Consider the following 57,671-nt stretch of genomic DNA (forward strand, 5'->3'; position numbering starts at 1 on the left):
TGTAATTTGAATATCAAATTGTAAATTTTTTAAAAAGCAAGACAGATCCTCCTCATCTTTAGGTTTATAAAAAACTTGACTAATTCCACCAACCTTAAACCAAGTCAGTTGAGATAGTTTGAAATTTTTTCTATATTCACCGTTAATTTTTGGTAGTGATATCACTGTAGACATGCTGCTTTAATAATTTCTGTAATTGCTGTGGCAATATTGCTGCAAATTTAGTAATATCTCCAGCTCCCATTAGTAGAATAATATCACATGGTTTGACTTGCCTATAAATAATTTGTGGCAAATCATCTAAATTATTTATAGGCATAACATATACGCTATGATAATAACTCTTAATAGCATTAACTAAAGAAATATGAGATAAGTTATATGTTTCTTGTTCTCCAGCATCGTATATTTGCGAAATATATAATTGATCTACACGTTGAAAGCAATGAGTAAACTCTGAAAATAACTGTTTTAATCTAGAGTAACGATGCGGTTGAAATACAGCTATAACCCTTCCCTGCTGCTTATCTGCAATACATCTTGCTGTATCAATTGTTGCTATAATTTCTGCAGGATGGTGAGCATAGTCATCAATAACGGTAATGTTATTATACTCTCCGATCTTTGTAAAGCGCCTCGCAATACCTTTAAAATTTTTAAATCCATCCTTAATAATATTTAAGTCTAAGTTTAGCTCTACAGCAATAGCTATTGCAGCTAGTGAATTGAGAATGTTATGCTTACCTAAAGCTGGTAAAGTAACTTGCGTAATTATGACTTCATTATGAAAATTATATGCTTTAATTCTAACATCATAGGTTGAATAACCATTATCAGTATTAATATTAAATGCCTGAATATGTGCATTCTTAGAATCAATACCATAAGTAATAATCTTTCTAGATGTAATTTTAGCTATTAAATTTTGTACTGTAATATCATCAATACAAGCTACTGCAAAACCGTCATATGGTAAATTAATAATAAATTTACGAAAAGCACTAATCAAATTATCAAAATTTTTATAAAAATCTAAATGCTCAACATCAATATTAGTAATAACAGCAATCGTTGCAGGAATTTTAATAAAAGTTGCATCTGATTCATCAGCTTCAGCAATGAAATAATCACCATCACCTAAATAAGCATTTGTGGCCCTATTATTCATAATTCCACCAGTAATAACTGTAGGATGTAACCCACATGCTTCAAATATGCAAGCAATCAATGCTGTTGTAGTAGTTTTGCCGTGAGATCCTGAAATTGCTATAGCAACCTTTGATCTCATTAGCTCAGCTAACATCTCTGCTCTAGATATTATTGGTATTTTTGCTAAGATTGCAGCCTGATATTCAGGGTTATTGTGTTTTATAGCAGAAGATATAACTACAATTCCTGCTCCATTAATATTATTAGCATTATGGCCATGTAATACTTCAATGCCTAATAATCTCAATCTTTCAGTATTAACATTACTAGTAAGATCTGACCCTCTAATCTTATAACCTAGATTGTACATTATTTCTGCAATACCACTCATACCTATGCCACCGATACCAATAATATGCACAATACCAAAATTACTTTTAAGTCTTCGATTTGCTAACAATGTCATGCAAATAATACTTATATAAGCATGCCTTTTTGACATGCTATTTTTTTTAAAATATACAGCCGTCTTCCATTTATCAGCTTATCAGCATTGCTTAAGCATAAGCTGCAACTCAATATTAACTAAATAAGCAGCTAAAATTAGAAAAAGAAATTAATCAAAATTTTTACATAATTTTTCATAATTTCTTTTTTTTCTATAATGTTATAAGAACTTAAAAGCTAAATCTAACACTACATGATAAAGTATGGCCATTAAGATCATACGTCTTAAAGTTATCATATGGCTTATCTTTCACATCTTCGCCTGTAATGCTTCCTATCCACATATACCTATATTCAACATCTAAGTGCACTTCATCAATTACTTCAGCCGATATACCAGCCATAGCTTCTTTATAAAAACCAACTTTATAACCTATCTTATGCTGTTCTATTGTACCACCAGTATATGAAGCACCAACCCCTCCACCAGCAAAAATTGACACTGGCCCTAATTTAATTAAATTAAGATAACACCTTAATGCCAGAACTCCAGAGTTAAGAGATAACAAACTGCTATCTAGCTTATGATTAGGATTATTATTATTATCTAAGTCATTACCGCTAGCTTGTTGCTCTTCCTGTGAATTACTTACACTTTGCTCTGGTTTAGTTGTAATATCAAAGAGCCACATAGCCCCAACTTCTGTCCTAAAATATCGATTTACATAAGCCCCTAAACTTCCACCTATTCCAAATGAAAATTTGTTAAACTCAAGCTCTTTATTTTTAAAATGAGATTCCCAATTGGTTGGCATTAATCCAACCGCACTAACCTTAGCATAATAATTATATTCTAAATAGTCTAAATATTCTGATGAATTATTAGCATGTACCAAAGATGAACTTGATAATGCAGAAAGCGCAGTAATAGCATTTATTATTACTTTTTTTATTTTACTCATGAACTTTTACTTATTTTTTATGACTGTTGTTATTGATTTAAATGCTTCCTAATTACAAAAACTTCTCCATTTTAGGAGTATATTTCTATATATAATCCAACAAGCTTTAAGTTAATTAAATAGCAAAGAATAAAGTTAATTTTTATTATTATAAAAACTCTGAAAAAGTAGCTAAAAAACCTGCAAAGGACTTTTAGCTGCTTTTTTTTTATAATTTTAAAGAAAAACTAGAAGTTATAGCGCACACATGCACTTGCAATAAACGCGTTTACTTGGTACTTATCTTCTACTTTACTGAATGAGTGCATATAACCAGCCTCTAAGTCCACACATACACCCTCAGCAGCATTAATTGCTACACCAAGTGCTCCTGATGCAACCATGCCTGTATACCCTTTAACATCCTTATTATCTATTTTTCCATAAGTATAAGCTAACCCTGCACCAACACCACCGTATATTGAGAATGATTCAGTTGTAACTAGGTCAGCATAGAGTTTAACTTGGCCAACAACCATACTCAGATCAAACTCTGTTTCTTTGACTTTTCCTTCTTTAGATTTTTCAGATGCTCCTTGTTGCTGCTTGCAGTCACCTTTACCTTGATTCTTTGCATCTTCTTCTTGTTGGGCAGCTAATTTTTCCATGGCTTTCCTAATTCCTGCATGACGCTGCAATTTAACAAGATCTTTATATAACTGCGCAATCTGATCACTGCCATTTAAAAGCCTAACAGCTGCTGCTGCTACTGCTTCTTGCGCTGTAGCTTGAGCTTGCTGTTGCTGCCCTTGCCCCTGCTGTTGCTGTGCTTGCGGCGGCATGACAAAATTCAAGTGTATCTGATTAACAAAAGCATTATTAATATACCCATCAAAAGAATCTCTGAGTTCTTCCAATGTATCACCTAATTCTTGGATTTTACTCTGTATCTGTTCGATAGATGCACTATTAGGCAAACCAGTATCAGGAACATTAATACCAGCTATATCAGCAAATGGCTTTATATCACTATATATCTGAATAATTTTGTCACTCAAAACTTTGACAGGAGAAGCGCTAGGTTTATTAGCATTTGATAATGCAGCAAGACCAACTACCAAACTCCTCCATTGCTCATGGTTATGTATCGCAAAATTTGCAGGCTGATTTGCTCGCTGCGGTGGCTGTCCAACAGGATTAGGGTTGCCCTGTGGAATATTTAACAACACCGGATTTACCATCATATGCCCAGGATTATTAGGATCCTTCACCATATAGTCAATACCAGCACAATTCTTTAACCAAGCGATCCTAGCTGCAGCACGCTTCTGATCATTAAGCGGAGGCTGTGCAGCTTGCGCTTGCGCCTGAGGTATGTTAGGAATATCAATCCCAAAGTCACGATCAGCTATACTTATAGGCATCATAGTAGGCTGAGGTGGTGTAAGTTTAAACGGCTTACGTATAGGAGCATCTGTCCCACCTCCAGAATCTGCCTTTATCTCACCTTTAGAATCTACCTCGCCTTTACCTACTTCAACCTCAGCGCTTATATTTCTAAGGTACATAACACCTAGCTCTGCTCTAAATCCTGGTGCAATTGTCATACCCGCAGCTAATGTACCACCAAATGGCAGTCCAGTTGTTAATGACAAATGTTTTTTTCCCTCAGAATCAGTTGAATCCAAGCGAGTAGATTCTGCACCAGTAATCATTCCTCCAACAACTCCAACTTTAGCATAAGGACCACACTCTAATCCTACTTCATCCTCCAATTCTATCGCACTAGCTGAAAACGGCAACGACAACGCAGACATTGCACTAGCAATTAACATAATTTTTTTCATTCTAATCTCCTTAAAAGAATTAAATTTATTTTTTAGTGGTAACCATTCTAAACTAATTATTTAGCCACACTAACTTAGTTTTATATCAAAAAACTATTATTTAGTATACTAATATTTAATAGTACTTGTAAAATAATTTAAACAATCTATAAAACACTGTGTTAAAAATATCGCTTCAAAGCGTTTTATCCATTGTAAAATTTATTTTTATTTTTTATATATAACTTAAAGACAACATTCAATAGAACACTGCTCTTATATATATGTTTAAAGACACGTTCGAAAATACATTAATTATCTATTAGCACCTTGTTACAGTTAACCTTAGATAGCATAACACTACTTTTTACGCAACAACTACCTTCAATTATTAATAATTTTTCTTGCCTAAAAGTTTATTTTTAGCTAAAATAGCAACAGTTTTTCAAGCTAAATAATCAAGCCCTGTCTTAATTATTATTTTATATAAAATCTTAAATCAAGATACATTAATTTAACCACATAATTATACTAACATTGTATTATCTAAAATTAGCCCACATAAAAAATGAACAAACTTTCTTTTCAACAAATAATAATGCACCTGCAGCAATTCTGGTGCAATCAAGGCTGTGCTATATTGCAACCATATGACGTTGAAATTGGCGCAGGAACTTTTCATCCTGCAACAGCAATAAAATTGCTAGGGCAAGCCAAATGGCGTGCAGCATATGTTCAGCCATCCAGGCGACCAACTGATAGTAGATATGGCAGCCACCCTAATCGTTTACAGCAATACTACCAGTTTCAAGTCATAATTAAGCCATCTCCAGATAATATTCAAGCTCTTTACTTACATAGCTTAGAATATCTCAACATAAAAACTCAAACTAATGATATTAGATTTGTAGAAGATGACTGGCAATCCCCTACCCTAGGAGCCTCAGGCTTAGGCTGGGAAGTATGGTGTAATGGAATGGAAATTTCTCAGATTACTTACTTACAACAAATAGCTAGCATAGAATGCAATCCAGTACCTATAGAAATCACTTATGGACTTGAACGATTAGCAATGTACATACAGGAAGTCGATGATATTAAACTACTAAATTGGAATAATCAATCAGGAGAACTAGCTTTAACATATCAAATGGTTAACATAGAGAATGAACGGCAATTTTCTGCTTATAACCTTGAATACGCCAACACAAATATATTGTTTAAACAATTTGAAGACGCTGAACAACAATGCCAAGATTTAGTCAAGCAAAATCTTCCTCTACCAGCATATGATTTCTGTTTAAAAGCTAGCCACTTATTTAATCTACTTGATAGCAGAGGAGTAATCGGAGTTACTCAACGCACTAATTATATCGCTAGAATACGAACACTAGCTCAAACAGTATGTAATCAATATATAAAAAATCTTAATATATCAAATGCATAGTTACAGTTTAATATTAGAACTCTACTCTGAGGAAATTCCAGCTAAAATGCAAAAAAAAGCTGAATTAGCATTTCAAGAAATTTTTACTAAAAATTTCAAATTAGCTAATATTAGTTTTAATCACTTAAAAGTATATATAGGCCCATGCAGAGTGGTTCTACATACAGTCTTTAGCAGCAAAGAACTAGCCGCTAAAGCAATTGAACATAAAGGCCCTAAAGTCGGAGCAAAAAAATCAGCTGTTGAAGGATTTTGCAAAGCTAAGTCTATTTTAAGCAAGGACTTAACCATAAAAACATTTAATAATCAGCAGTTCTACGTTTATACTCATGTTACTCCAACTCAACCTATTAAAGATCTATTACCAGAAATCATATTAAATTCCATTAAAGAATACACTTGGCCAAAATCAATGAAATGGGGGAATTATCAGATTAATTGGGTTAGACCACTTAGAAACATTTTATGCATGTTCAATGGCGAAGAATTAAAAATCAGCTGGCATCATCTAACATCAAATAATAAAAGCTTTGGGCATAAATTCATGAGTCCAAATAGCTTTACCGTAAGCACATGGAAAGATTATACTAATAATTTAAGAGATAATTTTGTCATATTAGACAGATCAGAACGACAAGCTATTATACTTAATTCCTTAGAAAAAACATGCCAAACTCTAGGCATCACCTTAAATTACAATAATAAATTACTTGATGAAGTTACTGGTTTAGTTGAATACCCTATCGTATTATATGGCACAATACCTAATGAGTTTCTTAGCTTACCAGAAGAAATCATCATCACTTCTGTACAAACTCATCAAAAATATTTCACTACAAAAGATCATAGCAATAAACTAGCTCCATATTTTTTATTTGTTACCAATATCAATACTGAAGATTACAGCAATATTATCAAAGGAAATGAAAAAGTCTTATCATCTCGTCTAACTGATGCTATATACTTTTTTAATCAAGACTGTCAACTTACATTGCTTAGTAAATTAGAAAAATTAAAAAAAGTAGTCTTTCACACTAAAATTGGTAGTATATTTGATAAAGTTCAGAGAATAAAAAAAATATGCCATAAGCTTGCACCTGATGATCAAGAACTAGCTATTGCAGCTGAACTGTGTAAATCAGATTTAGTCTCAGAAGTGGTACAAGAATTCCCTAATCTACAAGGAATAATGGGAAAATACTATGCTTTAAATGACAAACTCAGCCCTGCAGTCGCTAATATAATCGGCAACCACTACTATCCTACCAGAATTGAAGATGAAGTACCTAATGGTAAGGCAGCAATTCTTGCTTTAGCTGACAAGCTTGATAATTTAACTAGCCTATATTTAGCAGGAGAGCGCGCTACTAGTTCAAAAGATCCATTTGCATTACGTAGATGCGCTTTTTCTATCGCTAGAATAATTTTAACTAATAAAATACAAGTAAAATTATTAGATTTATTAACTTTCATTTATCAACTTCATGATATTTATACTAATGAGCTAGCAACCGAAGTACTACTATTCATAAAAGATAAAACAAAAAATTTACTTAATGCAAAATTTAATCATTTGTTAGTCGAAGCTATATTTCAGCAAAACAACTATGATGATCTTACTGAGTTAGAATTAAGAATGAATATTCTTGATCATTTTTTAACCTCAACTAAAGGTCAAAACTTTATACAATCATATAAAAGAGCGTATAATATCATTAAAGATGAAGAAATTCGTCAAGCAAAAATAGATGGTTACAAATTATTAACTAAACAAGAAACCATCCTATATCAGCAAGCTATGAATTCAAAAGTTAGCCAATTATCTACTCAATTCTCAGCTGAAAGTTTTACTTTAGCTCTTGATCAATTATCAAATCTTAGCATACAAATTGCAGAATTTTTAGACAATGTCACTGTTAACACTACTGATCAGTATCTTACTGATACTCGCAAGCTTATATTACAATATGTAGTACAGTTTTGCAATAATATAGCACCATTTGACAAAGTAATAAAACATTATGTTAGCAAATATGAACAGTAATAATAATGATATAAATGTTGCTGCACAATTTATTGAACAAGGGAAATTAGTTATATTCCCTACTGAAACAGTGTATGGCATAGGAGCTGATGCAACTAATGACAATGCTTGTCAAAGCATTTATAAAATCAAAAACAGACCAATGAATAATCCATTAATTATTCATGTCAGCAATATACAAGCTGCTCAAACTATAGGCATATTTAACAATCTTGCTATTAAACTAGCAACCTTATGGCCAGGCCCAATTAGCTTAGTTGTACCACTTAATCAATCAGCAGGAATTAGCAGAACAGCAACAGCAAATCTTGATACTGTAGCAATTAGAATTCCATCTCATAAGGTAGCTCTCATGTTGCTACAGTTAACACAAAAACCTATAGCTGCTCCAAGCGCAAACCCATCAGGCTATCTCAGCCCTACTACCTATCAACATGCCAATATCCATTTCCAAAATTCTCCAGACATATTCATTCTTAAGGGCGCTCAATCAACTTATGGATTAGAATCTACTATAATTGATACTACTGCTGATAGACCAACAATATTACGCCATGGATTCATTACAACAGAAATAATAAAGACTATTACTGGGCAAAACCCTATTATAGCAGAAAAACATAACAAGCTTTTAAAAGCTCCAGGAATGATGTTAAAGCATTATTCTCCTATTACTAAAATTAGGTTAAATGCAACAAAGCTTCTTCCAAAAGAAGTAGGATTAAATTATGGGCCTAATACTCTAACTGGAAAATACTGCCTAAATCTTAGCCCAAACAGTAATTTAATGAATGCAGCAGCAAACTTATATCATATGCTTCATCAACTTGACAACTATGCACAAAATCCTATCAATGAGGTTGAGACTATCGCTATAGCTCAAATACCAAATATAGGCATAGGAATTGCTATCAATGACAAGCTTAATCGCGCAAGCTCATATTAACCCCAGAATAAGACAAGAGAAAGTATAAAAGGTATAGAATAAAAGATATACAAAGATAAAATGTTGAGTTACAAAGAAAATTTAAATAAAAATAAAATAACTCAACATGAAAAAATGTATTATAACAGTATACTATTTAATAGATAATTCTTGCAAGATATATCAAGAGTGAGAAAGAAAGAGATTAATACCAAGTAATAATCAAAAAAAAACAAAGATGGAAAGTTATTTTTAACTGAGTTATTAACAATACTGATATATTAGACCTCTTTCGAAACTGGTTGACGTTGTTCAAAATTATGAATGCCAGAGATCAAATTAAATCTAAGACCTAATCTTTTACGTCTATTTTGATATTTATCAGCAATAATTTTGAACTACGTCAACCAGTTTCGAAAGAGATCTATTTTTATTTATCTCAATGTAAGGATTTTAAAAATTATTATCTATATTACTTGTGTCATTAAGTATAAAAAAGAAAGCTAGTATACAGTGCATGACCTTAGGATAATAGCCTGAATTTTAGATAAGTACCTAGCTTTTTTGAAAACTAAAAAAAACCTGACGGTATTCTTAACGCAAGATTAGGATAAGGGAAAGTATGAAAAGCATGTATTTACAATGTTAATTTTAAGTATATTCAGTTAACTTTAACATAAAATTGGTGATTATAAATAGTATAATTTTAGTGATTGATATTTCTAAAGAGACAAGTTCTGCTAAATAAGTTGTAGCTTTTGTAGGTCTTAATCCTAAGCGTCGTCAATCTGGTAGCTCTGTACGTTGTGCTAGTAGAATCTCTAGAACTGGTAATTCAGATCTACGTAGGTCTTTTTATATGCCTGCTATGTCTGCCTTAAGACATAATTGTATTATCAAGCAATTTTCTCAACGTTTGTCTGATACTGGCAAACCCAAAATGCTTATCCTTATTGCCGCTATGCGTAAGTTATTACATATATTTACGGTGTTTTAAAGCATAATTCTCCTTTTAATCCCAATATTTCAATCCAGCAAAAATAATAATTTTATAAAAACTTACATCTTTTTTATAAAATTATTATTTCTTTTCTTGATTCTTATCATGGTATCTAATATTAAGAGATATAGTCTGTGCGTCAAGAAAAGGTGAATTAATCTTACTGGTGAAAGTCCAGTTATGGAAGGAGAAGCTAGATCCACCATATAGCGAGTCTTGTGCTGCTGAAGGTAACGACAGTAGTAAAGCGTAGACAGTGAAACATTCGAGCCGAAACCAAATGGTGAACGTGATAGCCCTGAAAGTGAGATGTAGTGGAAGCCGATATGTTCTAGCACATAGTAGGCAAAAGAAGATTGGAGGTCAAACTAGTAAAAATCCAAAAATTTTCAACCACCGGGGTCGCAGGCGTCAGCGAGTTTGTAAAGATTAATGACACAACTTGAGAAGTCCTTATAACTCTTACGTAATTAAGTAAGTATTCAAAGTACAAGTGATGAAACATAAGGCTTTGGAGATGGTGTAAGGATGGCTGAGTTAGCCATAGTAGTGATGAAACCTAGTAATGTGGGTGGAGCAAAGGGTTAGCAGAAAAGTAAGAATGCAAGAGGGAAACAATGGCTGTACACAGCATAGACAGAAATACATGGTTAACGAAACTTGAGCGTATAAAGTTGCTATCATCGAAAAATCAAGACATAAAGTTTAATAATCTAAATCAAGACATAAAGTTTAATAATCTTGGACATATCATTGATTTAAAGATATTAGAAGAACAATATAAGGAACTCGATAGCAAGAAAGCGATAGGAATAGATGGTATAACCAAAGAGGATTATGGTAAGAAGTTGAAAGCAAATCTGCTCTCGCTTCTTACTAGAATTTGCAATGGGAAATATCAGGCTAAACCTGCACGAATAACAGAAATTCCAAAAGAAGATGGAGGCAAAAGACATTTGGTAATATCATGTTTTGAAGATAAGATAATCGAGTCTACAGTAAGCAAGATACTAAACTCTGTGTTTGAGCAAATATTCTTAAAGTATTCATATGGATTTCGACCTAAATTAAATGCACACGACGCTTTAAGGGAGTTAAATAGACTTACGTATAACTTCAATAAAGGGGCTATAGTAGAGATTGATATAACAAAGTGTTTCAATACAATCAAGCATTGTGAGTTGATGGAATTTCTAAGACTAGTTATGAAACTGATTGAAACACCAATCATAGAAAATGGTACTATAGTTACTAACAAAGAAGGTTGTCGTCAAGGATCAATAGTTTCACCAATTCTGGCAAATGTCTTTCTGCATTATGTTATAGATAGCTGGTTTGCAAAAATCAGCAAAGAAAACTTAATGGGACAAACAGGAATGGTGAGGTACTGCGACGATATGGTATTTGTCTTTGAAAAGGAAACAGATGCGAAAAGGTTTTATGATGTTTTGCCTAAAAGGTTAAATAAGTATGGGCTAAATATCAATGAAGCTAAATCACAAATGATTAAATCTGGTAGAGACCATGCTGCAAATTTAGCCAAACAAGACAAGAAGATCTCAAGTTATAATTTTCTTGGATTTACTTGCTATTGGAGAAAATCAAGATTTGGCATAACATGGAGACTAAAATATACCTCAAGGAGAGATCGTTTTACTGAGAAACTGAAAGGACTGAGAAAATATTTGCGTAGTCAGCTAAACAAGCAAGATAAAACACAAACATTATCACAAGTCATTAGAGTTATTAGGTGAATGGATCAACTATCATGGTATATCGGATAACAAAAGACGAGTAAGTTCATTTATCAACCAAAGTACACGTGCAATATATAACTGGTTTAATAGAATGGGAGGAAAACGTAAGATGAATTGGAAAAGACTAACCGAGATACTTAAAAAAGTAAATTTTCCTAAAATTGGAAAGATTGTCTCAATGTTCTAGAAAACAAATAAGGCATAATGCTTATCTTATTTTTGAGAGCCGGATGCGGTAATTCTGCAAGTCCGGTTCTGAGGAGGGGCCTAATTGAGCAATTGGTTAGGTCTACTCACATAAATCTTAGAGTTCAAAAAATAACGCTACTTTTTTTTGAACCAGCTATCTTTACATCCAAATGTTCAGAATCATTGGACTACAATCGGTAAAAATATTTTTGATAAGGAACAGCAAAATAAAGCTGCTGTGATTTTAAAATTTTCCTCTGAACTAGATGAAAACACTAAGCGCCACATTCGCCTTCATGGCTTAAAATGGAATAGCTTTCGTCAAGAATGGTGCGGCCATGTTAAAGATATTGAGGCCTTAAAGAATACCCTTCTCAATGTTCAGTATAGTATAGAACTTGTAGTGTGATATAAGGCATCTATATGATTTAATAGAAATAGCATACAACACATTAAAGGTAAAATTTTGTATGTTGTATATTTCTTATTATTTTACGCTATTTTTTAAATTTAATACTTCTTGTATTGATAAATCCGTATATTCAGCAATTGTCTCAACTGATAATTCAGATTTCAATAATTTTATTGCAAAATCTTTTTTTGCTTCAGCTTTACCTTCAGCTTTACCTTCAGCTTTACCTTTAGCCTCACCGAGCTTTATGCCTTTAGCCTCACCGAGCTTTATACCTTCAGCTTTAGCGCGTTCGAGTTTATAATCTTCTACTGCTTTATTATCCCATATACGCTTTAACTCTTGTTCATAGGTTATTAGTTCGTCTTCGCTCCAATTAAACTGATCTAATGCCTCATACGCTCTTTTGATTATTAAATCTTCACCTATTATTTTATGATATCCATCTAATGTTGTTTCTTTTGCATGTTTAAAAAAATAGCACCACTTCTCTGTTATATCACTTAACTCTTCCACTCTATTTTTTTTAAATTTTGGTAATTCTATAAAGGTAAATGAAAAGTCCTTTAGATCATGCTCATATGTCTTTTTATCCAATATTACATGCCTTGATATATAGTCTTCTTTGTTTGGAAACAATTTATAATCTGCTATAGCTATAAATATAACTTCCTTTAGGTCTGAGTATTTTCCTTCCTTTCCTCTATTTGGTTGCCTACCATATGCTTTTGCTGCATAATACTGCGCTCTTTTTTCAAATCCTTGTGTAGGATCTACTTGCATTTCTATTATATATTGCGCTCCGTTTTTATCTTTACACAAAACATCTACTATTGATTCTTTTTTGGACGCTATATCAGCGTCTAATATCGTACCTAAAAACTCTACTTCTGTTATTTCTCTATTCCCTTCAAACAATAATATATCGTTCAGAAAATGTATTAGTATGTCCTTGTTTTTTTCTGATCCAAATATCTTTTTAAATGCTACATCATTCTTTGGATCTAAAAATCTTGATAAATGCATATATTTTTCATATTTTCTATTCTTTTTAAATTATACAACAAAATAACTTACATGAACATTCTCTTATTGAATTTTAATTTCTGCAATTCACTACATTAACCCCCTATTAAACTTTAGTTTATTAGGTAGCATAAAGCTCACAGTATTTATTTAGCTCTATAGCAATCTCTGGTAATTTAAGGTATTCAGCAAGAGGTATAAATTCTTGCTGCGTTTCTAGTATGATTTCTTGTCTTCTTTTGGCTGGCTTTATGAATATAGTTTTAATATTATCCAATCTGTCCAATAGTTTGATTAGTAATAGCTCTACTTTATCTTGATTCACTAATGTTTTAATCATTTTCATGGAACTGGTTTTCTTACCACATATGTTTCTTATAAGAGCTAGAACTTGCTCGGCAATGTTATTATTAAATTCCATTGCTATCTTTTCTTTGGTTAGTTTTGTATCCTCAATTACATCGTGTAATATTGCAGTAATAATTATATCAGTTTTAAAGGTGTGGTCTGATACCATGTGGGCTACTTCTAATGGATGTGTGTAGTATAGTTCTCCTGTATCTCGCTTTTGATTGCTATGATATTTTTTTGCATAAAACATTACCTATATTTCAAGATTTGTCTTCTAAGGCAGATAATATCATTATGAAGATTTATATAGGTTTGGCATAAAAATTTTTTTCAACCTACTTTCAACCTTTTTCATAAAAATTTGAGGGTAATTTGTAAAAAAATTATTTTCTAAAACACCTACTATAGATGTATTTTTTGAGGTAAAAAATGCGTCTGTAGCATTCGATTTTTTTAACTAATAGTTGTAATATTATTAAAAAAATATAGTAATAATAATGCTACAATATTTTATAACTTTATTGGAAATATCATTCCGCCAGAATGGAGAAAGCTAACTGGAGATAATGGAAAAGCATTAAGCAAGACATCTAAACAGCTTTTATCATTCATAGTATTTAGATACAAATCTATTACAACAAAGATATAGAAGAAATTCAGGAGAGTTATCAGCTTTATGAGGATAAGCTGAATGTTGGTCCACGAAGAGTTAGGCAATGCTTAGTAGAATTAAGAGATGCAGGTTTTATTGAAGTTGAAAATAGGACAATAGTTAAAGACAATTTTAAGTTACGTAATGTCCCTTGCATAAAACTTCTAAAAAATTTTCAGCATTATAACGAAAAATGAAAAGAAGAAAATATAGCCTTACCAGAAAAAGAATTTCGCTCCAACATGAAAGAAATTTCATGTCCACCTGAGACTTTTTTTCAGGTACATATATTGAAACAAGGACAAATCTTAGTAAGGAAAGCCAGTTGAAGCATAAAATTGCTGGTTCTTTTGAAGCAGCTATGGCTTATCAAATTTTGACTTCTTGTAGTTTTGGGCCAGCAGTTCGAACTAAGTTTTTTGTTAAGTTGCTTAAAAATATTACACTAACAGAATGTGATAGATCAAAGATATTACAAGCTGTACAAGATGTATATGGATACGACAAGAATTACAAGTTACACCATTTGAGCAACTCAAAACTGTTTCACAGAAACAAATCAATGAAGAAGAGTATCTCTTGAATCTGAGTAAACAATTGGACTCCAACTCAACTTGGTACAAAGTACGAAAATACATACTTCAACATTACAAATATGAGCAAGTTATTGATAAAATATGGTTTAGTAAATTAAAAGTTGTAAATGAAGATAATGTTAATAAAAAAATATTCATTAAAGCAAAAACAGAATTTGAAGATAGTTACATCAGAGGGAATTATCTGAAAGATTTTGAGTACGCTTTTAAAGCTCAAGGGTTTTCTTTTGAGTTAGTTAAGTTCGAATAATTTTAATAAAATTTAAAGAGTGATATGGAAAAAGATCTTGCAAAGATTGCTCCAAATAATATTTAAGCAGAGCAAATGATACTTGGGGCAATTCTGATTAACAATCGTGCGCTATATAACATTAACGAATTTTTACTGCCGGAACATTTTTATGAACCATTACATGGTAAAATATATAAGTCAATTAATCTCATTATTAGTAAAGGAATTAGTGCTACTGTAATTTCGCTCAAAAATATGCTAGGCAATGAACTCGCATTTGAGGAAATAGGTGGAGTAGATTATCTAGCTAAACTTACAACTTTAGCATTAAGTATAGTTAATGTTAATGAATACGGCAAAATAGTATATGATCTCGCACTGCGGCGTTATTTAATTGAAATTGCAGAAAAAATAGCAACGAATGCATATTCTTCTACTTTAGCAGATACAGCTATCAGTAAGATCGAAACTGCTGAATCTCAATTATATGATCTAGCTTCAAGAGGAACTTTAAGTCAAGGATTTATAAAATTATAAACTTCAATTGAAGAATCATGGACATCAATTTCATCTGCTATTAAAAATAAAAACTCTATTAACGGTATTAGTAGTGGACTACCTGACCTTGATTCAAAGCTTGGAGGATTTAAAAATTCTGACCTAATAATATTAGCTGGCAGGCCCTCAATGGGTAAAACTGCTTTAGGAGTTAACTTAGCAATAAATGCTTGTAAATATTTTCTTACTCAAAAAAAATACTAAAGATAATGTACCATCAGTTGGCTTCTTTTCTTTAGAAATGTCATCTCAGCAAATCTCTACTCGAATTCTTTCTATAGAATCTGAAATTAATAGCTCTGCATTATTTAACGGTAAAATAGGTGAACAAGATGTTGATAAGTTAAAGACTGTACAAAATGAAATACAAAAGTGGAATTTTTTTATAGATGATGCTCCTGCAATCTCGATATCTGCAATTAGATCTCGAGCTCGTAGACTTAAACGTACTCATAATTTAGCAATATTATTTATTGATTATTTACAGCTAATAAAAATTGATTCTAGAGGAAGTCAGTATAATAGAGTGCAGGAGATTTCTGAAATTACTCAGAGCTTAAAAGCTCTTGCTAAAGAGCTCAATATTTCAATAATTGCGTTATCTCAATTGTCTAGAGCTGTAGAACAAAGGTCAGATAAAAAGCCTATTCTCTCAGATCTACGAGAATCAGGCTCCATTGAACAAGATGCCGATATTGTAATGCTTATATATCGTGACGAATATTACTTATCTAGATCAGAGCCAGCTCCTGGAACGCCAGAATATACGGAATGGATTGCTAAACAAGATAGATGTCATAATACTGCTGAAATAATTGTTGCTAAACACCGTAATGGGCCAGTTGGTACAGTGAAGTTACACTATACTAATCAGTATTCTAAATTTGGCAATATTGTTAAAAACTCTCAGCAAGGTTAATAAACACTAGATTATGCATAAATGAAAAAATGCTGGTCCAAAAAAAAAAATTACAGCAAAATTTTACTCATTAACACCAGAGATATACAACTTAAGGTTAGTTCGTGATAACTGAATCAAAAATTTTATAATTTAATTTGCTTCTTTTCCAGTTTTTATCTGGGATTGGAGTATACAAAAAGTTTGAATTATGGTATAATTTATTAATAACCATTTAGAGATGGAAAATGATAGATTTTTATAGTGAGAGCTTAATAAATAAGCTGCTCAGAACCAACGTAAGATTTAACACCAAAATTGATCTTGATAAAGTTGAAAGAGCAATACTTTACGCTAAAAAATATCATGGCCAGCAAAAGAGAGATACTGGAGAACTATACTATACACATCCATTGAAAGTAGCTCACATGGTATCAGACCACAGCTTTGAAACAGATACAATTATTACTGCAATACTACATGATACACTTGAAGACACAAAACTAACTAAAGAAAGAATAAGTTACGAATTTGGTAGTAATATTGCAGAACAGGTTTCAGACCTTACCAGAGTTAGGGATAATAAGAAAATCAGTGCTATGGAAATGATACAAATATTACGCAGCCAAAATAAAACAGAACTATTACTGATCAAACTTTTTGATAGATTCCATAATATTACAACTATATTCATCAAACCTCCTCAAAAAAGGCAAGAAATAATATTTGAAACTCAGCAAGAATTTATAGCTCTTGCTGAATACCTTAAACTACCAGAGATTGGAGAACGCTTAAGTGAATATTGTAAACTTCATGCTAGTTAAAATGTAGTAAATAATTGAGAATGAATGGATTAAATATATATGATATTCAAATCTAAGGCTAAATATACCTTACATAGCGCTATTCAAGATGGTGATATTGAAAAAGTGAAGCAGCTTATTAATAAGGATAGTACACTTGTCAATTCAAAATATAAAGATGGTACTACAGCTTTATCTGTTGCTTTAAAATATAAGAATCTACCTATTGCTGAGATTTTGCTGAACAATGGAGCTAACGTAAACGCACAAGATAATGATGGGCACACTGCTTTACATCTTGTCGTTGACAGAATTCAAGTATATTATGAATTTTTCGAAAAATATCCTACATATTGCAATGATCATATAGCATTACTGCTAAAATATAACGCTGATGTAAATATCGAGAATAATCAAGGTAATACACCTCTATCTGATGCTGTTGAATGCAGATGTGTAGAACCTTTAGAAATTATGCTAAAACATAATTCTACTAGTATTAATAAAAAATATGATAATGGAGAAACACTACTACATATTGCTGTTCGCGCTGAAAGCATAGATGTTATACAGCTTTTGATTGATTATGGAGCAGATATTGATGCAAAAGATGATAACGGCATGAATCCTATAGATTATGCTGCTAAAAGCGGTAATGCAGATGTATTAAATCTTTTAACTGAACAATCGGTACCATGGTATTAGGTTTTAACAGACAACTATAGATTAATTCTAGGAAATAGAATTGACAAAAAGTATAATTAATATTAAGCTTCATAAAAATATTGTAATTAGATAGATACTGCTATGAGTATTTTAAAATCACTTTTACAACCGTGTTATGCTGTTATGTTAGCATTCGTTGTATTATTTTCACCATCAATATGTACAGCGAATAATAATGTAAACTTCAATGCTTCTAAAGATACTGTTGATACTTCACAATTTTATCTAAAACTTTCATCTGGTATTAATACTGACTATTATGGTACATTAGAAGCAGGGATTGGTTATAGACAAGCTCGGCATAGAATGGATATAAGATTAGGATTGATATGTTCTAATCACTTTATAGGTGATTTTGTTCAAGGAAATTATTATTACAATATAATTGAAGGTAATAAAGCATCAATTTTTATTACAGGTGGACTACTACTATCTTGCAAGTTTTATTTTGACATTAATGTAGACTTAGGAGTTGGTACAACAATAAACTTATTAAGAGATATATATTTAGATATTGAATGTAGCACAATGAAGTATAGACCACTTCCTATTCATACACGTTTTGGGTTGCGATTTCATTTCTAATTACTCACAGGTTTTATAGTTAGTAATTATTAGCTCATTAACAGGATTGCGTTGTTCATTGATTGAGTATACGACTGTAACGGTATTGATATTAAAATCTTTGTATAAGTCTCTAATAAAGGCAGTATTATTATTTGAGATCATAATCTTAACACCTTTATTTGTTAATTCTTGGACAAAATCCCGTAATCTAATTTGATCTTTTTCATCAAATGGAAGTCTAGTGTAGAACCGTTCTCCAGATTTATGATAAGGAGGATCAAAATAAACAAAGTCACCTTTTTTAGGTTCTATAAATGAAAAATATGTAGCATAAATTGATACACCATGTAGAAGGCTGCTGCATTGGTTTATTCTAGATGCAATGTGGAGTTTAATGTAGCATTCACCAGAAAATGTTTGAGCAGATTGTCCATTTTTGTAGACTCTATAAATTCCCCTAAAAGAATATTTATTAAGATATATAAATTTTGCAGTAATTTCATTCGGATTATTACTATTGCATTGTTTATATGGATTATGACTATGAAAAAATTCGTATGATCGGATATGGAGATGAAATACAGCAAATACTAACTCAGCTGCTTGATAATGCAAATCGATTTGGAGAAAAAGTTAAAGTAATACTCATTAAAGTTAAACTACTAAATCCCGAAATACGAGACAAAACACTAGAACTTACAATTCGAAATAATGGAAACAACATAAAAAAATTACAAAAAATAAATACTGCTTTTAAAACTCCAAATGAAGATAACATCTTAGGTTTAGGGCTGACATTTGTTAAGCTGCTACTTCAAGCAATAAAGGGAGAAATTACATACGTAAAAAATGAGCATACAGAGGTTATATGCCGTGTACCGATATATGCTCACTATCTTTAATTTTCTAAAATAAGGGTGATTTATGATATTAGAAAAAGAATTCGATTCAGAAATAGAAATGAAGATTACTAAATCTGCTCTAAATGCAGTTGCAGAATATAAAGGAATAAAACTTAGTTGCGATTATTTAAGTACAATAAAAGAAGTAATTGGTGACAATATGTTACTAAGACATCTAGCAGCTGGTGATAAAGAGCTTTTAAAACTTACACATCAACTTAAAACACCAAACCTAAATATAATAGATGTGTTCAAACAGCTCAAAAGCGAGCCAGAAGAAGTTAGAAATTTTCAGTCCGAAATAACAGAAAATAAAAAATCAATATTAAGCAAACACTTAAACTGTTATAGCGAAGTATTAATGTATATTAAGACTGCATATAAACTGTTGACAGGAAGAACTGAATCATTTGTACAAGCAAAGAAAGAAGTACTTTATTTAGACGGAATATTAAACAATGCTATTAAAAATTATAATGAATCGAAATCAAAGTTTTTATATAAGATCAAGTGCGATAAGAATAGTATTTTCATAGGCTATAGTTATCAAATACAGCAAATACTACATCAGTTAATAGATAATGCTAATCGCTTTAATAAAAACAGCAAAAATAAAGAAGTAGTAATTACAGTAGAATTATTACCTCCTACAATTTCAGAAAATACAGAAAGAATACTACAATTTACTGTTCATGATAATGGACAAGGCATATCAAAAGAAACTCTACAACAAATCAATAATGATTTTAGAGATATAAGTCAGAATAGTGAAGCATTAAGATTAAGCTTAACGTTTGTTAAGCTGATGCTTCAAGAAATACGAGGGGAAATTACTATGAAAAGTGAAGAAAAAAAGTATACGGAAGCCATATTTCATATACCAGTCAGCTTAGCTAATTGTTAGCTAAGCTTGCTATTTTAAATTTCTAAAAAACAAAGTTAATAAACTTAACCGTAGGAGAATAATGTGGAAAATAACAATATTAGACCTCTTTCGAAACTGGTTAAGGTAGTTCAAAATTATAAATGCCAGAGATCAAATTAAATCTAAGACCGAATCTTTTACGTCTATTTCGATATTTGTCAGCAATAATTTTGAACCGTTTTAGCATACCAATAACGTTTTCATTGACAACTCTTTCTCCTGCTAACCTACGATTATTCTTTTTATCATTTTTAGTTAAAGGATTTTTCTTGCTTTTTTTCTTTGGTAATGCAGAATTATTGTGAATTTTTTGTATACCTTGATATCCTATATCAGTAATAGCTTTAATCTTAGGATGGATAAGGATTTTGGATTCCTTAAATAATCTAAAGTCATGTTTTTTACCGTTAGAAAAATCTGTACATATTACTTGGTGTGTTTTCTTGTCTACCACTATTTGAGTCTTTAGTGTATGCCTTTTCTTCTTTCCTGAATAATAGAATTTTTGTTTTTTTTGGGTCTTTCTATTGGACTCTCAGTAGCATCAATCAAGACTACTTCATAATTCATATCGCTATTCATTAGAGCTTTACGACCTGGAAGAGCAAAGTTTGGGTGTTTAACTAAGGTGTCTTCTACCCATTTTACAGCTTTATATGCTGAACTTTCACTAATCCCATAGTTCTGACCTATATGAAAATAAGTACGGTATTCTCTAAGGTATTCTAAGGCCATCAATAACTGTTCCTCCAAATTGAGCTTATTTTTACGCCCTCCTTTTGATTTCTTAACACCATCAGCTTTCCTCAAAATATCCACCATCTTTGAGAATGTTCCCTTCCTTACTACTGTTAATCGACGAAATTTTTCATCCTTTAACTCTTTAATCTGATCTAATTTCATTATTACTTCAAATCAGATTTTTATAACACCATTTTACATCATTGTATAGTTTCGAAAGAAGTCTATTGAAGAAAAAGAGAAACAAACAAATCTGTATAGTCGACTTGAAGCAGGCGAATTAGCAAGAATAAGTTGTATAGATTTGATTCAATATATTAGGCATAAAGTAAATGCTTGTACCGTTAGCAAGTTGAATATAGAGGCAAAGGTACGAGACAAGGGGTTAGATTCAGATTCTGAAATAACAAAGGTACTAACAGATACATCAATGTTAGTGGATAATTTGAGAGATCATCTGAATGATATAATTTTTTTATTTAGAAAAAACATAGAATCAACAAATGTAGAACTAGCAGAATTTAGCCTACGAACAATGCTAAATGGTACTATTGCAGCAATCAGAGTAATTGCTGAAGATGAAAAGATAGAGCTAAGGAAAAAATTAGGAAATGACATATACGATATTATTACTGGAGATAGTTTTCGAATAAGAGCTGTACTAACTCAGTTAGTTGGGAGTGCTATTATCCATAGTACAAATAGCAAAGTTAGAGTTAGCATTGATTTTTTGCCTCCTCAAAATGAACAATCGAATTCAAAAGATAGAATATTGCAATTTGTAGTGCATAGCGTAGGAGATGGCATTTCAAAAAACAAATTACAAGAGATGAACTCTGAATTAAAAAATCCACACTTAATTAAGCATCAAGCATTAGATTCAGGGTTAGCATTTATCAAACATCTTACATATGAAATGAAAGGAAGCATTAAGATAGACAGTAAAGAAGGACATTATACAAAGTTTTTAGTCAGCATTCCGATACAAACTAGTAATTTAAATTCGTAACATTAGTCAAATGGAGAATATTATGAAAAATAAAAAAAAGAATATCAAGAAAACGAAAGACATTTCTCAAGATGTTTGGACAATTCATCTACCACCTATTCCAGTTAAGTTAGTATCTACAGCTAAGGAAAGAAATATTTATCTTTGTACCGAAAATATGAAGGCAGATAAATATATTGGAATGAAAATAAAGCTACAACAAGCGAAAGATTATCTAGAGGAAGCTGAGTCAATGAAGCAATATTGTATAGATTTGATTCAAAAAATTAAATATACGTTTGATCTTACTACTGCTAAAATCAAAGATCTAGCAGATGATCTACTATGCAGGCAAAGTGATTTCAAAGAAAAAGAATATAAAACTACTAGCGTAGCAAGAATACTTAATTGTGCCGCTAACCTACAAGACTACTGTAACAGGATAGTTTACTCACTTAGAGGCCAAATTAAGCTTCAAAATGTACATTCAAAAAAATTTAGCATACAAAAACTATTGAAGGATACAATTAGCTCGCTGAAAGAAATTGCTGAAGATAGAGAAATATCGATCAGTTACAATGTTCAGGATAACATCAATGATATTGTTATTGGAGATAGTTGTCTATTGCAAACTATACTTAGTCAATTAATAAGTGGAGCTATTAGAGTTAATAAATTCTGTCAGGTTGATGTTATAGTTAGGTTATTTACTTCGCCGTATCGAAAGGCGAATGAAAAAGACAGAATATTAAGATTCATAGTACGTGATAACGGAAAAGGTATTTCACAAGAAAAACTACAAGAAATAAATGCAAAATTTACTGATTTGCATCCAGCATTAGAGTATCCAGAAATATTAAACTCGAGTCTAGAATTTGCAAATTACATTGTTAACAAACTAAGTGGCAAATTAGAAATAAAGAGCGAGGCAAATAAGTTCACAGCTATTACTTGCGATATACCAGTACAACTTAATTAAAAGATATGGAAGCATTTTATGAGTCATACTATAAAATCTGGAGATTTTGGTATTCAGGCAAAAGTAAATGTAATATTAGAGCACTGAAGCCATTCACAGAAAATAAAGGAATAAATCTTAGCTGCAATTTTAAAAATGATATAAAAGATTTAATCATTGTAAATAGTATTCAAATACAGGCAGTACTAACACTATTAATTTGCAATGCTACTAATAGTAAATGCAGCGAAATTAGTGTTGAAGTTGATTTGCTACCTTCTACAAATCAAAAGACAAATTATAGAATATTACAATTAATTGTTCGTAATAATGGAATTGGAATTTCAGCTGAGAAAGTGAAAAAGATAAATAATGAGCTCAGAAACTTACATATCAAAAGCTATGCAGTACTAGGATCTGAATTACTACTCGTTAAACAGTTTATACATGAAATTACTGGAAAAATTAAACTAGAAAGTAAGCAAGGCAAGTATACAGCCTTCACGTATAGTATACCTATAGAAGTTCATTGAGAAACTGAAAATTAGAATTATTAATGGAGATGGAGGAAATAATGTTGGCATTTTTAAATTGTGAACATATCAATAAACTACTTGATAAGCTGGACTTGATTAATCATAGTTTTAATAAACACATTGATCTTGATAAAGTAAAAAAAGCTATATTTTATGCAAAAAAATATCATAGCAATCAAAAGCGAGATACAGGAGAACTATACTACACACATCCATTAGAAGTAGCCCACATGGTATCAGACCACACCTTTAAAACTGATATAATTATTACTGCAATATTACACGATGTAATTGAGGATACAAAACTAACCAAAGAAAAGATAGCAATGGAATTTAATAATAACATTGCCGAGCAAGTTCTAGCTCTTATAAGAAACATATGTGGTAAGAAAACCAGTTCCATGAAAATGATTAAAACATTAGTGAATCAAGATAAAGTAGAGCTATTACTAATCAAACTATTGGACAGATTGGATAATATTAAAACTATATTCATAAAGCCAGCCAAAAGAAGACAAGAAATCATACTAGAAACGCAGCAAGAATTTATACCTCTTGCTGAATACCTTAAATTACCAGAGATTGCTATAGAGCTAAATAAATACTGTGAGCTTTATGCTACCTAATAAACTAAAGTTTAATAGGGGGTTAATGTAGTGAATTGCAGAAATTAAAATTCAATAAGAGAATGTTCATGTAAGTTATTTTGTTGTATAATTTAAAAAGAATAGAAAATATGAAAAATATATGCATTTATCAAGATTTTTAGATCCAAAGAATGATGTAGCATTTAAAAAGATATTTGGATCAGAAAAAAACAAGGACATACTAATACATTTTCTGAACGATATATTATTGTTTGAAGGGAATAGAGAAATAACAGAAGTAGAGTTTTTAGGTACGATATTAGACGCTGATATAGCGTCCAAAAAAGAATCAATAGTAGATGTTTTGTGTAAAGATAAAAACGGAGCGCAATATATAATAGAAATGCAAGTAGATCCTACACAAGGATTTGAAAAAAGAGCGCAGTATTATGCAGCAAAAGCATATGGTAGGCAACCAAATAGAGGAAAGGAAGGAAAATACTCAGACCTAAAGGAAGTTATATTTATAGCTATAGCAGATTATAAATTGTTTCCAAACAAAGAAGACTATATATCAAGGCATGTAATATTGGATAAAAAGACATATGAGCATGATCTAAAGGACTTTTCATTTACCTTTATAGAATTACCAAAATTTAAAAAAAATAGAGTGGAAGAGTTAAGTGATATAACAGAGAAGTGGTGCTATTTTTTTAAACATGCAAAAGAAACAACATTAGATGGATATCATAAAATAATAGGTGAAGATTTAATAATCAAAAGAGCGTATGAGGCATTAGATCAGTTTAATTGGAGCGAAGACGAACTAATAACCTATGAACAAGAGTTAAAGCGTATATGGGATAATAAAGCAGTAGAAGATTATAAACTCGAACGCGCTAAAGCTGAAGGTAAAGCTGAAGGTAAAGCTGAAGGTAAAGCTGAAGGTAAAGCTGAAGGTAAAGCTGAAGCAAAAAAAGATTTTGCAATAAAATTATTGAAATCTGAATTATCAGTTGAGACAATTGCTGAATATACGGATTTATCAATACAAGAAGTATTAAATTTAAAAAATAGCGTAAAATAATAAGAAATATACAACATACAAAATTTTACCTTTAATGTGTTGTATGCTATTTCTATTAAATCATATAGATGCCTTATATCACACTACAAGTTCTATACTATACTGAACATTGAGAAGGGTATTCTTTAAGGCCTCAATATCTTTAACATGGCCGCACCATTCTTGACGAAAGCTATTCCATTTTAAGCCATGAAGGCGAATGTGGCGCTTAGTGTTTTCATCTAGTTCAGAGGAAAATTTTAAAATCACAGCAGCTTTATTTTGCTGTTCCTTATCAAAAATATTTTTACCGATTGTAGTCCAATGATTCTGAACATTTGGATGTAAAGATAGCTGGTTCAAAAAAAAGTAGCATTATTTTTTGAACTCTAAGATTTAAGACTATATCTCTTAATATTTAGGAATATTTTTTGATATATAGTCATTTACAATGAAGTTTGCGTATAAAATATCCTGTTAGTAAATCTTATGATGCTATTGTCGCTTTTTTATGCTTAAACCTCATTGTAAATGACTATAGTCTATAATCTAGAATAATCTTAACTTATGAACATATGACTCTGTACCTTGATTCTAAAAATTAATCAGTTATGATGCGGAGATTGCTTTTTTTAATTTTTTGCAAGGTCATTTGCTAACTGGTATGCGTACACATTATCAACGCCAGATTGGGATAATGGAAAATATGAAAAGTAGTGAATAAAAGGTATACAAAGAGAGGATGTTGAGTTAAAAAGAAAATTTAAATAAAAAAGGAATAACCCAACATGAAAAAATGCATTGTAACAGTATACTATTTAATAGACAATTTTTGCAAGATATATCAAGAGTGGGAAAGAAAGAGATTAATACCAAGTAGTAATCAAAGGAACAGAGATGGAAAGTTACCCTTAGCTGAGTTGTTAACAATAACGATATATTTTTATTTATCTCCATGCAAGGATTTTAAAAATTATTATCTATATTACTTGCGTTATAAGTATAAAGAATACTTTTGTTTACCAAGCTATAGTAGGATAATACAACTATTACCTAGAATGTTGCTACCATTAGCCGTATTAATGCATTATCTGAAAGGAGATGAGACTGGTATATATTATATCAATTCTACAAAATTAGCAATTTGTCATAACACACGCATTTCCAGTAATAGAGTTTTTAACAGAATTTCTAAAATTGGTAAGAGTAGTTATGGCTGGTTCTTAGGCTTTAAGCTACATCTTGTAATAGACCTCTTTCGAAACTGGTTAAGGTAGTTTAAAATTATAAATGCCAGAGATCAAATTAAATCTAAGACCGAATCTTTTACGTCCATTTCGATATTTGTCAGCAATAATTTTGAACTACCTTAACTAGTTTCGAAAGAGGTCTAATTAATAATAAAGGTGAAATAATGTCAGTTAAAATTACTAAAGCTAATAAAAGCGATCTATCTGTAGCTTCAATTATTTCTAAAGGTTTATCTGGTAAATTGTTTGGTGATAAAGCTTACATATCTAAAGAGTTATTTCATCAACTGTTCTCCAATGGTCTACGTTTATTTACTAATCTTCGTAAAGATATGAAAACATATTAGACTTCTTTCGAAACTGGTTAAAGAGTTCAAAATTATAAATGCCAGAGATCAAATTAAATCTAAGACCGAATCTTTTACGTCTATTTCGATATTTGTCAGCGATAATTTTGAACTACCTTAACCAGTTTCGAAAGAAGTCTATTTATTAGACATAGATGATAAGCGCTTATTAAATAAACGTTCTTTAATTGAGTCTGTCTTTAATCTACTAAAAAAACATATGCATTTAGAGCATACTAGACATCGCTCTCCTATTAATTTCTTTGTTCATATAATTTCTTCTCTTGCTTCTTATTCTATCTCTAAACTTAATCCCTATCTTATCTCCTCTTCTTTCTCTTCTTTCAACTTATCCTAAATTGGCGTTATTAATATATATCAAATGGCATCATAGAAATTAGTGAAACAAAATGTCAGACAGCACTATTATTAATTAAGCTTTTCGATCGACTACATAATGTTCAAATAAAACATCATCAAATGTGGTAAGAAATAACATTAAAAACCGAGCAAGAATTTATAGCTCTTACTCAATACCTTAAACTACCAAAGATTTCTGACAAGCTAGGTGGATATTTGTTGTTTTATAATAATTTAGCTTTTGCTTCAGTCGTAAAATTAATAAAATTTTCTAACTTAGAAAAATAGTACAGTAAATCTCTATAAAATAGAACATTTGGGAATACTATTGCATGCTCCTAAAATTTTTTCAGTAAATGACATATCATCTGTGCTTGTATGCTCTAATTCATTACTTAAAAAGTCTCTGAATTGATCAGTATTCAAAACATTGGTATCATTAATGCTATAATATGGCATTTTATTGTGAAAAAATGTTTCTATACATTCTTCATTTGAATTATTAACTACAATAGTTAAAACCTTGTTACTTAATGATTTTCTATTACCTTGTATGAAATTCTTATCATGCTTCAATATTATAGATATATGTTGATCAGAATCAAATGCTTCAAATGCGTATAAAGTATTCAATATTTTATGTTTGCAATGATACTCTAATATATGTATATCACTTAATACTCCATCAATGTCTCCAGTACTATAAGTTATATAATTAACTTTAGCATTAGAACTATAGTTAGATTTATCGTAAATACTATGATATGTATTGTCATTCCATCCAGTCAAGACTAAAGTATTATTACCTGCTTTTTTTAATAAAAACACTTCTGCTAACGATACTATATCTTCTAAATTTTCATGGCTAGATGAGTTTATGCTAGAATCGCCATTATACATATATAATCACCTTGTTATTAAAATAATGCTTATACTTTATAGATAATATTTGCTATGTTATCAAGTGCTTTTTTTAAACTAGCTCGAAATTCATATTGAACATTGAGAAGGCAATTCTTTAAGGCCTCAATGTCCTTAACATTGCCGCACCATTCTTGACGAAAACTGTTCCATTTTAAGCCATGAAGGCGAATGTGGTGCTTAGTGTTTTCGTCTGGTTCAGAGGAAAATTTTAAAATCACAGCAGCTTTATTTTGCTGTTCTTTATCAAAAATATCTTTACCGATTGTAGTCCAATGATTCTGAACATTTGGATGCTGTACTAGAGTATTTTCTAAAGAAATAAATGCACCAAATAAAGTATTTGTTGGTAGGTGATCAAGCTTAGCCTTAGCGACTAGTCCACCCATTTCGATAAGACGTCGAGTACGCATTTTACGTTCTTTGATTTTGAGGTTAACCTCATCCATGATTAGCTTAGCTTTTTTTGTTGGAGAGTAATTTTTTGCTGCATAAGATTTGCCATGTTAGTAATTCAGAAAGATAAAAAAATCAGGCAAGAATATATCAAAATAAAATTCCAGTAAAGAAAAAAACCGCACCTGCCAAACCAACATCAAATAATTATAGTCAAAAAAACGTGAATCCAAGGTTAGAAGCTTTATTAAAGAATAAGCTTATACGCAATATGCGCTCCATAAAGAGCGATGCTAAAAAATGAGTACTCATTAGCTGATCTAGTGTTAACAAAAAGCAGTTTGTGCTAGCAAAACCAAAAAAATCATGCTAACTTAAAAAACTCAGGTGAGAATTGGTGTTGAGATGGCGATACAGTTTGCAAGGATTGAATTTTTAAGTAGAAGTAAAGGATGTAATAGTTGTTGTAAGGCAGTGTATAATGCAAGAACTATTGTTAAAAACAAGAAGACAAATATAAGGTATAACTTCTCTCGTAAGAAAGATAACGTATATCATACAGTACTGATACCAGCTTATGTAAATCAAAAATTCAAGAATATTCAAACATTAATGAATGAGGTGGAACAAACAGAAAAACGAAGAAACAGTAAGTTGTTGAATGATATCGTAATAGCGTTGCCAGACGATAAGGAGCTAAATTCAGAAGATAGAATAAAGATTACACATGAAATAGTTGATGCAATGGAATGGGTGCAAAATGGTCTTGGAGTACAGATAGACATTCATAAGCCTCATAGAGGAGATAAAAACTGGCATGCGCATATATTGGTTACTACAAGAAGATTTAGAGAAGATGGAACTGGTTTAGGTGATAAAGCAGTAAATTTAAACCCAAAATGCATAACATTAAGTAATGGCAAAAAGGTTGTTATTAAAGATCCCGAGATGATTCATGAAAAAGTAAAAGAAATAATTAATGCATATTTTGCTAAATTAGGCTTAACAAATAGAGTTGATAAGATAAGTGCAGTGCTGCAAAAGCATATTGTGCCTACTAGAATTAGAAGTTTAATTAATGAAGCAGCAAATGAAAATGAGTTACGTAAAGAGGCTAATTTAAAAATTATTAAGGATGCTGATGTAATAACGGATTCTCTATAACACATTACAAATCTATTTTTACTTAAGCAGGATATCGAAAAAGCAGTAAAAGATATACCATATATTCAGCGAAAGCAGAAATGAAACTGTTAGTTCAGCAAGTACTTAGTTCAAATAGAGTATTAGAATTGTATCATGAGAATGGTGAAGTTAGCGAATTTTTTACTACAACTGAGGTTAGAGATGAGGAAGCAAGCATAATAAGAATAGCTAATAAAATCAATAATCGAGTTTATTACAACGATATTTACAATCTTAAAAGTAATATCGAAGGTCTAGCAAATGTTAGTGAAGAACAGAAACAAGCTCTAAGGCATATTTTGCTTAGCACTAGTGGAGTTAGAGTACTAAGAGGAAGAGCTGGAACAGGTAAATCCACTGTTTTAGCAAAAGCATATAAAATTGCAACAAATCGTGGACAAAATGTTATTGGCCTTGCTCCCACTCATAAGGCAGTATCAGAGCTGAAGAACAAAGGTTATACAGATGTCTATACAGTAAAGGGATTTTTGTATAATCGAAAAAAATTTTTATGCAAAATAGGTTAATAGTAGTAGATGAAGCTGGAATGGTAGGTACTAAAGCTTAGGCAGAGCTATTTAGAGTAGTTAGAAACAATAATTGTCAACTGATACTCGCTGGGGATGAAAAGCAGTTAGCTTCAATAGAAAGAGGCGGAATGTTTGAGATTCTGAGTAATATTTTCGGTTCACATGTTTTAGTGAATATTCGAAGACAAAGTGAAAACTGGAGCAGAGAGGTAGCAATGAAGTTTGCTGAGAGTAATATTTTAAGCGGTATAACCTTACCTGAGGCAAAATAACTGCGTTAAGTTTGATAATACGTTGCAGGACTCAATGAGTAAGTTAAGATACAACTGGAGTCTAAGCAAGTTTAAGCTACATGAAAAATTGGTAATTACAGTACGTAATAAAGAGGTAGACATTCTTAATTCAAGTATTAGATCTTTGTTAAAAGCTAATGGCACGCTACAAGGCACAGAATATAGGCGTTCAATAGCTGGAAGGAAAGAGTCCTACATGGCTGGAGATCGAATTGTATTTCAAAAAAGCGATAAGGATTTACAAATACAAAATAGTGAATTTGCAACTTTAACTTCGGTTAATAAAAATGAATTTGTAGCTAAGACAGATGCAGGACAAGATGTGAGTTTTGACCCAAGCAAAATACAATTTAAACATGGTTATGCAAGTACTGTTTATAAGGCCCAGGGAGCTTCTATAAAAGATGTATACATTCTTCATAACGGAGTTGGTAATATAAGCAGCTCATACGTAGCCATGACAAGGCATATAGAACAGTTAAAGTTATATTGTAATAAAGAAGCTACTAGCAGTTTTAGCAGCTTAGTATATCAGCTCAGCAGAGCAAATTACAAATCGGCAAGCATAAACTTAAAAACTAATGAAGATTTAAATAAAGAAAATCCAACTATTTTAAGTAAAATTTGTGGTTGGTTTAAGTCTATAGTAACTGATGTAGGAGACAGATTTCATAAAAACGCTAAATATTATCAGTACGATAAAAAACCAGAGCAATTAGCTGACATTAAGATCGAACAACCTAATATAGTTAATGATATAAGAAAATCAGAAATAAGTCCAAATAATGAATTAAAGGCTACAAAGACCGCAAACGATATTTCAACTACAGAAAAACTCAACACAAAGCCTGAACAACAAAATCCAAGAGTTAGTATTCGAAGGTAAAATGAGCTGCATAGAGCAGCTCAAGGATAATAAAGATATGAATTTACTAAGTAGAATGTGAAAGTTATGAAACTTAGAAAGATTCGTTAACAGAAATACTATCTCAACAATCACTCAGCAAAAATATTATACCATTTAAACGGTAAAAATACAAATAAATTTAGCGAAGGTGAGGTTCTGTATGACTGATAAAATCAATAATTCAAACAATCATAATTTAATGGAAGAATTGAGAAATAAAATAGCTTCTCATGCAGAAACCATAGCCTGTGATTTGCTTGGAGAGCCTAATAAACATTTCTCTAGACGTGGAGAAATACGTTGGGGAGATACAGGGAAAATTGTCGTCAATACTAGTGGCAAGCATGCTGGAAAATGGTATGACTTTAGTTCTGGCGAAGGTGGAGATTTATTTGACTTAGCCAGAAAAGAACGTGGCGGTGATTTTGTTAGAGCTAAGGAATATCTAACAAGCATAGTAGGAATGTCAACTTATAATGAGTCTTATCCTCGGCAGGTACATAAAGAAGCCACTCAAAATGAGCTAGCTAAAATTCGAAAAGTTCAATACTTTTATAATCAGTCTTCTCCATTATATTTTACTAATAATACTGAAGTTCAAATCGTAAAAAGATATCTTGAACAACATAGAGGAATTGATTGTTTTACAATGAATTCTGACTTGAGAGCAAGTGTAATTCTTGATAGAGAAACGAATGAAAATTATCCAGCATTTTCAGCATTTTCAAGAAATGCGAAAGGTAAAATTACTGGTGTACAAGTTGTATATTTGAATTCGCAAACGTGCGATAAGGCAGATATTTCAGTCCCTAGGAGGGCTTTTGGCAAAATTAGCGAATCGTTTGTTAGAATTACTCCATTGGCACCACATGATTCGCCTATAACAATTATAACAGAAGGCGTTGAAACAGCTTTAAGTCTAAAACAAGCAGGAATTAATGGAAAAATTATCGCTGCTATTGGCATACATAATTTCAAGAACTATCAACCATTTGAAGGAGAAAACATAATCATAGCGGCAGATAATGATGGACAAAATTCTATAACAATGAATACTGTTGATAAAGCGAAAAAAACACTCGAAAATAGTGGAGCAAAGGTGTTAAAAGTGATGCCAACACAAGAAGGTGATTTCAACGACCTATTACAAATTCATGGGGCTGAAGCTATTAGACAGATTATAATACCTGAAATTGCCAAACTTATTAAATTGAACGAAATACAAAATAAATCATCTGAAATACCTAATCAAAGTGACGTTAAAGAATTATATGCAAAATCTTTGCCCCTATACGACTATAACAAAAAGGAAAAAGCTAATGCGGAAGTAACAACAGTCAACAAATTTTTAGAAAATCATACAGAAATTTATAGTTCAAAAATCTTTGACAATCCTAATTTAAGAGCAAATATGGTTTTTGATGAAGAGACTCAAAAATCCTGGCCTGCACTCACTATTTTTGTTAAAAATGACAAAGATGAAATTACTGGAGCTAAGATATTAGCCTTGAATTCAAAAACATGTAATAAAGCGGATGCAGCTGAAAATTCTGTTGGTACAATTAGTGGATCATTTGTTGAAATTGCTCAACAAAATTCAGACTACTCTTCTATAACAATTCTTACAGAGAATATTGAAACTGCTCTAAGCATTAAACATGCTGGAGTCGAAGGAAAAATCTTATGTGCCATTGAAGCCCAAAATTTGCAAAACTATAATCCTGCCTCAAAAGAAAAGATCATTCTAGCAGTTAAAAATGACGTAAATACTGAAAAAGCTGAAAAAGTTCTAGAGGATAAGGAAGCAGTAGTCTGTACAGTCAAAAATGACTTCAATAATGTATTAAAAACTCAAGGATTATATGCTGTTAGAAATATTATCAGCCCTGAAATAAGAAAACTTAATGAAAAGAATAAATCCATACAAACTAATATACAACCAAGATTATGTCTGAAACACTAGGCAGAGTATGACGCAGCATTTTTTATAAAAAAAACTATAGGCTGAAAAATATGACAAAAAAATTAAAGCATGATTCATTGGCAAAGACAATCATGAGCGATCCAGTGGCTGCACAAGAATTTCTAGAGTATTATTTACCAAGTGATTTCAAGAGTTTAATAGATTTATCAAAAATAAAAGTAGAGCAAGAAAGTTATATAGAAGAATCGTTAAAAAAATATAGCGATATCGTCTATAAAGTTGCAACCAAAAAGCATGGCAATGCTTTTATTTATATATTAATTGAAGCTCAATCAACCGTTGATTATTGGACAGCTCTGCGGTTATGGAGATACACATTGTTATTGTGCGAAAGGCATAAGAAAGAAAAAACTAAATTACCATTAGTGTATAATTTAGTGATCTATAACGGCAAAGAAGTCTACAACGCACCTAGAAATTTGTGGGATTTATTTACCGATTCAATGATAGCTAAGCAATTAATGACCTCTGACTATCAATTAGTCGATTTGCAAAGTATGTCGAATGATGAAATTATTAGGAAAAAGCATATCGGAATGCTCGAATATATGCTAAAACACATTCATCAACGAGATATGTTAAAGCTTTGGCAAGAGTTTCTAATAAACTTCAAACATGTTTTAATACTTGATAAAGAAAAAGGTTATGTTTACCTAAGATCATTTTTATGGTATACTGATACTAAATTACTAGAGAATCAGCAACCAGAATTAGAGCAGATTCTGGCTAAGTATTTATCTGAAGAAGAAAAAGGTAATATTATGAGAACTATTGCTGCAAAATATATTGATGAAGGCATAGCTAAAGGCAGAGCTGAAGCTGCACAAGGGCTTGCAAGGAACTTATTAAAAGCTGGCTTTTCAGTTGAATTTATTGCTGAAAATACTGGGTTATCAAACGAAGAAGTGGTTAATTTAAAAGTTAGCATGGATAATTCTTGAATTAATAATTCACTAACTTAAGTTTTTTGAGCAATGTATATCCCCAAACATATGCTATATTTAAGTTTTGTAGCTTCATAGTTAGTTTTGTGATGGGAAAGTTACCAACAAGCTTTACATAACATGTAAGGTCTGGTAGATTCATAATTTCAGATGGCATAACTAAAAGCTTTTTACGCTCAACATTATTCATATTTACTCCATCTCGCATAGTATTTGATCCATATGACAAGTTCTCTTGAGTTTCAATAATTTCTTCCTCACCTAGTGTTAATGCTGATTTATAAGCTGTAACCTGATCGCTAACTCGAAAAATAAATTTACTATTAAACAAATCAAGCATAGAAGCACATTCAGCAGAACCATATATTGCTTCTAATTGATGAATGTTCTGCAACCCAGCAACAAAGCAGCCTCCATACTTTCTACTTTCAGCTAAAGCAACTGGTAAAGATGAAACTTTTTGTAGAGCTGGCAGTTCATCAAGTATAAACCATATGTTTTTGTTATCATGATTAGGATTTCTACACATCAAAGCTTTGATAGCTATACTTATCCATGCTGAAATAAGTGGCTGTAAAGTAGCTCTTTGACTTGGAGTAGCTGTGATAAATAGCCATCCAGTTTCAGCAGAATTACTAAACCATTCCTTGATGCTAAAATTACCTCCAGGCTTTAAATATTGTAGCGAAGTAATATTCTTTCCAAGAGTAGATTGAATTCCCGCAGAAGTTTCAGGCGCGCTTTCGCTTATAATGCCTGATACAGCGGTGTTTCTAAAAGCTTTTACAAATTGTCTATTATCAGAGTAAATGATTGTATGAATTAATTTTATGATATCTTTGTCATCCTGATATAGCTTCAATGCTTCAGACAAGACTAATTCAGCATTTTTAGCAAAAAAGTCATCGATTCTATGGGTATAATTACTAAAACTACTAGCTATATCATGAAAATCAGCTGCTTCAAAACAATCGTTCCAAGGCAACCATTGCTCGCTATTTTTTTCCAAAGGATTAAGCAGCTTATCACATTTAGAATCAAAAAATCTATCAGTAAAAGCTCCAGTAAGGTCTATAATTATTGCTCGATCCTGTTGTGATCGAATTTGTGGTAGCAGTTCGTTAAGCATATTAGTTTTACCAGTACCTGTTGTTCCGGTAATAAGAATGTGCAGCCTTTCACTATTCTTTACTAATGGCAAGCCTCCAAAACAGATTTTCGAGGCCTTTTTAGCGCTTTTTAGCATTTTAGCTAGATTTCTCTCTCCGTACAAAATCAGCACCTCTAATTTTAGCCTTAATAATCGTTTTTTTACCTTGAGCCGTAAAGAAAACAATTGAGATTATCACACCAATAGCAAAAACAATTAATCCTTCTAATAATGCTGAATTGATTAGGAATTCCCATAATTGCTGTATTTTAAATCCATGTTGACCTGTATAAAATTCATGTAGAAAGTCCTGAGCATTGAGGTGTATCCATTTTTTAAACCTTAAACTATAAAATACGATTCCTATTTGATCGATATCATAAAAATGTTCACCAATTGTTAGCTTAAGCTGTACATATCGCTCAATCGCAAAATAATACAAACTGCTCAGAAAAACTTTTTGATATAATCGACATATAATCCAGAATATCGATAATCCTAACCCAATTGTAAAAACATTGGCACTACCTTGCCCAAACATTCTTAACTTATGAGCAAATAACTGCGATCCCCTTGTGAAATTGCCTTGATTCTGAAAATTCATCAAGAGTATTTTTTCAAAATCTGTAGTTTTTGCTCATACTCTTTTACTCCAGTAAAATTCTCTAATTCTGTTAACTTTTTAAACATTGCTTCGTATTCTGCAATGATATTAGGATTATATTTAATAGCTAAGTTAAAATTCTCCTTAGCTTTTGAGTACTGTCCTAAACTTACTAATGAAATTCCTTTTTCAAGATAGTTTTCAGCAAAATTAGGTTTGTACTTAATAGCGATAGCAATGTCAAAATTTTCTATCGCTTTTTGGTGTTTACCTAATTTCTCAAGAATCATTCCTTTATTATAATAAATATCCGCACAATTTGGATCATATTTAATAGCTATGTTACAGCTTTCTATTGCTTCAGAATATCTATTCAATAAGCTTAATATATACCCTTTATTACAGTATGATTTCACACAACTAGGATCGTATTTAATAGCTAAATCAAAATGTTCTATTGCATTCTGCAATTGCCCTAAAAATGCTAAAGTTAAACCTTTATTAATATAAGCTTCTGCATAATCTGGTCTATATTTAATAGCTATATCATAGTTTTCGATTGCATTTTGAATGTATCCTAAATTCATTAACGCTATGCCTTTGTTATAATAAGCTTCTGGATTATCTGATCTGTACTTAATAGCAATATCAAAATTTTCCATTGCATCTTCATACTGTCCTAATCTAGCTAAAGAAGCTCCTTTATTGTTATGTCTTTCCACTCCTTCAACTTTAACTTGTGCAAAAAATGCTCTACCACCAGCACTAGCACTAGTTCCACTACTTTTACTGTGGCTACTACCTGTATGATCAGTAGTAGCAATGCTACTAGAACCAACCTCCTGTAGAGCTTGAGATTCACTATCAGTGATGCTTATAGACTGAGCTTCATCGTGAGTTATCCTGTCGGCTCTATTTCCATGGTAATGGAGTTTCCTGTTGAAATAAGATTGGCCTCTCTTTTTGTCAGTGAATCAAGAATGCTCTGAGAGTGCGTAAACTGGTTTTGATATCCAGCTTGTAGCATAGCAGAAGCTCGGAAGTTATTTCCCAATGAATCTACGTTTTCATTTATAATTTGTCGACCATCAGCCGTTGTAGTGACTGTTCTACCACCATCATTGATAATATTAGCCATATGTAATGAAGGAGCTAGGTTTTGTTGAGAGATAGTTCTATTGCCTATGCTGTAATTATCCATACTCAAGTTATTGTCGACTATGTTACTGCCTAAGCTGCTAGCAACTGGTATAGGAGAGAACTGGCTGGCCAAGTTAGCTGTAGCATGAGCACAAGCTTTTATCACTGCCCAAGAAAGCATTGGTATCGATGATGCAAGCATTTGAAACGTCGCATAGCTATATAAAATCATCTCTGCGAAGCTTCCTTGCGATAGCATATTCAAGCCATAATCATTACCAAAAGCTCCAGATTTACTGGATAAGCTGATCATTCCTAGGCAATGGATTATTGTAAAAAATACTGGCCAGCTGCTGACCCATATTATTAATAGAATCCAGGTTTTGAGTATATTGTAGCCGCCAGGTAATAGGCCCATTGGAAATACAATAAAGATCATTGAGACTACTAATGCAAAAAAAACAGATTGTAAAATAGGCATCATGTGAGCAGCCATTTCGCCAGCTACTAAGTACGAAAATGACTGTTGAAATAGCCCTCTAATTGCATGCATACTAACTAAATTAGAATAAATTCTTGATAACGAAAACTTCTCACGCCAGTCATCATATGACTCACGATTAGCATTAAGTAACATCGCTTGCTTCATCCATTCATGAATATCTTGTTGCTCTCTCTGTAAATATTTTAGTGTGTCTCCAGTCATGACTTTTAGTCTTTGACTTAACATATTTGACTTATCAGATTGAACTCCAATCGCAGCTGCAAACTTTGTTAGGAGTCCTTCATTTAATTCTTTATGAATTGCCGCTTTAATCAATGGAGTAGCTTGTCTACAGGTCTTGAAACTAATGGCTAAATTACTAGGCTCGCGATAATAAATACCAAAATTATTAGGTATATTTTGCTCGATAAATCCTATAATGTCGTTAGTTTGTTGAGCAGCAGCTTTTTTACCTAGAATATTGCCTATGATGTAAGGCTTCATAAAGCATTGTCTAAGGAATTCCTTCGTATTAGTTAAAGTTATTGGATCCTGTATTTGCACATCTCGAATCTTAGCTACAGCCTTAGCTCCAAACATAATACCAGTTTTTCTGCTCGATAGTCCTTCATAAGCTGGCAAAAGATGCTGTTCCAACATTTTAGATACAAAGTAACTCGTTTGCGATGAAAGAGAAGCAAACATTGCAATACTTATGGGATATTATCAACCTTTACTGGCGCACTCATTGATACTTCATCCTTCAGCCAAACAGTAGATTTGGGGGCAAATAACAGCGTAAAAATAAATATCGATGGAAAAAACCATTCCCATAGCAAAGATGCCGATATTTCCTCTAAAAATAGCCCTAGTAGCAGCCCATATGCCACCAATAGTCAAGGCTAAGTGACCCACTGGAGTGAAGTATTCGCTATTTGAAGCAAAGACCTCTGCCTATGCCATTAAACACATGCCATAACAGATCTCCACCACCAAATGTGTATATTACGTAATCCATTAACTTTTCTCCTTCGCTATTAAATGCTGCTCTATTAATCTAGCCCTTTTATCTATTCGACTTGCATCGGTTTGTAGGCTAGTCCATTTTTCATTTGCAAAAAGTTGTACTCGATTCAATTCCTTCAAATATCTTTCTAAATGTTCATTCGAAACTTGCTTAGCACCTAGTGAAGTAACGGCTCTACGTATTTCGGTGATTACTTCCTTCAAATGCTGAACTAATGTATAGCTAGCTATTAATTCTGATGAGATCTCTAAAATTGTGACTCCAGAAATAGCTTCTAATGTGATATAATCATAAATTGGAAATATATCTCCAATCGAAGATAAAAAGGCTATTTCAGAGTTGCTATATTCAGAATTCTTATCAAACTTATTTTTTAGATCAGTCAATTTTTGCTTAGCTTTACCTGCATAAGACTGCTCTGGTGATATTGTGATATTTCGTTGTAGGCTTGGATGCAGGCAACTAACACTATCACAGCTGTAAATTGAAGCTGATTCTCCACCTTTTAAATGACTAATCCAACTTTTTTCATCCTGAGCTAAGGAGTCAAAAAAGTACACATTATTGTTTGTAACCACGATAGTGCCAGTCATAGACATGATTGAATCACGCATATTTGATGGTATTCCAACCTTTGCTGCTGCTTTAGTGAAGATGTTATAATCATCCAGCATAACTCTGAATCCTTATTTTGTGCTTGTCGCAGAGCTTGTTTTTGATCTAAATAATTACGACATTTTTTACCAGCAGCAAAATAATCAAACCCGCTTTGTGACTGTATATCACGGCAAACAGCTTCTCTCATAGCTGAGTTTCTTGGTAAAGCTGTAGCAAATAATGCTTTTGTTAATTTGCAATCTCCCTTAGCAAATTGATTCATCTCCATTGCTAGATTACGTAAGTCTTTGAGAGCATTCTCAATTTGAGGAGCAAAGGTTTTTAATCCTAATGAAAAAGCATAGACTTTAGCTTGAGAACCAATGTTTTTCATCAATTGAACTAATTCTTCTCCAGAAATAACAGAGAAGCTACCAAGATAGGCATCAATACCGCTACAGCTCATGTTTAAAGATGGTGGAGTTATAGCAAATGGCTGAAATGATGTTTGGCTTGTTCTGGCAGATAATCCGCCAGCCGCATAATATCCAGCCGCTTGATCTTGATATGATCCAGATCTTGTGACATTAATACTCATTCCTTGAAATACGTTTTCGATATTCCAAGCTAGTGATACTGGAGCTTGTAGCAATAATAGCATTGTAATGGCATAAACTCTGATTTTGGTGCTCATGTAGTCTCCAACTTATGATAATATCTATCGATTGCTAGAATATTGTCGATAATTTTATCTTCAGAGATTATGCCTCTAGCTACTGCATATATTTTTTTACCATCGCTAGCTACTGAATATAATACAGGTACAATATGCTTAGGATTTAGTTTATTAAGCAACTCATTATTCTTACTGACAGCTAGCAACTGAAATGCATATTTATTAGCAAAGCACTGAACAATAGGCATAAAGGCCTTACAGAGCAAGCAATCTTGTTTAACTTGCAAAATCAATCCCCAGTTTTTAGCAATGTTTTTGAGTTTGAAATCATTTTTTTGCTCTGATTTTTCTTGATATAGCTTTCTATGTAAGCTATTAGCAGGCTCATTAGCATTAATCAGTTGGTAATCAAGTAGAGTAGCTAGTTGCCACATAGTAGCAAACTTATGAGCCTTCTCCATGATTTGCTTCTGCAATCTTTGAGCTGTAATCACATTTTCGAGCGTTGGATTATCCAGCGCTATACGCTAAGCTCGATTAAATCGCTCCTTTAATTCCTCGATTCTCTGGTCATGAGGCCTACTCATCAACTTAGAATTAGCAGCAGAGTCATCAAGCTCATGACCATGTTTATCATTGTACCATAAAAATCTTGTTGGTGAAGCATCAACAGTGGATAAATGACTAATTAATATCATAAACATTAATAATCTGCTCATTTAGACTAAGTTTGTTGCATACGATGAACTTTATCTTTGATTCCTGCAATAATGTCTTTGTTCATGCTGTTTTGAGCCTTAGTGAGTATATCTCCAAATAGTTCATCCATATTGATTTTAGTGAAATCAACTTTTTGTAACTCTTCAACAGTAAGGCCTCTACACTTTGGACATTCAGGTGTACCAAAGTTCATTTTTAGCTGTTTTCTTGCTTCTTCCTGAAAAATTCTTGCAAGTTTCGACTGAAAGCAGCAATAAGTAGACTTTCTAGCTAAGCAAATACCTAATATCGGAATTCTTGAAGAACAGTAGGTTCCAATATAGTAGCAGTAACCTTTTTTCCTATATAAAGCTAATTCTTGTTCCTTAGACTTACATTGCGATAAGCCTATATCACGCCCCCAGCCAGTCATTGAAGAGCAGCAATTCAAAAAACTAAATACATCTTTTTTGCATTTTCGATGTTTACCTGAAAATACAGAAACGGGATTTGTTTTAATGTCCTTGCTCATCTGATTTAGCATCGCTAGATGAGCTACTTTAGCTATATCTCTATTTGGTATAATAGTTGGAGTGTTGCAATTACCTCCTAAACAAAAGATTGAGTTATTATGCAACGATGAGTGTAGCATTGTTTGCTTCTCAGTTGAACAGCTATAATCGTGCTGCCATAGTAAACAAATATTTGCTACTGATTTTTGGCAAGTGCTGTTTTTTAATTCACAATTCTGAATTTTAAGGTGTTTGCAGCCATCTTTTGGATCGCTAGTACAAGAAAAAAGAATCTTTTGTTTCCAATATGGACGATTGACTTTAAACTTGTCAAAAAATACTCTATCACCACCATCATAGTTGATTCTATTGACCTCATAGCATTCATTACTCTCAGTTAATTGCTCAAGTTCAGGGTTTAAAACTTGCCAATATTCTGCTACTTTCCTTAGTTCTTGAGTCTTATCTCTGTAGTCATAGTGAAGTATACATATTTTTTCATTTACTTCTAATAAAAAATTTCTACCAATATGGTGTATAGATACACCAAGCCTATTAGCAATAGCCCATTTCATTTGTTTTACAATTGCTTCGGGATCATCTACTAGGCAGTATATTTGTGCACCTAATTCATCATCATAGACATCGCTACGACTCTTAAGCCAATTACTATGATTCTCCTTTATTTCTTCTGTTGCAAATTCCATTTGCCGGTTTTGCCAAGAAAGCCATACATTCTCTAATCTGCACTCAACATTTAATTCTCGAATAAGTTCAATGTTAAAATTACTACCTTCATTACAACTTTGAATAATTTCAGTATTAGTTTTACTTGTTTGAGTTACGAAGTTACTGCTATCAAGGGCACTTAAAGGATCAGATTCAATTCTCATTGAATTAGCTATCATATAATTTTGATCGTTGATATTATGTTGAGTTAAGGCATTGTTTTTACTGTTTTCAGCTTGAAATAACATTGCCCCACTTTCTGTACCAAGCTGATTACGGCCATGGTAGGTTAAATCCTCATCATTGTTAGGATAATTGACATTACTACCTTGATGAAATAATTCTTGTGTATTTGAAGAATTTCCAAGATTTACATTATAGTTGCTAGCTTCATTATAACTGCTTTGCATTGAAGCTAAACAACAGCTAATATTGAGCACTATCAAAAAGTTAATATAGATAATAATCTCATTGAGTATTCTCATTCATAATTTCTAATGCTATTGCTAAAGGAATATGGCCAGTTAATTTCTTGGTTAATCCTCTTTTTTCATCATCTATTACTATCACAGGAACAACATCAATTTTATATTGTTCAAACAAGCTAGGATCTATATCGAAGCTAATACCAAGCTCCATAGTTTTATTCTTTGTTTGTGTAAATGAGTTATTAATTAACCCACGCATAATCAATTGAGCTCCAGCCTTTTGAGATTCAGCAAAATAGCTTTTTAAAGCCTCATCACTCATTGAAAATGAGACAAAAATAAAAGTTTTTTGCTGGCCCAAAAAAAAGCATTAGCATTATTAACAAATAATAAAACCATCAACATCATTACTCGTATAACCATATTCCTCTCTAACCCTTATCAAAGCAAACAACAATCTCTTTTTCGCCAAATCAAGTAACCAAAATCTTCACCATTAACTGGAAATTCTCTTCCAGCCTGCCATGTAGCTTCTGTTTGGCCTATGCTCTTGCAGGATCTGGTTTCTGGAATCGGATAAGTCATTTGTAGTCGATACTGACTTTTCTTCATAATAGGCATGGGATACTTGCCACATAAGCCTTTATAACCATAATATCCCCATAACATCAGTTGCCTATGCATTCTAGCCATAAACTTACTTACCATTAATACAGATGTTCCAACTCCACCATTATGCGCCGCAGCTGTTCCAGTAAAAGGGTAAAGCATTCCTTGACATTCAGCACACCAAAAAGCATAATCACTTGCTAATAAACCAGCGCCACAACTCATGCAATCAGCTATACATGCTTGATAAGCAGCTACATTTTGAAACAACAGCGTTTCTGGATTTAAAATCGCAGATTTAGCGTCATCACTCCATAATGGATCAAACTCTGTTAAATATGCTATATCGACTGCAGCCATTTCCAGACAAATAAAATCAAGCAAAATTTCCAGCCAATAAATCACAGGATAGACATACCAATGAATGTGATAAAAAGCACTTCCTTCAGCCTCATCTTTCATGCCTTTTTGAGTAGCACTTCCAAATGACAAACCTCCAAGACTTACCATACACATTGGTGAAATATATGCCATTAATGTTTATTCATAAATATAGTCTTCTAAATCCAGTATATGATATTATAAAAAGTAAGTTCCTTTCTTTTGTATCTCTAAACTTGAATATTTTTCTGCTTTGGTTGGTACTTTTATTTTATTTAATGCTGCTTGCGTAAATTTAAATAATATTACAGATATATTTATTACCTTCTGTAAATTTTAAATTTAAGTAATTAAATAATAACTTATTAATTTTTAAAATTTGCTTAAACTTAATGATCATGTTAAAAATAACAAAGATCTTCTCGATAAATCTGCATTACTTGCGTCAATACTAGATGTAGGAGCAAAACACAGACTATAGTTCTTGCGCTTGTTTAGCAAATATTGAGAAATTTAATTCTGCTAAACAAGTTGTAGCTTTTGCAGGTCTAATTCTAAGCATCATCAGTCTAGTAGTTCTGTACGTGGTTCTAGTAAAATCTCTAGAACTGGTTAATTTAGACCTACGTAAAGCTTTTAAATGACAAAATGCTATATCGTTAAGCCTTATGTACTTCTCCCACCTTGTCCCTTATGTTGTAAGACACTCGCTCTTTGAGAAAGAAGCTTTTCTGTATGAGAAGAATCATTACTACTCTTTCTATTTTCATACTCTTTTGATTCTTCTCTCATGCGACACATATAATTCTCATACGCTTCCTTATAACAGTCCCTCTGATGCATTTTTAAGTCAGGTAACGAAGATAGCGCCATTCGAGATAAATGCATTTTTTGATCTTCTGTCAGCTTAATCTCTGCCATGAAAGAACGAAGATATCCAAGCTTTTGGAACAAATATTTAAATGGCTCAGCTCTTCTTTTTGCCTCCTCGCGCTCTAGCTGAAGGTTTGATACTGCCTCATCTAGAAGCCCTTTCGCTTTCTTGAGTTCTTCAGATGGTTCTGTTGTCATATTACTAACTAGTGACTGTACAATGCCCTGAATTCTTCTTCCTCTATCTACCACACGATCTTGTTCCTCGCATACCTTTACCAAGTCCGTATTAGCTCTAAGATCCTGTATAGCTTTGACAATTCCTTGATCATGAGGTATATTGTTGCCAGTGAATATCTCCTTAAGTATTGCGCAAATATTTTCCAATGCTTGAACAAAATGCCCCCATGATCCTCTGCTTTTGACTTGCTCCAAATCTTGTTTTAATTGACCAAGTATACCTCCTAGATCAGCTTGCAGGATTTTAAGATCATCACTTTCATCTGTAAAAGGTAATATATCCTCCAATATTGGATTAAGACAAGATATTACTTTCTCTGCCTCTTCTAACATTCTTAATTCTGATTCATTTATGCTAATTAAATTCATGAAATTAACTCCTTATATTTTTATGTTAACAAAAAAGCTAATCCATAGCTAAACAACTATGCTATAGTCATTTTACTTAAAGAGTTGGTTTAAGTAAAATGACTTCTTGCAAAACCTATTCAAAGCTTAAAATTATAAATTTTAGTAATTTTAAATTACTAGGAAAATCTTTTTTTTTCTGTATATCTATCATTAATAATTTTGAATCGTTTCTATCACCGCTCTGTAAAGCAGCTACTACACCTGCTAAATCTTCTGCTTCTTGCTGTATATCAGGAAAAAATTTACCCATTCCTGCATTAATATTTCTTTCTAGCGCTTCTCTTTTAGTTATGGCTGCAGTCCTTTCCATCGCTTGATTTGGTAAAATTTGCAGACCAAAATGAATAAGAAAATTTGATTTTATATATTCATCACGACGCATTTCATTACCTAAAAACAGATCCATAGCAGATAATTTCCATTCTGCAGGCCTTTTGCGAGCTTCTAGACTGATAAATATTTGATCATCATTTACATTTACACAATCATCATTCTCAAATAACGAGAAATCTCCACTTAGAATTTGTTCAGATAATATTTCATACTGGTTAATATTCGAATGTTCTTCTTCAGGCCAGCCAAATATTACTCTCAGAAACTTTAATAATTGCTGCGCATCAACATTTTCAGTGCTTAATCCAATTGACCTAAACGTATCTTTTAAAGCATCTCGTCTGCGAATCATATCATCGATATTTGCATTTAAATTAGGTATAGTAACTGAAATCAACAATATTACATCCTTTATAGAACCTACTTTTTGAGCTTGATCACGCAAAAACTCTGTTCTTTTGTTTGCTAACTCAATAAATATCTCTCCTTTACGATATGACTGCCAGTTGCTTAAAAAATTCTCTATATTATTACTACCAATCATCAATACTTGAAGGCTACTTTCAGCAGGTAAATTTTCATCGCTTTTTAGAAATTCAGCAATTTCATTTTGAGCCGAAACACTAGCTTCAGCCAATGGGCATGCAAGCAATACAAAGCCTATTGAGCTACGATTAAAGAATAGCTGAGTCTCATCATCATATGATTCATAAACAAAATGTTTAGAGAATCTTTTTCGATCAAAATCCTTATGTATGCTTGCGTTCACCTTGGCTCTGTTTTGGTTTAAATAAATTAATAAGATATTTTTTTGGTTTTTTAGGTGAAGTGTTAACAACATCTAGGCCTTGAACTGCTTTAGCTTGCCTGTAGCATAGAATACAACGTCTTTTTGATTTAACTTTTGATGTTTCCAACTTTCTCAAGATTATCAATATCAAAAGCGCCTTGAGCAACCATATTCTTTATTTCGTATAAAGACTTACATTTTAGCCCTTTAGGAATTTTACAGTCAAAATTATTTTCGAAAAAGAAGCTTGTTAGGCTCATACAGCCCAATAGCAATAATAAAAACTTCATTAGACCTCTTTCGAAACTGGTTAAGGTAGTTCAAAATTATTGCTGATAAATATCGAAATGGACGTAAAAGATTCGGTCTTAGTTTTAATTTGATCTCTGGCATTTATAATTTTAAACTACCTTAACCAGTTTCGAAAGAGGTCTATTATAAATGCTCCTCTAACTTTTGTGATTGGTCGAATTTATTATGCAAATTAACTTTTTCATTGTTAGTTGATTGTGAATAAGTTAAATTATGTGGCTTCTTCTTGTGCTCACGTAAGTCAAAACCTTTTTTAAATACAACATCGATGACTCTACCTGACGCAATAAGAACGACTGGGCTCATAGAATCAGCTCGTTTTATAGCAAAATCAGCTAGCTTATCAAAAGCATTACTAGCTCCAGAGTAAGCTCCAGATTTTAGTGCATCTCCAACACTTAACTCTGATTGAGCCTGACCTGGAGTCATTATATTTAACGTTGGAGCCGTTGTCATATCAGGTTTAATAGCCTTAGCTTGCAGAAACTTAGCCATGCTGCTAAATACTCCATTTAATGCAGCCATTCTTACTACTTTAGACGATTTATATCTACCACGATTCCTTTAATTCCAGAACGTCCGTCTTCGCCTATCAACCAGCCTTCTACCTGCTTTTCAATAATATCTCCTTGTTTATTGACTACTGAAATAGTTTCGATGCGACATTTAGCTCTCTCTGAGGAAATATCTCCATTACAAGATCCAATTAAGATAGCCTTTTTGATTTGATCAGTTTTATATTTATCGTAAAGAATTGCTGTATCTACTAGCTGCAGAATAATTGGCTCTGGTGATGAAGAGCTGTTAGTTCCAGTACCTACAACGACTCCAGTAAGTAGCACAGCTCTAACAGAACTGCCGCTAGTAACATAGTTCTCAACATTCTTTTTTAGTTCAGCTCCAGCTCTCCTAAGATTGACAAATGATTTTACTACTACTACGGAAGCTTGCTTTGTTTTGTTATCATTGGGTAAATTTAAAATATGCTGATTAAGATCATGACTGAACTCATCACTATCATTATTATATAGAAGTTGCTTAGGATGATTCTCCAATATCTCAAGTTTTTGGTTAAAATTATTAATTTTTGCAGTAGTTTCTAAATATCTGCTTTCTATTACACTTTCTAATCTATCTTTTAATGTTTTAACTTCACTAAGTATTTCCTCTGTCCATTTTGCTCTCAAATCTACAGCTTGTTCTACTCCAGAAATCGCTTCTCTTGACTCACGATTTTCAGTAAAAGTTATAGATTCTTTCGTTTTGCCATTTTCAGATAAAAAATACGAAACAAGCATTATTGTTATGCTTATAAAAGTTAAGGCAATTACTGGCTTTCGGCGAATAATATTTGTTAACTCTGATAGCTTGCTATTAGACCTAACAGCAGATTCAGCCTTTGGTTTATTATTTAGCTCTAAATCTTCTTCTTCTTTTGTATTATCATTGTCTGAATTCTCCTGTTGCACTATTCCTCCGCTTTTTGAGTTTTGATGTTTCTACCTTATCAATGAATTGATTGAGTACTAATTTATTTTCATACCACCGGCAATCCAATCTAGGTAAAATCCTAAAATAACACCAATTGCCACCATTACTCCTGCAAGCTTTATATTACCTCTTGCTACAGCCCAAATCGATGATAAAATAGTTGCGCTTGATATACCTATTGTTTTTAGCTTTCCACTAAAAAGTCCGTCTATTTTATTAAGCTGCCCTTCAAGGGTATCAGCTAATGCTGGCTCAAAAGAAAAAACACAAGCAGTAATTATAATTAACAGCACTACAACTACATTATTCCGCTGTATTCCAAATGTAGGTTTTAGCATATTTAGTCGCGATTTTTTATATCTGAACATTGTTATTGCTTATTAGTAAATTTTGCATTATTCTCCTAGTGCTAGTTATTCCATGTTCAATGAAATTTTACTTTGAAGCGGTTTTAATTAATAATCTTTGTAGAACTTTAAGTCTTTGAAGTAAAAACTAGCATTTTAAGCCAGTTTTATTTTTTTCTTAGTATTTCTACTTTGTTTTTTAGAAGGTTTCGCTGTTAATTCTTTAGTATTAACGTTATTACTGAACAAATTGGTATTGTTTTGTTTTGAATTATCCTTTTCCTCTATTTTTGTAGCAGCATTAACAAGCATTACAGGGCTTGGAGTTTTTGGAGTAAAAGTTAACATTAAATCTTGAATTGTTTTGTGTGCTCCTATTACTGTTAAATAAAGCTTCTTTTCTTCTTCTCGTGGAGCAATAAACAAACATCCAGACTCATGAACTACAACTTCAGCTGCATTTTGAGGGTACATAAAAATATCATTGATTTTTTCATCTTTAAGATTAATTCTTGTTGGTCCACTATCAGAAATCTCAAGCTTTAGCAGATTATCAGCTTCTAACTCATATTCTACTGCATATATATTATTAACGTTTACCAAAGCAATAAGCCCTATCATAAATCTCAAAACTCTAATATTCATTTTTTTATTCCATTCTCTTTAACACCAGTCAACAATAAAAGGTAATTAGGAGTTCGCTTGTAAGTCAAAAGGTAAGTCTTATCGACAGCTATATCTTTACTATCGCTAAACCAATAACGAAGCGTTCCACTAATTAATACTCCATTCATTTATCACTTCAACATTCTTCGGAAAAAAGACTGAAGACACATTTGAACCTTTAACAAATTGCAAGTGATCATGAAAAAATTTATTTAAAGATTCAGTATTACTAGATGCCACTTTCATGTCTGCTATTTGTCTTTCTACCTCATTTGGAGAAGTAGTAAACAGGCCTTTCATCACATAAATTGCCCATTCCTTTAAATAGGTTTCATGGTAATTTTTTGATGAAACCGTCATTTTACGATCAGGCTCTATTGCTGGAATTAACAACCACTTTTCTTCTTTTGTAATTGCTGCTATTATTGCAATTATATTAGCTGCAGCTAGCAATATAGTTACTGAAAGTAAGCATTTATTATATTTAACAAGCTCTTGTATAGCATTTTGCTTAAAGAGATGATTCATTATTTGCCAACTTTTTTGCCCAAAAGCCTTGGATATCCTAATGGAGCTTGCAATAAACCTTTAGCTACTAAAAAACTTTTTAGCAAAAAATTCTCCGATACCTTCTTAAATTTCTTAAAGCAATAACATAGAGCAATTCCTCCAATCATAAAGGCCAGTCCTAATTTAGCATGCCTGCTGTTTAGTAGTACAATTCCTGGAGCTACTCCAGCTAATACTACTCCCCATTCATCAATGCTCAAACCCATATACTTCAACGGCCTCGATAATGCCCAACATAATTTTTGATTTTGCATAATCACCTTTAGCCGCAATTGTAGCATGAGATTTCTCATTCTGCTACTATAATGTTTAAATTAGCTAAATATCTTCAAATACAGATTTTACCTGTGATAATTAGTTTTCATATATGCATTTCTTACTCATGCTAAGTTTCATGTTATTTCAGTATTTATTTCAAATATCAATTCCTGAATGTTCTCTTATCATTTGTGTCACCTTAGACATATATTGTCTTACTGGCTCTAAACTAACTTTGGTATAAATACTCGTTGATTTTATGTCACTATGATTCAATGCTGCACCAATTATATACTGACCTGCGCCTTCATCTGCCATACAACTTGCAAACGTCCTTCTTAGATCGTGTATCCTTAAATTTTTTATGCCTGCCTTTTTACAAATCTTATACCATTCTCTATAAGGAGATTCCAAGTGCCCGCTTTTCGTTCTATCAGTTGATAGCACCCATTTACTTTTAGATGTTAATTTTCTTGCTTGCAATATTTCCATTATCTCATCTGTTAATGGTATATTTTGCGTCTTTCCGTTCTTAGTTTTTGGTATATGCCATATTTTTCTTTCAAAATCTATATTGTCCCATTCCATCTCCAACACATTACTTTTTCTAGCTCCAGTATATAACGCTAGTAATGCAAAATCTCTTGTCAACGGAGTTGCTTCTCCACATAATACTTGTAAAAATTTAGTCATTTCATCGTAACTTAGACGTCTTTCTCTTGCTTGCATTTTATGTTTATCTATTCCTAGTGTAGGATTTCTGTCTATTAATTCCCATTTTATTGCCTTATTTTAAATATACTGCTTAAGGTTACTAGAAATCGATTTGCTGTCGCATATTTCTTCTCTTTAGTTATATCATTGAATATTTGTTCAATATCATTCCTTTGAATCTTGCTTATCTTTTTTGAATATAACGGTTTCCCATAATTATATATTCTTGCAGCATTACTCTGCCAGTTTATAGTATATATTTTGCCATACTCTTCAATATACTTGTTATGCAGCTCTTCTAATGTAATCTTTTGAGCTTTTCTTTTTCTCATCTCATTTTCTTCTATATATTGTTGACGTCTTACTTCTCTTGGATCTATTCCTTTCGCCATTAATGTCTTTAATTCTCTTGCTATTTTTCTAGCTTCTTTAATAGATAAATCTGGAAATACCCCTATCTTTATTTTTATCCCTTCTTTTCTAAATTTTGTTTCAAAAGACCATGTTTTTCTTCCTGTGCATGATACTTTTACTTTAAGTTTCGGTTCACCTTTATCATGGATGATTAATGTTCCTTCATTTGGAATTTTTATTTTTCTTAGTAACTTATTTGTTAACTTTAATGATATTGATTCCATAATTACACCATATATTAATTATTATATTAATTTATATTACAATTACCTAAACAAGGTATCTATATTATTCTCTTTATTTGAATCAAATTGTATACTAATTTATTCATAACATACCTGACTTCCAAGCCGCTTTATCAACCTTGAGTTGGTATGCATTTTTCAACCATCATCTTAACCTCTAGATTGAAAACTGGCCCATAATTTCCTGAATTTTTTTCTACCTATTTTCTACCTTTCGCCTTAATTTTTTTGTTATATTGACAAATATTGCAAATATATTTATAGTTAAAGTTGAAGATTAATTATAAATATTAATAAAAGTTAACATAAGTTAATAGTAGGTTCTATAAAGTGCATAAGTTAACAAAAATTAACATTTTTTCTTCTTTATATTTGATATGTCTTTGTAGCTTTATTATTAGGTAATGTTTATACAAGGAACATTACGCAACTTAAAATTGTTTTTAATTATTGTCCTATTTTCAACTTCAATGAAACCAGCTTTTTGTAGTTCAACTAAGCATTGCCTAACCCTGCGTTGACAAACCTGCAACTCCTTTTCAAAAGAGTGATAACTGTCTTGTAATTCCTCTATATCATTATTGTAATAGATCTGTAGTTTATATACTATCAATGATAGAAGCTGTTTAGATGTCTTGCTTAAAGCTTTAGCATTATCTCCAATCAGATCTTTCCATTCTGCTGGAACAAAATTTCCAATAAAACGATAAAAAACAGTTGCATTATTGCTACTGTTATTATTAGCAATTTTGCAATTATTGCTTGCCAAATTACGCAAATCTCGCACCATTTCAACCTCCAAAAATGTCAGGTATAGCAGGTGATTTAGGCAATTTTTGCTATCAAAAACCACGTTTTTATCCCGCGTAAATATAGCAATTTAGTAGCTATACTCAAAATTTAACACTCTGAAAGGCTTATAACAACACAGTAGTCTTAAATAGACCTCTTTCGAAACTGGTTAAGGTAGTTCAAAATTATAAATGCCAGATATCAAATTAAATCTAAGACCAGATCCTTTACGTCTATTTCTATATTTATCAGCAATAATTTTGAACTACGTTAACCACTTTCGAAAGAGGTCTAATATAGGACTTAATTTCATAAGAATATTGTTTGCTGTTACATAGTATTTCTTTGCTGTTATTTCGTCAAAAAGCTTCTGAATATCTTCTTCGGTAATCTCAGATATCTTTTTATGGTATAAAGGTGCTGTATAACTCTTTACTATTACATAGCTTTTCTTCCAATCTTCCAACTTTTTTCATGATAAATACTACTATATTCAGCATATTTTTCATGCGCCTGTCCGAATGTTAGTTCATTCTGTAATTCAAGTCTCTTATGTTTTTTTCTTTCCTTTCTCTATTTATCTTGCGTCTTTCCTCCATTGGATGTATTCCGTTAGCAATATCCTTTTTCAACTTCATTACCTTCTTCCTAGCCTCTATCACAGTCAGATCTGGTGAAGTTCCTATTTTTATCCTAATATATGCCACTAATGTTTATTACTAAATAAAATCTTCTAAATCCAGTATATGATATTATCAAAAGTAGGTTCCTTTCTTTTATATATCTAAACTGGATTATTTTTTCTTCTTTGGTGGTACTTTTATTTTATTTAATGCTGATTGCATAAATTTAAATAATATTACTGCCGTATTTATTACCCTTCATTAATTTAAAATTGAAGTAATTAAATAATAACTTATTAATTTTTAAAATTAGCTTAAACTTATAATGTGTAGTATGATTTTTATTTAATAGCAAATACTTTTGTAAAAATAAAAAATATTTTTAAGCAACATTACCAACTGAAGGTTACTCTAAGCTTATCAACTTCAAATTCAAGTTGCCTGATTAAAAATTAGCATTCCAATTAGCTAAATATCATACATATATTTGTGTTATATTTGTGCAATTGACATCAAGATATTATTATCATATTGACAAGTAATATTAACACAACTACAGTTAAATTCATATATCAACTCAGACGAGAATAAACTACATAGCAGATTTTATAAAGCGTATAAAGCTTACAATAACTCTTACTCTAACTTATTTCTTCTAGTTAGTTAATTTTTCTTAAACCATGAATCTATAAGTCAGATCGAAACTGCTGAATCTCAATTATATGATCTAGGTTCAAGGGGGACTTTGAGTAAAGGATTTATAAAATTGCAAACTTCAATTGAAGAATCATGGACATCAATTTCATCTGCTATTAAAAATAAAAACTCTATTAATTGCATTAGTAGTGGACTACTGGATCTTGATTCAAAGCTTGGAGGATTTAAAAATTCTGACCTAATAATATTAGCTGGCAGACCTTCAATGGGTAAAACTGCTTTAGGAGTTAACTTAGCAATAAATGCTTGTAAATATTTTCTTACTCAAAAAAATACTAAAGATAATGTAGTACCATCAGTTGGCTTCTTTTCTTTAGAAATGTCATCTCAGCAAATCTCAACTCGAATTCTTTCTATAGAATCAGAAATTAATAGCTCTGCATTATTTAACGGTAAAATAGGTGAACAAGATGTTGATAAGTTAAAGACTGTACAAGACGAAATACAAAAGTGGAATTTTTTTATAGATGATGCTCCAGCAATCTCGATATCTGCAATTAGATCTCGAGCTCGTAGACTTAAACGTACTCATAATTTAGCAATATTATTTATTGATTATTTACAGCTAATAAAAATTGATTCCAGAGGGAGTCAGTATAATCGAGTGCAGGAAATTTCTGAAATTACTCAGAGCTTAAAAGCTCTTGCTAAAGAGCTCAATATTTCAATAATTGCATTATCTCAATTGTCTAGAGCTGTAGAACAAAGGTCAGATAAAAAGCCTATTCTCTCAGATCTAAGAGAATCAGGCTCAATTGAACAGGACGCCGATATTGTAATGCTCATATATCGGTACGAATATTACTTGTCTAGATCAGAACCAGATCTAGGAACTCCAGAACACATGGAATGGCAGAAAAAGCAAGATAGATGCTTTAATACTGCTGAAATAATTGTTGCTAAACACCGTAATTGGCAAGTTGGTACAGTGAAGTTGCACTATAATAGTAGGTATTCTAAATTTGGCAATATTGTTAAAAACTCTCAGCAAGGCTAATAAGCGCTAGATTATGCATAAGATGAAAAAATGCTGGTCCAAAAAAAATTACAGAAAAATTTTACTCATTAACACCAGAGATATGCAACTCAAGATTGGTTTTTGACATCATGATAACTGAATCAAAAATTTTATAACTTAATTTGCTTTTTTTCAGTTTTTATCTGGGATTGGAGTATACAAAAAGTTTAAATTATGGTATAATTTATTAATAACCATTTAGAGATGGACAATGGTAGATTTTTATAGTGAGAGCTTAATAAATAAGCTGTTCAGAACCAACGTAAGATTTAACACCAAAATTGATCTTGATAGAGTTGAAAAAGCAATATTTTATGCTAAAACATTACGTAATAATAAAGCTACAAAGATATATCAAATATAAAGAAAAAGAAAAGTTAATTTTTGTTAACCTCTACACTTTATAGAACCTACTATTAACTTATGTTAACTTTTATTAATATTTTTAATCAAGCTTCAACTTTAAGTATAAATATATTTGCAATATTTGTCAATATAACAAAAAATTAAGGCGAAAGATAGAAAATAGGTAGAAAAAAAATTCAGGAAATTGGGGGCCAGTTTTCAATCTAAAGGTTAAGATGATAGTTGAAAAATACATACCAACTCAAGGTTGATAAAGCGGTTTGGAAGTCAGGTATATTATAAATAAATTAGTATAAAAATTTGATTCAAATAAAGAGAATAATATAGATACTTTGTTTAGGTAATTGTAATATAAATTAATATAACAATTAATATATGGTGTAATTATGGAATCAATATCATTAACATTAAAGTTAACAAATAAGTTACTAAGAAAAATAAAAATTCCTGAGGGAGAAAAATTATTAATTATCCACCATCTAGATATAATAGGACTTAAACTGAAAATCTCATGTACAGTCTGTGGAGGAAGAGTAAGAAAAACATGGTCTTTTGAAAAAAAATTTAGAAAAGAAGGGATAAAAATGACGATAATGGTATTTCCATATTTATCTATTAAAGAAGCTATAAAAAAAGCAATAGAATTAAAGATATTAATGGCGAACGGAATAGATCCAAGAGAAGTAAGACGTCAACAACAGATAGAAGAAAATGAGAATCGTATAAAAGAAAGACAAGAGATTACATTCAAAGAGCTGTGTTATAAGTATATTGAAGAGTATGCCAAAATATATACTATAAACTGGAAAGAGTATACTGACAGAGTACATACTTATGCACAATCATTATATGGAAAAAAGATAAGCCAGATTCGAATGAGTGATATTGAACCAATATTCAATGATATCAGCAAAGAGGGAAAATATGCCACAGCAAATGCATTGCTAGCAACCTTACGCACTATATTTAATAAGGCAATAAAATGGGGATTAATAGAAAACAATCCTACTCTAGGGATAGAGCAGCATAAACTGCAAGCAAGAGAGAGACGTCTAAGTTACGATGAAATGGGTAGATTTTTACAAGTATTATGCGGAGAAGCAAGTCCATTGATAAGAGATTTTGCATTACTAGCGTTATATACTGGAGCTAGAAAAAGTAATGTGTTAGAGATGGAATGGGACAATATAGATTTTGAAAGAAAAATATGGCATATACCAAAAACTAAGAACGGAAAGGCGCAAAATATACCATTAACAGATGAGGCAATGGAAATATTGCAAGCAAGGAAATTAATATCTACAAGTAAATGGGTACTACCAAGTTCTACTAGCGAAAGCGGGCACTTGGAATATCCTTATTGTCCCATTCCATCTCTAAATGGTTATTAATAAATTATACCATAATTTAAACTTTTTGTATACTCCAATCCCAGATAAAAACTAAAAAAAAGCAAATTAAGTTATAAAATTTTTGATTCAGTTATCATGATGTCAAAAACCAATCTTGAGTTGCATATCTCTGGTGTTAATGAGTAAAATTTTTCTGTAATTTTTTTTGGACCAGCATTTTTTCATCTTATGCATAATCTAGCGCTTATTAGCCTTGCTGAGAGTTTTTAACAATATTGCCAAATTTAGAATACCTACTATTATAGTGCAACTTCACTGTACCAACTTGCCAATTACGGTGTTTAGCAACAATTATTTCAGCAGTATTAAAGCATCTATCTTGCTTTTTCTGCCATTCCATGTGTTCTGGAGTTCCTAGATCTGGTTCTGATCTAGACAAGTAATATTCGTACCGATATATGAGCATTACAATATCGGCGTCCTGTTCAATTGAGCCTGATTCTCTTAGATCTGAGAGAATAGGCTTTTTATCTGACCTTTGTTCTACAGCTCTAGACAATTGAGATAATGCAATTATTGAAATATTGAGCTCTTTAGCAAGAGCTTTTAAGCTCTGAGTAATTTCAGAAATTTCCTGCACTCGATTATACTGACTCCCTCTGGAATCAATTTTTATTAGCTGTAAATAATCAATAAATAATATTGCTAAATTATGAGTACGTTTAAGTCTACGAGCTCGAGATCTAATTGCAGATATCGAGATTGCTGGAGCATCATCTATAAAAAAATTCCACTTTTGTATTTCGTCTTGTACAGTCTTTAACTTATCAACATCTTGTTCACCTATTTTACCGTTAAATAATGCAGAGCTATTAATTTCTGATTCTATAGAAAGAATTCGAGTTGAGATTTGCTGAGATGACATTTCTAAAGAAAAGAAGCCAACTGATGGTACTACATTATCTTTAGTATTTTTTTGAGTAAGAAAATATTTACAAGCATTTATTGCTAAGTTAACTCCTAACTTAATGCTAAAGTTGTAAGTTTAGCTAGATAATCCACTCCACCTATTTCCTCAAATACGAGTTCATTGCCTAGCATATTTTTGAGCGAAATTACAGTAGCGCTAATTCCTTTACTAATAATGAGATTAATTGACTTGTATATTTTACCATGTAATGGTTCATAAAAATGTTCCGGCAGTAAAAATTCGTTAATGTTATATAGCGCACGATTGTTAATCAGAATTGCTCCAAGTATCATTTGCTCTGCTTGAATATTATTTGGAGCAATCTTTGCAAGATCTTTTTCCATATCACTCTTTAAATTTTATTAAAATTATTCGAAGTTAACTAACTCAAAAGAAAACCCTTAAGCTTTAAAAGCATATTCAAGACCTTGCATACAGTTGTTTCTAATGTAATCATCTTCAAATTCTGTTTTTGCTTTGATGAATATTTTTTTATTAACACTGTCTTCATTTACAACTTTCAATGTACTAAACCATGATTTGTCGATAGCTTGACCATAACTTTTAACTAAAGATTCTCGTACTTTGTACCAAACCGAGTTGGAATCTAGTTGTTTACTGAGATTTAAGAGATACTCTTCTTCATTGATTTGTTTCTGTGAAACAGTTTTGAGTTCTCAAATGGTGTAACTTGCAATTTTTGAATTTCGTATCCATATACATCCTGTACAGCTTGTAATATCTTTGATTCATCACATTCTGTTAGT

General features: G+C 31.7%; 42 protein-coding genes and 25 pseudogenes (2 of these 67 only partly in view). 29 read left to right on the forward strand and 38 right to left on the reverse strand.

The window, feature by feature from the left end; genetic code table 11:
- From murB to tsa56, 4 genes are all read right to left on the reverse strand, one after another.
- Positions 1 to 174: the 5' portion of a UDP-N-acetylmuramate dehydrogenase gene (gene murB, locus OTBS_RS02780; protein WP_011944569.1), read on the reverse strand. The gene continues 738 nt to the left of window position 1, outside the view; only the first 174 of its 912 coding nucleotides appear in the window; the start codon lies at positions 172 to 174; the stop codon falls past the left edge of the window.
- Positions 143 to 1,615 (reverse strand): UDP-N-acetylmuramate--L-alanine ligase, encoded by a 1,473-nt coding sequence (gene murC, locus OTBS_RS02785; RefSeq protein WP_041621449.1) that lies wholly within the window; start codon positions 1,613 to 1,615, stop codon positions 143 to 145. Before murC ends, murB begins: the two co-directional genes overlap by 32 nt.
- 211 nt (positions 1,616 to 1,826) lie before the next feature.
- Entirely contained in the window at positions 1,827 to 2,558 is a 732-nt protein-coding gene (locus OTBS_RS02790; protein ID WP_011944571.1) for an outer membrane protein, read from the reverse strand.
- A gap of 227 nt (positions 2,559 to 2,785) precedes the next feature.
- Positions 2,786 to 4,384 carry a type-specific antigen TSA56 gene (gene tsa56, locus OTBS_RS02795; RefSeq protein WP_011944572.1) on the reverse strand — a complete coding sequence of 533 codons (1,599 nt, stop codon included), beginning with the start codon at positions 4,382 to 4,384 and terminating at the stop codon, positions 2,786 to 2,788.
- Positions 4,385 to 4,931: 547 nt separating this feature from the next.
- On the opposite strand from tsa56, the gene OTBS_RS02800 reads away from it, so the two are divergent.
- The 6 genes and pseudogenes from OTBS_RS02800 to OTBS_RS02820 all read left to right on the forward strand — a co-directional run.
- On the forward strand, positions 4,932 to 5,810 hold the full coding sequence (locus tag OTBS_RS02800) for a glycine--tRNA ligase subunit alpha (RefSeq protein WP_011944573.1): 879 nt from the start codon (positions 4,932 to 4,934) through the stop codon (positions 5,808 to 5,810).
- A complete protein-coding gene (gene glyS, locus OTBS_RS02805) occupies positions 5,803 to 7,854 on the forward strand; it encodes a glycine--tRNA ligase subunit beta (RefSeq protein ID WP_011944574.1) in 2,052 nt (683 codons plus the stop codon). The genes OTBS_RS02800 and glyS overlap by 8 nt, the downstream gene beginning before the upstream one ends.
- Positions 7,832 to 8,800 (forward strand): L-threonylcarbamoyladenylate synthase, encoded by a 969-nt coding sequence (locus OTBS_RS02810; protein WP_011944575.1) that lies wholly within the window; start codon positions 7,832 to 7,834, stop codon positions 8,798 to 8,800. The genes glyS and OTBS_RS02810 overlap by 23 nt, the downstream gene beginning before the upstream one ends.
- 727 nt (positions 8,801 to 9,527) lie before the next feature.
- Positions 9,528 to 9,823: pseudogene (locus OTBS_RS11435) on the forward strand (transposase); the annotation flags it as partial.
- A 573-nt stretch (positions 9,824 to 10,396) separates the two neighbouring features.
- Positions 10,397 to 11,533 carry a reverse transcriptase domain-containing protein gene (locus OTBS_RS02815; protein ID WP_050897503.1) on the forward strand — a complete coding sequence of 379 codons (1,137 nt, stop codon included), beginning with the start codon at positions 10,397 to 10,399 and terminating at the stop codon, positions 11,531 to 11,533.
- Positions 11,534 to 11,879: 346 nt separating this feature from the next.
- Positions 11,880 to 12,134 (forward strand): annotated as a pseudogene (locus tag OTBS_RS02820) (conjugal transfer protein TraD); the annotation flags it as partial.
- 78 nt (positions 12,135 to 12,212) lie between these two features.
- On the opposite strand, the gene OTBS_RS02825 reads toward OTBS_RS02820, so the two are convergent.
- Both OTBS_RS02825 and OTBS_RS02830 read right to left on the reverse strand, forming a co-directional pair.
- On the reverse strand, positions 12,213 to 13,163 hold the full coding sequence (locus OTBS_RS02825) for an Rpn family recombination-promoting nuclease/putative transposase (RefSeq protein WP_011944508.1): 951 nt from the start codon (positions 13,161 to 13,163) through the stop codon (positions 12,213 to 12,215).
- 121 nt (positions 13,164 to 13,284) lie between these two features.
- Positions 13,285 to 13,764, reverse strand: coding sequence for an HD domain-containing protein (locus OTBS_RS02830; RefSeq protein ID WP_041621147.1), 480 nt, complete (start codon positions 13,762 to 13,764; stop codon positions 13,285 to 13,287).
- A 197-nt stretch (positions 13,765 to 13,961) separates the two neighbouring features.
- Between OTBS_RS02830 and OTBS_RS15980 the strand changes: the two are divergent.
- From OTBS_RS15980 to OTBS_RS02860, 5 genes and pseudogenes are all read left to right on the forward strand, one after another.
- Positions 13,962 to 15,012, forward strand: a pseudogene (locus tag OTBS_RS15980) (hypothetical protein).
- A 75-nt stretch (positions 15,013 to 15,087) separates the two neighbouring features.
- Positions 15,088 to 16,471, forward strand: a pseudogene (locus OTBS_RS02845) (replicative DNA helicase).
- A gap of 227 nt (positions 16,472 to 16,698) precedes the next feature.
- A complete protein-coding gene (locus OTBS_RS02850) occupies positions 16,699 to 17,274 on the forward strand; it encodes an HD domain-containing protein (RefSeq protein WP_011944576.1) in 576 nt (191 codons plus the stop codon).
- A gap of 39 nt (positions 17,275 to 17,313) precedes the next feature.
- Positions 17,314 to 17,958 (forward strand): ankyrin repeat domain-containing protein, encoded by a 645-nt coding sequence (locus OTBS_RS02855; protein ID WP_011944577.1) that lies wholly within the window; start codon positions 17,314 to 17,316, stop codon positions 17,956 to 17,958.
- A gap of 102 nt (positions 17,959 to 18,060) precedes the next feature.
- Entirely contained in the window at positions 18,061 to 18,564 is a 504-nt protein-coding gene (locus tag OTBS_RS02860; protein WP_011944578.1) for a hypothetical protein, read from the forward strand.
- On the opposite strand, the pseudogene OTBS_RS02865 reads toward OTBS_RS02860, so the two are convergent.
- Positions 18,565 to 19,104 (reverse strand): annotated as a pseudogene (locus OTBS_RS02865) (DNA adenine methylase); the annotation flags it as partial. It abuts the gene before it with no gap.
- Between OTBS_RS02865 and OTBS_RS11460 the strand changes: the two are divergent.
- Both OTBS_RS11460 and OTBS_RS15985 read left to right on the forward strand, forming a co-directional pair.
- Positions 19,104 to 19,448, forward strand: a complete 345-nt coding sequence (locus tag OTBS_RS11460) for an ATP-binding protein (RefSeq protein WP_232488826.1) — start codon at positions 19,104 to 19,106, stop codon at positions 19,446 to 19,448. The pseudogene OTBS_RS02865 and the gene OTBS_RS11460 overlap by 1 nt on opposite strands.
- Positions 19,449 to 19,470: 22 nt before the next feature.
- On the forward strand, positions 19,471 to 20,352 hold the full coding sequence (locus OTBS_RS15985; RefSeq protein WP_011944282.1) for a sensor histidine kinase: 882 nt from the start codon (positions 19,471 to 19,473) through the stop codon (positions 20,350 to 20,352).
- Positions 20,353 to 20,452: 100 nt separating this feature from the next.
- On the opposite strand, the gene OTBS_RS11470 is transcribed toward OTBS_RS15985, so the two are convergent.
- A protein-coding gene (locus OTBS_RS11470) for an IS5-like element ISOt6 family transposase (RefSeq protein ID WP_157866275.1) occupies positions 20,453 to 21,276 on the reverse strand; the annotation gives its coding sequence in 2 pieces (ribosomal slippage) (positions 20,453 to 20,889 and positions 20,889 to 21,276; 825 coding nt in all).
- Positions 21,277 to 21,466: 190 nt separating this feature from the next.
- On the opposite strand from OTBS_RS11470, the gene OTBS_RS02885 reads away from it, so the two are divergent.
- From OTBS_RS02885 to OTBS_RS02905, 5 genes are all read left to right on the forward strand, one after another.
- Positions 21,467 to 22,123 (forward strand): sensor histidine kinase, encoded by a 657-nt coding sequence (locus tag OTBS_RS02885; protein WP_232488878.1) that lies wholly within the window; start codon positions 21,467 to 21,469, stop codon positions 22,121 to 22,123.
- Between the two features lie 22 nt (positions 22,124 to 22,145).
- Positions 22,146 to 23,081, forward strand: a complete 936-nt coding sequence (locus tag OTBS_RS15990) for a sensor histidine kinase (protein WP_041621150.1) — start codon at positions 22,146 to 22,148, stop codon at positions 23,079 to 23,081.
- A gap of 5 nt (positions 23,082 to 23,086) precedes the next feature.
- Complete coding sequence (locus OTBS_RS02895) at positions 23,087 to 23,593, forward strand: ATP-binding protein (protein ID WP_041621047.1); 507 nt, start codon at positions 23,087 to 23,089, stop codon at positions 23,591 to 23,593.
- Positions 23,594 to 23,634: 41 nt separating this feature from the next.
- Positions 23,635 to 24,222 (forward strand): HD domain-containing protein, encoded by a 588-nt coding sequence (locus tag OTBS_RS02900; RefSeq protein ID WP_041621046.1) that lies wholly within the window; start codon positions 23,635 to 23,637, stop codon positions 24,220 to 24,222.
- A 121-nt stretch (positions 24,223 to 24,343) separates the two neighbouring features.
- A complete protein-coding gene (locus OTBS_RS02905; RefSeq protein WP_011944581.1) occupies positions 24,344 to 25,270 on the forward strand; it encodes an Rpn family recombination-promoting nuclease/putative transposase in 927 nt (308 codons plus the stop codon).
- 78 nt (positions 25,271 to 25,348) lie between these two features.
- Here OTBS_RS02905 and OTBS_RS02910 read toward each other — a convergent pair.
- Positions 25,349 to 25,603: pseudogene (locus OTBS_RS02910) on the reverse strand (conjugal transfer protein TraD); the annotation flags it as partial.
- A 434-nt stretch (positions 25,604 to 26,037) separates the two neighbouring features.
- Here OTBS_RS02910 and OTBS_RS17490 point away from each other — a divergent pair.
- Positions 26,038 to 26,496: pseudogene (locus tag OTBS_RS17490) on the forward strand (transposase); the annotation flags it as partial.
- A gap of 21 nt (positions 26,497 to 26,517) precedes the next feature.
- Here the strand turns inward: OTBS_RS17490 and OTBS_RS17495 are convergent.
- Positions 26,518 to 26,613 (reverse strand): annotated as a pseudogene (locus OTBS_RS17495) (IS5/IS1182 family transposase); the annotation flags it as partial.
- Positions 26,614 to 26,642: 29 nt separating this feature from the next.
- Between OTBS_RS17495 and OTBS_RS17500 the strand changes: the two are divergent.
- A pseudogene (locus tag OTBS_RS17500) lies at positions 26,643 to 26,840 on the forward strand (transposase); the annotation flags it as partial.
- 145 nt (positions 26,841 to 26,985) lie between these two features.
- Positions 26,986 to 27,204, forward strand: a pseudogene (locus OTBS_RS16000) (transposase); the annotation flags it as partial.
- Between the two features lie 302 nt (positions 27,205 to 27,506).
- Here OTBS_RS16000 and OTBS_RS02925 read toward each other — a convergent pair.
- Positions 27,507 to 28,106 (reverse strand): hypothetical protein, encoded by a 600-nt coding sequence (locus OTBS_RS02925; protein ID WP_011944582.1) that lies wholly within the window; start codon positions 28,104 to 28,106, stop codon positions 27,507 to 27,509.
- Positions 28,107 to 28,135: 29 nt separating this feature from the next.
- Positions 28,136 to 28,632, reverse strand: a pseudogene (locus tag OTBS_RS02930) (conjugal transfer protein TraD).
- A 296-nt stretch (positions 28,633 to 28,928) separates the two neighbouring features.
- On the opposite strand from OTBS_RS02930, the pseudogene OTBS_RS18225 reads away from it, so the two are divergent.
- The 3 genes and pseudogenes from OTBS_RS18225 (at position 28,929) to OTBS_RS02945 (ending at position 34,363) form a co-directional block, all read left to right on the forward strand.
- Positions 28,929 to 31,417, forward strand: a pseudogene (locus OTBS_RS18225) (AAA family ATPase).
- 880 nt (positions 31,418 to 32,297) lie between these two features.
- Entirely contained in the window at positions 32,298 to 33,401 is a 1,104-nt protein-coding gene (locus OTBS_RS16020; RefSeq protein WP_232489038.1) for a toprim domain-containing protein, read from the forward strand.
- 50 nt (positions 33,402 to 33,451) lie between these two features.
- A complete protein-coding gene (locus tag OTBS_RS02945; RefSeq protein WP_011944584.1) occupies positions 33,452 to 34,363 on the forward strand; it encodes an Rpn family recombination-promoting nuclease/putative transposase in 912 nt (303 codons plus the stop codon).
- A gap of 1 nt (position 34,364) precedes the next feature.
- Here the strand turns inward: OTBS_RS02945 and OTBS_RS02950 are convergent.
- The 9 genes and pseudogenes from OTBS_RS02950 to OTBS_RS02990 all read right to left on the reverse strand — a co-directional run.
- Positions 34,365 to 36,120 (reverse strand): annotated as a pseudogene (locus OTBS_RS02950) (type IV secretion system DNA-binding domain-containing protein).
- Positions 36,120 to 36,842, reverse strand: coding sequence for a tetratricopeptide repeat protein (locus tag OTBS_RS16025; protein ID WP_162097311.1), 723 nt, complete (start codon positions 36,840 to 36,842; stop codon positions 36,120 to 36,122). Before OTBS_RS16025 ends, OTBS_RS02950 begins: the two are co-directional and overlap by 1 nt.
- A 176-nt stretch (positions 36,843 to 37,018) precedes the next feature.
- Positions 37,019 to 38,449 carry a conjugal transfer protein TraG N-terminal domain-containing protein gene (locus OTBS_RS16030; RefSeq protein ID WP_232488825.1) on the reverse strand — a complete coding sequence of 477 codons (1,431 nt, stop codon included), beginning with the start codon at positions 38,447 to 38,449 and terminating at the stop codon, positions 37,019 to 37,021.
- A gap of 8 nt (positions 38,450 to 38,457) precedes the next feature.
- Positions 38,458 to 38,634, reverse strand: a complete 177-nt coding sequence (locus OTBS_RS16035; RefSeq protein WP_162097308.1) for a hypothetical protein — start codon at positions 38,632 to 38,634, stop codon at positions 38,458 to 38,460.
- A gap of 127 nt (positions 38,635 to 38,761) precedes the next feature.
- Positions 38,762 to 40,062: pseudogene (locus tag OTBS_RS02970) on the reverse strand (conjugal transfer protein TraH).
- Positions 40,059 to 40,763: pseudogene (locus OTBS_RS02975) on the reverse strand (conjugal transfer protein TraF). Before OTBS_RS02975 ends, OTBS_RS02970 begins: the two co-directional pseudogenes overlap by 4 nt.
- A gap of 5 nt (positions 40,764 to 40,768) precedes the next feature.
- Positions 40,769 to 42,394 carry a conjugal transfer protein TraN gene (traN, locus tag OTBS_RS02980; RefSeq protein ID WP_232488837.1) on the reverse strand — a complete coding sequence of 542 codons (1,626 nt, stop codon included), beginning with the start codon at positions 42,392 to 42,394 and terminating at the stop codon, positions 40,769 to 40,771.
- A gap of 58 nt (positions 42,395 to 42,452) precedes the next feature.
- A complete protein-coding gene (gene trbC, locus OTBS_RS02985) occupies positions 42,453 to 42,773 on the reverse strand; it encodes a type-F conjugative transfer system pilin assembly protein TrbC (protein WP_011944350.1) in 321 nt (106 codons plus the stop codon).
- Positions 42,774 to 42,853: 80 nt separating this feature from the next.
- Positions 42,854 to 43,543: pseudogene (locus tag OTBS_RS02990) on the reverse strand (TraU family protein); the annotation flags it as partial.
- Positions 43,544 to 43,790: 247 nt separating this feature from the next.
- Here OTBS_RS02990 and OTBS_RS16040 point away from each other — a divergent pair.
- A pseudogene (locus OTBS_RS16040) lies at positions 43,791 to 44,040 on the forward strand (transposase); the annotation flags it as partial.
- Between the two features lie 28 nt (positions 44,041 to 44,068).
- Here OTBS_RS16040 and OTBS_RS02995 read toward each other — a convergent pair.
- The 3 genes and pseudogenes from OTBS_RS02995 to OTBS_RS17845 all read right to left on the reverse strand — a co-directional run bounded on the left by OTBS_RS02995 (position 44,069) and on the right by OTBS_RS17845 (position 46,339).
- Complete coding sequence (locus tag OTBS_RS02995) at positions 44,069 to 44,884, reverse strand: hypothetical protein (protein ID WP_011944586.1); 816 nt, start codon at positions 44,882 to 44,884, stop codon at positions 44,069 to 44,071.
- 211 nt (positions 44,885 to 45,095) lie between these two features.
- A pseudogene (locus tag OTBS_RS03000) lies at positions 45,096 to 46,028 on the reverse strand (TraC family protein); the annotation flags it as partial.
- Positions 46,009 to 46,339, reverse strand: a pseudogene (locus OTBS_RS17845) (conjugal transfer protein). The pseudogenes OTBS_RS17845 and OTBS_RS03000, both read right to left, overlap by 20 nt.
- A gap of 29 nt (positions 46,340 to 46,368) precedes the next feature.
- On the opposite strand from OTBS_RS17845, the pseudogene OTBS_RS13915 reads away from it, so the two are divergent.
- A pseudogene (locus OTBS_RS13915) lies at positions 46,369 to 46,464 on the forward strand (IS5/IS1182 family transposase); the annotation flags it as partial.
- A 20-nt stretch (positions 46,465 to 46,484) separates the two neighbouring features.
- Here OTBS_RS13915 and OTBS_RS17510 read toward each other — a convergent pair.
- From OTBS_RS17510 to OTBS_RS17850, 11 genes and pseudogenes are all read right to left on the reverse strand, one after another.
- Positions 46,485 to 46,886, reverse strand: coding sequence for a TrbI/VirB10 family protein (locus OTBS_RS17510; protein ID WP_041621152.1), 402 nt, complete (start codon positions 46,884 to 46,886; stop codon positions 46,485 to 46,487).
- 5 nt (positions 46,887 to 46,891) lie between these two features.
- On the reverse strand, positions 46,892 to 47,830 hold the full coding sequence (locus OTBS_RS17515; RefSeq protein ID WP_041621153.1) for a TraB/VirB10 family protein: 939 nt from the start codon (positions 47,828 to 47,830) through the stop codon (positions 46,892 to 46,894).
- Between the two features lie 57 nt (positions 47,831 to 47,887).
- Entirely contained in the window at positions 47,888 to 48,220 is a 333-nt protein-coding gene (locus OTBS_RS03020; protein WP_011944588.1) for a hypothetical protein, read from the reverse strand.
- 135 nt (positions 48,221 to 48,355) lie between these two features.
- Positions 48,356 to 48,844 carry a hypothetical protein gene (locus tag OTBS_RS03025; RefSeq protein ID WP_011944589.1) on the reverse strand — a complete coding sequence of 163 codons (489 nt, stop codon included), beginning with the start codon at positions 48,842 to 48,844 and terminating at the stop codon, positions 48,356 to 48,358.
- A pseudogene (locus OTBS_RS03030) lies at positions 48,841 to 49,393 on the reverse strand (TraE/TraK family type IV conjugative transfer system protein). The gene OTBS_RS03025 and the pseudogene OTBS_RS03030 overlap by 4 nt, the downstream one beginning before the upstream one ends.
- Positions 49,393 to 49,728, reverse strand: a complete 336-nt coding sequence (locus tag OTBS_RS03035; RefSeq protein WP_011944590.1) for a hypothetical protein — start codon at positions 49,726 to 49,728, stop codon at positions 49,393 to 49,395. The pseudogene OTBS_RS03030 and the gene OTBS_RS03035 overlap by 1 nt, the downstream one beginning before the upstream one ends.
- Before the next feature lie 121 nt (positions 49,729 to 49,849).
- Positions 49,850 to 50,422 (reverse strand): site-specific integrase, encoded by a 573-nt coding sequence (locus OTBS_RS15375; RefSeq protein WP_232488882.1) that lies wholly within the window; start codon positions 50,420 to 50,422, stop codon positions 49,850 to 49,852.
- 50 nt (positions 50,423 to 50,472) lie between these two features.
- The gene (locus OTBS_RS15380; RefSeq protein WP_193777004.1) at positions 50,473 to 51,045 is read right to left on the reverse strand and encodes an Arm DNA-binding domain-containing protein; all 573 of its coding nucleotides are present in this window, start codon (positions 51,043 to 51,045) and stop codon (positions 50,473 to 50,475) included.
- Between the two features lie 418 nt (positions 51,046 to 51,463).
- A complete protein-coding gene (locus OTBS_RS03045) occupies positions 51,464 to 51,856 on the reverse strand; it encodes a hypothetical protein (protein WP_041621155.1) in 393 nt (130 codons plus the stop codon).
- A gap of 171 nt (positions 51,857 to 52,027) precedes the next feature.
- Positions 52,028 to 52,123 (reverse strand): annotated as a pseudogene (locus OTBS_RS13920) (IS5/IS1182 family transposase); the annotation flags it as partial.
- Between the two features lie 259 nt (positions 52,124 to 52,382).
- A complete protein-coding gene (locus OTBS_RS17850; RefSeq protein ID WP_041621157.1) occupies positions 52,383 to 52,565 on the reverse strand; it encodes an integrase arm-type DNA-binding domain-containing protein in 183 nt (60 codons plus the stop codon).
- Between the two features lie 601 nt (positions 52,566 to 53,166).
- Here OTBS_RS17850 and OTBS_RS03060 point away from each other — a divergent pair.
- The 3 genes and pseudogenes from OTBS_RS03060 to OTBS_RS03065 form a co-directional block, all read left to right on the forward strand.
- A pseudogene (locus tag OTBS_RS03060) lies at positions 53,167 to 54,195 on the forward strand (DnaB-like helicase C-terminal domain-containing protein); the annotation flags it as partial.
- Positions 54,196 to 54,427: 232 nt separating this feature from the next.
- Positions 54,428 to 54,538, forward strand: a pseudogene (locus tag OTBS_RS11515) (bifunctional (p)ppGpp synthetase/guanosine-3',5'-bis(diphosphate) 3'-pyrophosphohydrolase); the annotation flags it as partial.
- 430 nt (positions 54,539 to 54,968) lie between these two features.
- Complete coding sequence (locus OTBS_RS03065) at positions 54,969 to 55,973, forward strand: tyrosine-type recombinase/integrase (RefSeq protein WP_080571820.1); 1,005 nt, start codon at positions 54,969 to 54,971, stop codon at positions 55,971 to 55,973.
- A gap of 208 nt (positions 55,974 to 56,181) precedes the next feature.
- Here OTBS_RS03065 and OTBS_RS03070 read toward each other — a convergent pair.
- The 3 genes and pseudogenes from OTBS_RS03070 to OTBS_RS16070 all read right to left on the reverse strand — a co-directional run.
- A pseudogene (locus OTBS_RS03070) lies at positions 56,182 to 57,248 on the reverse strand (DnaB-like helicase C-terminal domain-containing protein).
- A gap of 57 nt (positions 57,249 to 57,305) precedes the next feature.
- Positions 57,306 to 57,554: a DnaA N-terminal domain-containing protein gene (locus tag OTBS_RS17855; protein WP_332370181.1), complete on the reverse strand. Its 249-nt coding sequence runs from the start codon at positions 57,552 to 57,554 to the stop codon at positions 57,306 to 57,308.
- Positions 57,530 to 57,671 carry the 3' portion of a hypothetical protein gene (locus tag OTBS_RS16070; protein ID WP_041621158.1) on the reverse strand. It continues 119 nt past the right edge of the window, so only the last 142 of its 261 coding nucleotides appear in the window; the start codon falls outside the window, past its right edge; its stop codon occupies positions 57,530 to 57,532. Before OTBS_RS16070 ends, OTBS_RS17855 begins: the two co-directional genes overlap by 25 nt.

The sequence above is a fragment of the Orientia tsutsugamushi str. Boryong genome, assembly GCF_000063545.1.
Taxonomy (GTDB): domain Bacteria; phylum Pseudomonadota; class Alphaproteobacteria; order Rickettsiales; family Rickettsiaceae; genus Orientia; species Orientia tsutsugamushi_C.

Bases quoted from the DNA above. Each gene is read 5' to 3' on its own strand.
- murC (WP_041621449.1), bottom strand. From the start codon at position 1,615: ATGACATTGTTAGCAAATCGAAGACTTAAAAGTAATTTTGGTATTGTG.
- OTBS_RS02790 (WP_011944571.1), bottom strand. From the start codon at position 2,558: ATGAGTAAAATAAAAAAAGTAATAATAAATGCTATTACTGCGCTTTCT.
- tsa56 (WP_011944572.1), bottom strand. From the start codon at position 4,384: ATGAAAAAAATTATGTTAATTGCTAGTGCAATGTCTGCGTTGTCGTTG.
- OTBS_RS02800 (WP_011944573.1), top strand. From the start codon at position 4,932: ATGAACAAACTTTCTTTTCAACAAATAATAATGCACCTGCAGCAATTC.
- glyS (WP_011944574.1), top strand. From the start codon at position 5,803: ATGCATAGTTACAGTTTAATATTAGAACTCTACTCTGAGGAAATTCCA.
- OTBS_RS02810 (WP_011944575.1), top strand. From the start codon at position 7,832: ATGTTAGCAAATATGAACAGTAATAATAATGATATAAATGTTGCTGCA.
- OTBS_RS02815 (WP_050897503.1), top strand. From the start codon at position 10,397: ATGGCTGTACACAGCATAGACAGAAATACATGGTTAACGAAACTTGAG.
- OTBS_RS02825 (WP_011944508.1), bottom strand. From the start codon at position 13,163: ATGCATTTATCAAGATTTTTAGATCCAAAGAATGATGTAGCATTTAAA.
- OTBS_RS02830 (WP_041621147.1), bottom strand. From the start codon at position 13,764: ATGTTTTATGCAAAAAAATATCATAGCAATCAAAAGCGAGATACAGGA.
- OTBS_RS02850 (WP_011944576.1), top strand. From the start codon at position 16,699: ATGATAGATTTTTATAGTGAGAGCTTAATAAATAAGCTGCTCAGAACC.
- OTBS_RS02855 (WP_011944577.1), top strand. From the start codon at position 17,314: ATGATATTCAAATCTAAGGCTAAATATACCTTACATAGCGCTATTCAA.
- OTBS_RS02860 (WP_011944578.1), top strand. From the start codon at position 18,061: ATGAGTATTTTAAAATCACTTTTACAACCGTGTTATGCTGTTATGTTA.
- OTBS_RS11460 (WP_232488826.1), top strand. From the start codon at position 19,104: ATGATCGGATATGGAGATGAAATACAGCAAATACTAACTCAGCTGCTT.
- OTBS_RS15985 (WP_011944282.1), top strand. From the start codon at position 19,471: ATGATATTAGAAAAAGAATTCGATTCAGAAATAGAAATGAAGATTACT.
- OTBS_RS15990 (WP_041621150.1), top strand. From the start codon at position 22,146: ATGAAAAATAAAAAAAAGAATATCAAGAAAACGAAAGACATTTCTCAA.
- OTBS_RS02895 (WP_041621047.1), top strand. From the start codon at position 23,087: ATGGAAGCATTTTATGAGTCATACTATAAAATCTGGAGATTTTGGTAT.
- OTBS_RS02900 (WP_041621046.1), top strand. From the start codon at position 23,635: ATGTTGGCATTTTTAAATTGTGAACATATCAATAAACTACTTGATAAG.
- OTBS_RS02905 (WP_011944581.1), top strand. From the start codon at position 24,344: ATGCATTTATCAAGATTTTTAGATCCAAAGAATGATGTAGCATTTAAA.
- OTBS_RS02925 (WP_011944582.1), bottom strand. From the start codon at position 28,106: ATGTATAATGGCGATTCTAGCATAAACTCATCTAGCCATGAAAATTTA.
- OTBS_RS02945 (WP_011944584.1), top strand. From the start codon at position 33,452: ATGACAAAAAAATTAAAGCATGATTCATTGGCAAAGACAATCATGAGC.
- OTBS_RS16030 (WP_232488825.1), bottom strand. From the start codon at position 38,449: ATGTTTGCTTCTCTTTCATCGCAAACGAGTTACTTTGTATCTAAAATG.
- traN (WP_232488837.1), bottom strand. From the start codon at position 42,394: ATGCAAAGCAGTTATAATGAAGCTAGCAACTATAATGTAAATCTTGGA.
- OTBS_RS02995 (WP_011944586.1), bottom strand. From the start codon at position 44,884: ATGAATTTAATTAGCATAAATGAATCAGAATTAAGAATGTTAGAAGAG.
- OTBS_RS17510 (WP_041621152.1), bottom strand. From the start codon at position 46,886: ATGGCTGCATTAAATGGAGTATTTAGCAGCATGGCTAAGTTTCTGCAA.
- OTBS_RS03020 (WP_011944588.1), bottom strand. From the start codon at position 48,220: ATGTTCAGATATAAAAAATCGCGACTAAATATGCTAAAACCTACATTT.
- OTBS_RS03025 (WP_011944589.1), bottom strand. From the start codon at position 48,844: ATGAATATTAGAGTTTTGAGATTTATGATAGGGCTTATTGCTTTGGTA.
- OTBS_RS03035 (WP_011944590.1), bottom strand. From the start codon at position 49,728: ATGAGAAATCTCATGCTACAATTGCGGCTAAAGGTGATTATGCAAAAT.
- OTBS_RS15375 (WP_232488882.1), bottom strand. From the start codon at position 50,422: ATGCAAGCAAGAGAAAGACGTCTAAGTTACGATGAAATGACTAAATTT.
- OTBS_RS15380 (WP_193777004.1), bottom strand. From the start codon at position 51,045: ATGGAATCAATATCATTAAAGTTAACAAATAAGTTACTAAGAAAAATA.
- OTBS_RS03045 (WP_041621155.1), bottom strand. From the start codon at position 51,856: ATGGTGCGAGATTTGCGTAATTTGGCAAGCAATAATTGCAAAATTGCT.
- OTBS_RS03065 (WP_080571820.1), top strand. From the start codon at position 54,969: ATGGAATCAATATCATTAACATTAAAGTTAACAAATAAGTTACTAAGA.